Below are 57671 nucleotides of genomic sequence, written 5' to 3'. Positions count from 1 at the left end.
TTTGCGTGAGCAGCTCAGGGCTCAATGAAACCCTCACCTTTTACCCGAACAACGTTTCCGTCCTGACCCTGTTCTTCAAGCAACGGATTGGGTTTTGGGACTGGACCTTCGGGTTGGGCTGGTTGCTGGTGCGTCATTTCAGGCTGGAGATTGCCGTCCGCCTCTCGTCGAGCCAGCATGGCACGTGCCTTGCCGATGAGATAATCCTCGTCGTAACCCCCCGGGTTATCATTTTCCACGACAATCGAGACGCTCGCCCCGTCCTCGTTTTCGAACTCGACGATATATTCGTTCGTCCTGCTACTCGGCTTTATTTCCATTCCCTTGCCGCCCTCACCGTGTGGTTTTGCAGGAACACAACACGGGTGAAGCTTGTTGGTTCCGGCTACATGCGAAGGATGTGGCACCGAGCATAGAGCTGTAGGAACGCTCCTGTTTGGACAGGCGACAAGGAACCTATCTCGATTGGAGGAATTTCAGGAAAGGTTGACCCAATTACAAGGAATTCAGTCATGCCCATCAAATTGCCGAAGCTGCCCTACGATCATCCGGACCGGGATGTTGCCTGCGAAGAAGCCATGCAAATGCGATTCAACGAACTCTACAACACCCCCAACTTCTTCAAACTTTCTGCCGAGGCGATGGATGCCGGGTGGGAGCCCGAGGAGGTCAGATTGGGCATTCGTCACCTCATAGCGGCACGGACCCTGCTGGAGCTCGGTATTGGCAGCGTACCGCCAGCCTGAGGAGATAACTTCCAGATGTGAAGACCTGATCCACCCGGCGATGCTTCGCTCAAAAAGGGTAGGTCACTGACTGTCCGCAAGCAGACATGCCATTGACGCAGGCATGCTTCAGTTTTTTAATGATTGGCGTCGCTGGACCACGCAACGGCACCCCAGCGCTTGAGAGATGCAACGCTCCCGCCGATCCAAGGGAGCACGCGACATGCCCCAGAGATTTAATTTCAAGCTTCTGTGCCGAGACTGCGGTGTCATATATCTCCACATCCCGAACGGGATCACAAACTCAACGGTGATTTACTGTAGCACCTGCGACATGCCGCTTGGGACATGGCTCGAGACTGAGGCATCGTTCATCGCGCAGGGTGGTAGCGATGGCATCGAGATACGCGAAGGACTGGTTACCCAGGCAGGATAGCGTTGAATACCCTGGTATGTGTTGCCACCAGTATATCGGCTTCCGATGCGGCATCGATGAATGCTGCTCTTGCCTCATCGGCGGATGAACTTCCGTCCATTGCACCCATACATGCAAGTTTTGCACGTGCGTAAGCGGGACCACGACGCCGGTCATGCCATTCATTAACCAGGCACTCGTACGCCTCTTTGGCAGTGCGCACGCACCTGATCTCCTCAGGATGGGCAGCCTCTATCGCGACGGCTTTGAAATGAACGTCCTCCATACCGCGCTGAACGCCACTTCATAGCTTGGAGTTCCATGGCTGATAACAAAATGGCTGGCGCGAAAACTTGCCACCATTACAACCCTCATCCTCCGACGACCTCCTCCGCGTTTTTGCCGTGGAGGCGTGACAGTATGACAGTCGTGACAAAAAGACTAATGGCGCTAGGCAAGTTCCTTTGAAATGGTGATCCAATACAGACGCGAGTCGTGATACGCTTTACGCAGTCACGCCAGAGCAAGCAAATCGTGTGGAGATATCCATGACCTTTCTTGGCCTTACAGCCGAAATGCTGGCGCGGCTCCAATTTGCGTTTACCGTTTCATTCCACTTCCTTTTTCCGGCATTCTCAATTGGAACTGCCAGTTTTCTTGCCGTTTTAAATGGCCTGTGGCTGTGGAAACGCGACGAGGCGTATCTGAAGCTGTTCGAATACTGGAAAACGATCTTCGCCATTACCTTCGGCATGGGCGTCGTCTCGGGTATTGTGATGAGCTATCAATTCGGTACGAACTGGGCCCGGTTCTCCGACAAGGCCGGCGCGGTCATCGGACCTTTGATGGGGTACGAGGTTCTGACCGCCTTCTTCCTGGAGGCAGGATTTCTTGGCATTGCGCTCTTCGGGCGCAAGCGGGTAGGCGATACAATGCACATGGTAGCTGTCGTTGCGGTTGCCGTGGGAACACTCATCTCGGCCACTTGGATCACATCAGCCAACAGTTGGATGCATACGCCCGCCGGATTTAGTATCGACGCAGCCGGCAGCTTCGTGCCTGAGGATTGGTGGGCAATCGTATTCAACCCGTCGTTTCCCTACCGGATGACTCACACGGTACTCGCGGCATTCCTGACGACAGCATTCGCTGTCGGTGGCGTGGGTGCATGGCATCTCCTCCACAACGAGGAGAACCGCCAATCCCGCATCATGTTTTCGATGGCGATGTGGATGGCAGCCATCGTAACTCCCATTCAAATCTTTGTAGGCGATCAGCATGGCTTAAACACGTTGGAGCATCAGCCAGCCAAAATCGCTGCGATGGAAGGGCATTTCGAGACACACGAGAACGGCGCTCCCCTCATCCTGTTCGGAATCCCTGACGATGAAGCCGAAGTAACGCGCTATGCCTTAGAAATACCAAAGCTCGGCTCGCTGATCTTGACGCATCATCTGAATGGGAGAGTGCAGGGTCTGAAGGACTGGCCGCGGCAGGACCGTCCTCCGGCGCTGATGCCGTTCATCACGTTCCGGGTCATGGTCGGCATAGGTTTCCTGATGCTTGCTCTCGGGATCTGGTCGCTCTATGCACGTGCGAAAGGATCGCTTTATTCCAATAGAGCTCTCCTTCGGTCAGCACTCATCATGGGCCCGTCCGGCTTTGTCGCCGTACTGGCTGGATGGTATACTACTGAGGTGGGCAGACAGCCGTACACGATCTACGGCCTGCTGCGTACGAGCGACAGTCTCTCCCCCGTGTCGGCACCTGCGGTGGGAACGTCTTTGCTGGCATTCATCGCAGTGTATTTTATTGTCTTCGGTACCGGCACGTTTTACCTGCTAAAGCTGATGCGGCGCGTGCCGGAACTCACTGAGGACCCCGAACTCGACAGGGGACCCACTCGGGCGGCAGGCACGACGCCGGGCCCGGCGCAAGACGATCCGATGGGAGGCGAGAATGTCCATTGACCTTCCAATAATCTGGGCAGCGATTATCGCCTTTGCGGTACTGGCTTATGTTGTGCTCGACGGGTTTGACCTTGGAGTGGGCATATTGTTTCCGCTCTTTCCGCATCGCCATGACCGCGACGTGATGACCAACTCGATAGCGCCCGTATGGGACGGAAACGAGACATGGCTGGTGCTGGGCGGCGGGGGCCTTATGGCCGTATTTCCGCTCGCTTACGCAACGGTGTTGCCTGCGCTTTACATGCCAATCATTCTGATGCTCCTGGGGCTGATATTTCGTGGCGTCGCTTTTGAGTTCCGCTGGCGCAGCGGGCCTGATTCCCGTCTGTGGGATGGCGGCTTCTGGCTTGGTTCCTCCGTCGCGGCAATGATGCAGGGCATAGCCTTGGGGGCGCTGGTTCAGGGCATCAAGATCGAAAATCGCTCCTACGCCGGTGGTTGGTGGGATTGGCTGACACCGTTTTCAATTCTGACGGGAGTTGCCGTTGTTGTTGGCTACGCGTTGCTGGGAGCAACTTGGCTGAATTTGAAAACGACGGGGGAGCTCCAGCACCGAGCACGGAGAATGGCCATGGCCCTTGGCGTCGCTCTCCTGGTGCTTATTGCCGTCGTTTCGCTTTGGACACCGTTCATCAACCATCTCTACTTCGAGCGATGGTTCGGCTGGCCTACCGCGTTCTTCTCAGCGTTCGTGCCATTGCTCGTGGCCATGTGTGCTGTCGCGTTGTGGCACGGATTGACACAAGACAAGCATTTGCAGCCATTTCTTGCAGCGCTTGGCCTCTTCGTACTCAGCTACGCCGGTTTGGGGATCAGCTTCTATCCCTATATTGTCCCCGGTGCATTGACCATCGAGGAAGCAGCGGCACCCGACAGCAGTCTAATTTTCCTGCTGGTCGGCGCTGTTGTTTTGATACCGATAATTCTTGCCTACACTGGATACGCATATTGGGTGTTCCGCGGGAAGATCGATCCTGAAGAGGGATACCATTGACCGGCGGTCGCATGTGGCTCGGCCGCATCTTGTGGTTTGTCGGTCTGTGGATCGCAGGCGTTATCTCCGTCGCTGCCGTCGGCCTGATAATTCGTCAGTTCCTGACCTGAATCACTTCGGCTAGCTGCAGCAGCACGCCGGCCGATTCCGGTTCTCTGGAACGATACAGACAAGTGCGAGTTAGAGTACCTTCAAGGAGCTCGCTGATGTTGAAACGATGGCAAACATACGCAGTTGTCTTCGCAGCAATAGTCGCTGTAACTGCTGGAGGCTTCTATCTTTACGTTCAAGATCGTCGCGCAGCCCCGATCGTCGGTCCCGAGACGCCGGAGGTCGGTGCCGAAGCACCTCTTGATGTGGAAAAGAAACCACCGAGCGCTGTCGACACTCCCAATCCCACAGATGCGCGATGACTTTGTTGTAGAGGCGGCACCGGGCCGTTCCATCCACCTCTGACCACATCTGCTCTTCCAATTGATCAGGGTTTTCTCTCTTCGGGCAACGCGTGGAAACTCATTTCTTCGATCCGGCCAAAATGAGGAAGTTTTACCGTTGCCGAAAATATAGCCTGCCTGCTATGACTTTAGGCAATCCCCGCGACTCCCGCGATAGCGCCGCCAGAAACCGCGCCCCACATCTCAGATTGAATCCCGATGCTTTTCAGCACACTCAAGCGCCTGCGCCCTTCTGTTGCGCCAACCAGTCCGACCGAGCGGATAAGGGCCTGTGTTGGTGCTCTCGTCGGTATCATGCTGACGGGCTTCACCAGTAAGCTGGCACTTGGCCCGGACGTTAACCTGCCGCTTTTGATCGCGCCAATGGGGGCATCAGCGGTTCTCCTCTTTGCCGCTCCAACAAGTCCATTGGCGCAGCCTTGGTCCATCCTTGGTGGAAACGTTCTTTCGGCGCTCGTTGGCGTGACTTTCGCATTGTTTGTAACCGACCCGATCGTCGCCTCGGCGCTTGCCGTTTCCGTGGCGATCGGTCTGATGCTCGCGCTGGGCTGCTTGCATCCTCCTAGCGGCGCGGTGGCTCTGACCGCTGTCTTGGGCGGCCCCGCACTACACGCTGAGGGATATGCCTTCGTGTTTTGGCCGGTCGGGTTGAACTCGCTGCTTTTGCTGGGCGCAGCCTTGCTTTTTAACAACTTGACGGGCCGCCGGTATCCACATCTTGCGCCAGCGAAGCCCGTGAGTCCTCACAAGACAACGGATCCGGTTCCCTCCGAGCGGATCGGGTTTGTTCCAAGCGATCTGCAGGAGGTGCTTGCGCAATATGACGAAATCGTAAATGTCAGTCCAGACGAGCTTGACGCTTTGCTACACCAAGCTCAAATTCGCGCTTACGAGAGACGGTCAGGCGAGATCACTTGCTCGCATATCATGTCCAGAGATGTTGCCACCGTGCGGCCCGGAACGGCCTTACGAGAGGCATGGCGGCTCCTCATCGATCATCGTATCAAAGCGCTGCCAGTCACTGGGGATAATGGAGAATTAGTGGGCATAGTCACCCAGACGGACTTCATGCGTGCATCGCTCCTTGCCGAGGATGGCCGCCTTCATCTTGGCTGGCGAATGCGTGTCGGAACGACGTTGAGGCTAGCGCGGCAACCGAAGCACGTGGTCAGCGATATCATGACGCGAAAGGTACAGTCTGCACTGCCCGAGACAATGATTGCCAAGCTTGTACCGCCTATGGCCGACATGGGCTTGCATCACATGCCGGTCGTCGACGCAGACAACCGCGTCGTCGGCATCGTGACGCAGTCCGACCTGATAGCCGCGCTGTTTCAGGAACGTCAAATGCCGGGGGCGGAGCCGAGGGAACGCACAAAGGCAGCGTAACCGATACTCCGCCTGGACGTTCTCTCCGCAGATAAAGCTATTTGTTCAATTCTTGCGCCATGTGGAGGTGATGCTCCAGGGCAGGACGAGTCTTGGCGGCCCACGCTTTCAGATCCGCATTTTCGCCTTCCTCGCCGTACCGCTTGAAGAGATCAACGGCGTCCTCATGCGCGTCGACTTGATCAGCATGATACTGTTTGGTGAAGTCAGCACCCTGCAGGCTCTTCAGTTTGTCGAGGGTTTCCTGCTGTGCGGCCGTCATGGCGGCGGGAATCGCTGCCTTGACCTTACCGCTTTCGACAAGCTGCTTCATTTCCATCGATGTTTTCTGATGGTCATCGATCATCTGTTGCGCGAATGTTTTCGTCGACGCATCTGCGCGCTCAACGGCAAGTTTGCTCGACTCGATTTCGAACATGTCGCTTGACGCTGCTTCAAGAACAAAATCTTCTGTTTTCGGAGCGACGCCCGCCAATGAATTGACACCCGTTTTCTCGGCTGCAGACTGTGCATAAGCGGGTGCAGCCAGGACGAGAGCGATGGCGCCGATTGCGTATATCTTCATGTTAGTTCTCCTGTGGTTGCTGGCCGAACTCGCGTAGCTCCGGAATGTTCCTTCGATCCCTAGATCGGAGAACGAGCAGGCACTCGCGACCGAGCTTCGTGTTCAAAGAATGGGCTTGCCGCCGGTTACCGCAATCGTTGCACCCGACACGTAGCTGGATGCGGGGTCCGCGAGCATGACATAGGCAGTTGCAAGCTCAGCCGGCTGACCCGGGCGCTTCATTGGCACCTGTTTTCCGAAGTTTTTCACAGCCTCATCGGGCATGGTCGAAGGAATGAGCGGCGTCCAGATGGGACCGGGCGCAACAGCATTGGCGCGGATATTCTTCTCCGCAAGGAGCTGCGCGAGGCCGGCTGTGAAATTCTGGATGGCACCTTTCGTCGTCGCATAGGCAAGGAGCGAAGGGCTCGGAGTGTCTGCATTTATCGATGCGGTGTTGATAATAGCGCTGCCAGGGCGCATGTGTGGCACCGCGGCCTTGGTAAGATAGAACATCGCATGGATGTTGACCTTGAAGGTAAGCTCCCACTCCTCGTCGGAGATTTCGCCAATGTCGTTGAAGCTTGCCTGATGCGCAGCATTGTTTACAAGAATATCGATGCCACCGAGTTCCGATACGGCTTTCTCGACAATGGAGCGGCAATGGGCCGATGACTGGATATCTCCAGCCATAAGGATGGCCTTGCGTCCGGCCTCCTCTACGAAACGTTTGGTCTCCTGTGCATCCTCGTGTTCGTCAAGATAGGCGATCAACACGTCTGCTCCCTCCCTTGCATAGGCGATCGCGACGGCGCGTCCAATGCCGCTGTCGCCGCCGGTGATGACCGCCTTTTTGCCGACCAGCCGGCCCGCGCCCTTGTAGGAGTTTTCTCCGTGGTCCGGCACGGGATCCATAGCGCCCGTCAGACCTGGCATTGGTTGGGGTTGGGAGGGAAATGGGGGGGTGGGATAGGTTGACATGTCACATACCTCTTTTTCTGTCCGATCAAGGCGCAACGTTTGTTGGGAAATGAGGTTCCGGCGTTTTTTGCCAAGTGTCGGATCAGTTGCTCACCAGGGGAGCAGGCTGGAACAGAACGCCTTTCCAAGTGTTGAAAGCTTGCGTTCAGAATCGAAAAGAGGAACCTCGATGGCTCAGGTTACCAACGCATCAGGAACAGGGACCCTGTTCGACAGGGACACGGAGACTACTGTGTCTTATACGATTGGCGACAAGGGAGACGCGCTCAAGGAAAGAAGCCCGGTCGGAGCTATAACCAACATCGCACCGGAAATTCTGCAACAGTTCAAAAATGCTTCAGCGGTCAGTCTCAGGCTTGAGGATGGTGAGGTCCTCCATATTAGCCTGGTGGGTCCCGGAGCGGACGGAACCGTCAAGTTCACCATACACGAGTGATAGGCTGCCAGTTTGAAGCTGCCAGCTAATCCTTGGAACCAGAAACGGTGGAGGTCACGACTGACACGGGATCGCTGCAGGGGAATGTATCTTCCAGGCCCTCGTCGAGCTGTTCTTCCAAAGCTTGCTTGTCTCCTGCCGTCCGAGCACTCTTGCGGGTGGCACCCGCTTCGCCTGAAATTTCTTCGTCGGGTGCGTTTTTCGCCAGTTGAGCCATCAATTCTTTCGCGACTTTGATGGCAGACAGACGATTGATGTCGCGATCCGGCGAAGCTCTCAAGGTGATAGCAGCCACATCGCCTCCGCCGGAAATGAATTCGACTGTGTAACCATCTTTGCCGCCCCGTTCGGGATGAACCTGCACGCCTATAGCTTCCATGGATATTGCGCTCCCTATTTTCGTCGCTAGGGTACAATGAAAAGGAGCGCCGTTTTGTTCCTAAGAAACAGGCGAAGGGCGCAGCCCTGACGCACTCCGCGCGAATGCCGATTTCGGGGCAACGTTACAGGTAGGGGCACCTCCCACCATAGAAAAAGCTGTTCAGATGATTGTCTTTCGGGACCTCCGCTTAGTCTGCTCCAGGGGCTCGGAAGGTGCTTGACCTGTTCCTGCCCCGTCATGAGGAGTTTCCGAAGTCGTAAATCCCTCTTCGCTGCTGAACTCTTTCTCTGCTAGTTGCCAATGTTCTTCGTGCTTCCCTTCCGGCCTGCCCTGCTTTTCCCACAGTTCGTATGCGCGGGTCTTGAGGCGGTTATTCTTTTCGTCTTCCATTTTCACAATCCTCACATGATATTTCTTGGCTCCGAACTACCGAGACGAGGAAAAGTTCATCGCATCAGCCACTAAATTGAGACGAGTAGCGCAACGGGCGATTCGGCAAGAATCTCCGCGACTTCCCGGCCTGCTTCAATGCCGGTCTTGCCTGAAATGATGTCGGTGAAGCGCCTCGCATGATACTGTGGGGGCAGGTCGAGAGTGACGGGTGCAGATCCCTCCGCAAGCGGCGACACAGTGACGAGTGTAATTGCAATTGCCTCTTGGTATTCGCGTAAGAAGGCGAAGTATTTTCCATGATGACCGCCTTCGATCTCAAGGGCGCGGTACTCCCCAAGTTCAAAGAGCGTCAAATTTTTCGACCTGAACTCCAAGGCCCGAATAATGATTTCCCGCTTGGCGATTGTTACCGCGGATCCATCCGTCCGAGCGGAGATCACATTCTCGCTCAGTGGCCGGCGATTATCGGGATCGACGAGGCTATAATCCCATAGCTCGGTTCCCTGGTAGAAGTCCGGAACTCCTGGGGCGGTAATCTTCATCAGCGTCTGAGCAAGGGATTTGATGCGCCCAGCGTCCTCGAACGGCCGCAGAGTGGTTTCGAAATCTTTGACAAAACTGGAACGTGCATCCCCCAGAATCTTCGCGACAAACTTCTGCATGGCATCCTCGTACGGCGCATTCACTTCGTGCCATGATGTATGGAGCTTGGCCTCGCGCATTGCCTTTTCCAGATATTGCGCAAAACGGCTTTGAAATTGAGACCATCCCCCCGCACCGGACGTTCGTGATGGCCAGACACCGGCGAGCCCTTGATAGATAAACCATTCATCGCTGGCGTCTGGAACTGCACATTCTGTTTGGCGCAGAGCGTCGTTCATTTGCCGCCATCGCTGAAATCCGTCGATCCAGCGTTGGGGCGCATCACTGAGTGAGTAAAGCAATGCACGCGCATCCTCACCTCGCTTCGTATCGTGGGTTGAGGTGGCCGACAGCGAGTGATCGCGCGAGACGACACGCTGGACCATCAGTTGGTGAAAATGCTGCGCTCCTGCGGTATCTGGTGTCAGCTCACCTCCAACTTCGTTTAAGCCCAGGAGCTGATTGTGTCTGTAGAAAAGCGTATCCTCCACTGCCTTGGCCATGACTGGTCCACTCAATTGCTGAAATCTCTTGCGTAATTCCCACGACCGGTCATCGTCGCAGCGCTTAAGCAAGGTAACAACCTGCCACAATGTTTCAGGATCAGAGGCCAAGTTCGCTTTTGAAGCGGCTGCGGTCACGTCGTCGATTAGCTCGGCGTCGCGGTCCGTCATCCCTCCGCGGGTACCATAGGTGCGGTAAACAGGGAACGCCGCAATAAGCTCTGCGATGGCGGCTTCGAACGCCTCTGGATTCTGTCCACCGGATGTGCCTCCGGACAATTTTGCCGCAAGAGCGGCAAGCGCGGACAACTCAGTTTGAAAATTCTGGCGCAATAGCTGAAGCTTGGCTCTTCTTTTTTCGGCGACGATGTCCAAAGGTTCGTCTCGCGTCGAGGCATATGCGTCGCCAAGCGCGGACCATCCGGCGGGGTCGACAAACACGTCCGCTGCCGCAGCGATGAATTCATAACCTGTCGTCCCGTCGACCGGCCATTCGGCCGGCAAAGTTTCATCGTGCTGAAGTATCTTTTCAACGATCAGATACTTGTCCTTTCCGATGCGATCCCGCAGCCGCGCCAGATAGTCCGTTGGGTCTGCCAGACCGTCGATGTGGTCTATCCTCAGTCCGTCTATCTGCCCGGCATCAATGAGCTTGAAAGCCAACTGGTGGACGTCCTCGAACACACCAGGGTCTTCAACCCTTAGGCCTACAAGGCCGTTAATGTCGAAAAAACGCCGGTAGTTCAGGTGCCTCGAAGCATCGCGCCACGGGATCAGATGCCATGGCTGCGCGTCATGGATGCGCTCCATCATCTTCTCGTCCGACGAGAGGTGCTCGAGAAACGATAAGGTGACGTTCCTTGCCGACGGCGTGGATAGGACATTGTTTATTCTGGCGTGGAAGCTCGCGGTTCCACGCGGTGTCGCCTCGGTGGCAGCCTGGATGAGCTGCGAACCAACCGGGCTCTCCAGTGTTTCAAAGACCACAGCATAGCTCTGCGGGCTGAGGGGATATTTCCCACCTGCAGCTTCAATCGCAATAACATGATCGTCTGCAAGAACCAGCGCGACCTCTCGGGCGCTCACCAATTGCGTGAACGGCCTGTCAAGCACCGGCAGGCTCAGCCTTGATCGCCAGTCTATATCGAAATGGCCGCTGTAGGGGCTTCTTTGACCCCATTCAATCAGATCATACCACCAGGGGTTCTCAAGAGAGGCCGCCATGTGGTTGGGAACAATGTCGAGAATGATCCCCATACCGTGCTTTAGCAACTCTGCGTGAAGTCGGTTGAACCCTTGCTGTCCTCCAAGCGCCGGATCGATTTCATTGCAGTTGACAACGTCATATCCATGGGTCGAGCCGGTTGCGGCTGTGAAAATTGGCGAGGCATAGAGATGGCTTATTCCGAGCTCTTTCAAGTGGGGGATGAGGGAGCAGGCACGGCTAAAGGTCATGCCATTGCGAAACTGCAGGCGGTAGGTTGCGATCGGGATCATCTTTTCACCTCGGCCGCTCCTGGTTCACCGCCGCAACGAGTGACCTGAACCGCTCCCCTCCGGCGAGCTCATCCAGATCAATGGAATTCTTCCGGCGCCAATTCGGATAGATGGATGGATCGGTTCCGGGCAAGTTCGTAGGATGCTCTTCGCCCGTCAGGTCCGCCAGCCTGATGCTGACCAGCAAGGAGGGCGTCCTCGCAATCAAGCAATGGGCTGCGATCATGACAGTGTCCGGTAATGGAAACGCCACGTCCCTGATACGTCCGGTCACTTCGGCAGCGCTCAGCGGGTCGATCAAGTGATAGCGCGCCATGATCTCCAGCAAACTCTCGCGTTCTGACAAACGCTGTTCCGTCTGCGCAGCGGCCTGTTTTTGATCGATGAGGTTGTGCTCTTGACGCAGGGCAATGTCATCGCATCCCCACCAGGCCCGCAGCGTGGGCAAGTCATGGGTGGACAGGCAAGCAAGGGCCAGACGCGGATATCGTTCGGGCGGCACGAATGAAGTGCCTTCCTTTTCAAAACAGAAAACGCGGTAGGAAAGGACTGCTGCGCGTTCCATTTCCTCGCGGAATCCTCCCGGCACGTTGCCGAGGTCCTCTCCAATGACCATACAGCTCTGGTCGAGCGAAGCCTTCGCGAGGTGTTCCAGCAATATTCGAAACGGATAGCGCAGGTAGGTGCCCGAAGATGCAGGTTCGCCGTTGGGCACAAGGAAAAGTTGCCTAAGCGACATGGCGTGGTCAAGTCGCAGCGCCCCGCCGTTTGACATGGTGCGGCCCAGAAGATTGGCCCAAGTCCCGTGCGGATTCAGCAAAGCAGCCGGGGACGGTGGCACAAGGCCCCAGTCTTGGCCGATAGCGCTGAAAAAGTCCGGCGGTGCCCCTATGTTGAAGCCCTCGATATAGGCGTCGCGATTGATCCATGTCGCCGAGCCGTCCGGCGCTTCTCCAACGGCAAAGTCGAGGTAAAGACCCACTCGCATGCCGAGTCTGCGAGCTTCCTTTTGCGCAACGTCCAATTGTTGTTTTGCCAGCCATTGCAACCACATATGGAAATTGACATCGCCAGCATGTGTCGAGGCATAGGACCGGACGGCAGGGGTTTCCCGGTTCTGAAACTGCTTTGGCCAGCTTTTCCATCCCGCCCCGTGACCCCTCCGCGTCATTTCCGAAGAAAGGCTCTCAAACAGCGCGTGGGCCCTTAACTCAGGACCATTATCGTCCTGAAAGCGCTCAAAGTCTTTAGCCAACTCTCTCGCGCCGATTTCGTCGCGCCACCGAGCCCATAATCGGCGCAGTGCACGAACCTTGAGCGCAGCGACCCCACCATAGTCGACAAGATCGCCCTCCCTTATTCTTTCACACTCTTCGAGCTCATCGGCCACGGGTTGATATCCCGGGACGTTTGGAACAGATATATAAAGCGGGTTCAGGAAGCGGCGATTGGAAGGGGAGAACGGGCTGTTGCGTTCCGGCTCGGCGAGGAACAAGGCGTGTAGCGGGTTTAGCCCGATGAAATCCGCGCCGGCGTTTGCGAACAGCTGGATTGCCTTGAGCAAATCGGCAAAATCGCCGATGCCCCAGTTTCGTGCCGAACGAAGCTCATACAGTTGCAGCGAAATGCCCCAGCAACGGGCGCTTTCAAGCCAGTCTGGCAGGAAGCACCGCAATGATTCCTGATGCGGGCAATCTGTTGACCCGAGGTGCGCTTCCCCTCCAGGGGTTTCCGGGTCGACTCCCAACGCCTTCAACAACTTGAGCTTGGTATCATGGGGGGCAAGCCTTCTGACACCGTCAGCACCCTCATATTCTCTCGAGATACCATGCTGCGCTGCCAAAAGGTCGATCCTGGAGGTCATGCCTTACGGCTTTCCTGCTCAAGCGCAACCACAACTGACAACGGCGGTAGAGATGTCTCGTTCACCTCGAGGTCCGCTGGAACACAGCTGAACAGTGGATTGCGGGGAAGGCTGTCGAATTCGCGGCGATCATCTGAAAGGTTTGCAAAGAGTCTCAAGATCGCCGTCTCGCTCAATTGCCATTCGACGGCGACCGCTCCATCTTGCGCCTTGAGAATACGCCCGGCACTGCCGCCGGTTGTTTCCAGCAACGGAACGATGTGCGTCCTGCGCAGCGTGATAAGTTCACGGAAAAACAGAAGCCATGCCCTACCCTTTCCCTCCTCTCGCCCATGCCAGTTGATTTTCGAATTACGAAATGTTCCTGGGTCGTTCGGATCTGGAATGGTATCCGTTCCTGATTCACACTTGTTGAAAGCCGAGAAGTTGGCGAACTCGCGCCTGCGTCCTTCCCTCACCGCGTCTGCGAGTTCGCCGCTGAAATCCGTGAAAAACTGAAATGGCTGCGTCTCGCCCCATTCCTGGCCCATGAAAAGCAGCGGCATCTGCGGCGATAGCATCAGGATCGAGGTGAAAGCTTTCAGCATTTCTTGATTGGTGAGACAGGTCAGCCGCTCACCCAAAGCCCGGTTGCCGATCTGATCGTGGTTTTGCAGAAAATCCACAAAGGCGACCGGGGGAAGACCGGCGCTTCGTTCTCCGCGCGGGCGGCCCGATAGGCTGGAAATCTCTCCTTGGTAGACGTAGCCCTCCGCCAGCGCACGGGCCAGCTTGGTCCACCTGTCCGCAACGAAATCCTTGTAGTGTCCCTCGGTCTCCCCTGTTGCAATCACGTGCGCAACACTGTGGAAATCATCATTCCACTCGGCAGTGTGCAGTAGGCCGCTTTCACGGCGGTGCAGATACGTGACGTTGCGGTTGTCTTCCGTCGTCAGATGGATTTCCCTCTCTGGAAAAGCGGCGCGAATGCGCTGCCCAAGCTCGACAAGGATCTCTACCTCGGACTCGTTATCCGCCAGATGATCGACCGCATCGAAACGCAGCCCATCCAGCCGGAACTCTGCAAGCCAGTAGAGCGCATTGTCGATAAAGAAATCACGCACCGCTGGCTGGCTGAAATTGATGGCAGAGCCCCAAGGGGTCTGACGGGCGGGATCAAAAAAGGCTGATGCGTAGTTTCCGATATAGTTCCCTTCCGGACCGAAGTGATTATAGACGACGTCTAGAAAAACCATGATTCCATAGCCATGGGCGGCATCAACAAAGGCTTTCATGTCTTCCGGCGTGCCATACTCGTTGTGAGGCGCGAAAAGCAGCGTGCCGTCGTAACCCCATCCGCGTCTGCCACCGAATTGGGCGACGGGCATCACTTCTACCGCAGTAATTCCCAGCTCTGAAAGCAAGTGCAGTTTTTCTATCGCAGCACGAAATGTTCCCTCTGCGGTGAAGGTGCCCATGTGCAATTCGTATATGACCGCTTGCTCCCACGGCCTCCCCTGCCATTCCAAATTGGTCCAGCGATAGGCACTATGATCGACGACCACCGAGGGTCCGTGAACGTCACCTGCCTGACGACGGCTTGCCGGGTCGGGAACCACCGAGCCATCTGGGAGGAGGAACAAGTATTCGCAGCCGGGTGTGACACCGTTTGCGACGATCTCGTGCCAGCCGTCTCCGGCGTTCTGCATGGAAAGATCTCGATCGCCAATTTGAACGCTTATCGACTGGCAGTCCGGAGCCCACAAGCGAAAGCGAACCTGATCGTCTGCAATCTTCTGTGGTCCCCAGGAGTATGTTGCGCGCTCCGTTCGCAGGTTGGCCTGTTTCATTTCCGGTCCTCGAGCAGGATCAGCGATCGTCCGGAAACAGGAAGCGCGTCTCCATCGATCCCACGGACACCAGCCACTGACGCTTCGCCGTTAGACGTATCGGCCAGAACTAGCCATTTGCCATGTTCTGTTGGCGGAAGTTCAAACGTTACCTCATCGAAATGAGCGTTGAGCAGGACGCAGAGCCGTTCTCCTTGCCGCGACAGGAGGAGCGCCATGCTCCTTGTTTGAGGGTCTTCCCAGTCGGAGATTTCCAGGCGCTTGCCATCTGGTCTCAACCATTCTGGCTCCGCCAGGCTGTTTCCGTCGGCTGGTTGATCGTGAACATATTTTTCCTGCCGCAGCAAAGGACGAGCCCTGCGGATGGCGATGATCTCGCGGACAAACTCCATGAAGGCATGGTCGCGGTCGCTGGGCTCGCTCCAATCTAGCCAGGTCGTCTCGTTATCCTGGCAGTAGGAATTATTGTTGCCCTGCTGCGATCGCCCGCGCTCATCGCCCATCAGCAACATCGGCGTTCCTTGCGATAGAAACACTGTCGCAAGGAGACTTCGCCTGAGGCGATCACGCAAGTCGAGAACATTGGCGTCGTCGGTCTCGCCTTCGACGCCACAGTTCCAGCTGAAGTTCGCCGAATGCCCATCATTATTATCTTCGCCATTGGCTTCGTTGTGTTTTTCGTTGTAGCTGACAAGGTCCCGCAGGGTGAATCCATCATGTGCCGCCACGAAGTTCACACTCGCCCAAGGGCGTCGTCCACGCTTTTCAAACAGCTCGGCAGATCCGAGTAATTTGCTGGAGAGCGCCGACGCCACGCCTTCATCGCCCTTCCAGAATGATCGTGCCGTGTCCCGGAACTGATCATTCCACTCCGCCCATCCCGGGGGATAATTGCCAAGCTGGTATCCTTCGGGACCCATGTCCCAAGGCTCTGCGATAAGCTTGACCATCGAGAGTGTGGGATCCTGCCTGACGGCTTCGAAGAAGACTGCATCGTGGTCGAAACTTGCGCGGTCTCGACCGAGAGCAGAGGCAAGATCGAAGCGAAATCCATCCACGTGGCATTCCTGGACCCAGTATCGCAGGGAATCCATGACCATTTGCAGGACGCGCTGATTCCTCAGGTTGACCGTATTGCCGCATCCGGTCGTGTCGAAGTAAAAACGAGGGTCGTCGCCGAGCATGTAGTAGCTCGCATTGTCGATGCCGCGGAACGACAATGTAGGGCCGAGTTCATTGCCCTCTGCGGTATGGTTGTAAACGACGTCGAGAATGACTTCCAAACCTGCTTCGTGCAGTTTTCGCACCATGAATTTGAATTCATGTATGGTCCCGCCAGGAGAGATGTACCGCGCGGCCGGAGCGAAGAAGCCGGCGGTGTTGTAGCCCCAATAATTGGTCAAGCCGCGCTCGACCAGGTAGCGGTCATTGAAGAATGACTGGATCGGCAAAAGTTCGATCGAGGTCACACCGAGCTTGACGAGGCGCTCGATCACGCGCTCGTCGGACAGACCGGCAAAGGTTCCCCGCATATGCTCTTGCAGAGCCTCATAGCGGGCGGTCATGCCCTTGACATGCGCCTCGTAGATAATTGTTTCTGACCAAGGGACATTCGGCCGTATATCAGGACCCCAGGTGACGGCGGGATCAACCACCACGCACTTTGGCATGACGAAGGCGGAATCCCGGCGATCCAAGGTAAGATCCTGGCGCGGATGGCCCACGCGGTAGCCAAACACTGCATCATGCCATTTTATTTCGCCGTGGAACGCCAGAGCGTACGGGTCAAGGAGCAGCTTGTTTGGGTTGAAACGGTGCCCTGCTTCGGGCGCATACGGACCATGAACGCGGTAGCCGTATAATTGTCCGGGGCGAATATCGGGAAGATACCCATGCCAGATCTCATGCGTGTACTCTGGCAGAGCAACGCGCTCCAGTTCCCGGCGTCCGGCGCTGTCGAACAGGCAGAGCTCGACCTTTGTGGCATTGGCAGAAAAGATGGCGAAGTTTACGCCTGCTCCATCCCAATGCGCCCCGAGCGGGAAGGACGATCCTGCTCTTACCGTTGATCTCTGTCTAACCATGATGCCTTTCCGGCCGGAACATTATTGTCGCCAGAGGAGGCAACGTCATTGACAAAGATGCAGGTCTTCCGTGCGACGGGATGTCCTGAGCATCCAGTCCCCCGCAATTGCCGACATTCGAACCCCCATACCGTTCGGCATCGCTATTGAGTATCTCCGTCCACCTTCCGTGAAGGGGAACGCCGATGCGGTAGTCAGTGTGCGGAACAGGCGTCATGTTGCAAACCGCGAGTATAGGCGGGCTCCCATTCTTCCCCTTGCGAAGAAAGGCAAAAATGCTTCTGTCGGCATCATTCTGCTCTATCCACTCGAAACCGTCCGGGTCGCAGTCGAGTTCGTGCAGCGCGCCATTATTCCGGTAGGTACTATTGAGATCCCGCACCAGATCCTGAATTCCTCGATGCGAATGATCCGCAAGCAGGTGCCAATCCAGGGAGTGGTCATGGTTCCACTCGCGTTCCTGCGCAAACTCTCCGCCCATGAAAAGCAGCTTCTTTCCAGGATGCGCCCACATGAAAGCGAGATAGGCGCGCAGGTTGGCGAACTTCTGCCACGGGTCGCCGGGCATCTTCTGCAAAAGCGAACCCTTTCCATGGACGACTTCGTCATGCGAAAGCGGCAACACGAAGTTTTCGCTGTAGGCGTAAAGCAATCCGAACGTCATTTCCCAGTGGTGAAATCTGCGATGGATCGGATCGCGCTTCATGTACTCGAGCGTGTCGTGCATCCAGCCCATGTTCCATTTGAAATCGAAGCCCAGGCCACCATCCCTTACCGGGCGGCTGACGCCCGGCCATGCGGTGGACTCCTCGGCTATCGTAAGCGCTCCCAAGTGGCGCGCGTGAACGTTCTCGTTCGTGGTTCTTAAAAAATCAACAGCGTCCAGATTGTGATTGCCGCCAAGCCTGTTGGGTATCCATTCGCCCTCCTTTCGGCTGTAGTCGAGATAGAGCATCGATGCGACGGCATCGACGCGCAGTGCGTCGATGTGAAAAGTATCCAGCCAGTATAAAGCACTCGCCTGCAGGAAATTGGCCACCTCGGTACGGCCGAAATTATAGATGAGCGTGTTCCAGTCCTGGTGAAAGCCCAGTCGCGGATCCTCATGTTCGTAGAGCGCCGTACCGTCGAAGCGCGCAAGTCCATGCGTGTCGGAAGGAAAATGGGCAGGCACCCAATCGGCGATGACCCCGATACCGGCGCGGTGAAGGCGGTCTACGAACTGGCAGAATTGTTGAGGCGTTCCGAAGCGCTTGGTTGGTGCAAAAAGGCCGATCGGCTGATAACCCCAGGAGCCGGTAAAAGGATGCTCCGTGACCGGCATGAGTTCGACATGGGTGAAGCCCATGTCTGTGACATAGTCAACGAGATAGTCTGCAAGCTCGTCATAGTTCAGGAGCTGGTTATTTTCATCGCGCCGCCAACTGCCGAGGTGAACTTCATAAATGGATATCGGCGAGGAAACCGATTGCCGGTTGGCTCGTTCGGCAAGCCAATTTTTGTCACCCCAGTCATGATCCGGGATCCCCGTCACAATTGAAGCAGTTGCGGGAGGCGCTTCTTGAGACAGCGATACGGGATCTGCCTTGAGCGGCATGATCTCTCCGTGGACGCCGAGTATTTCGAGTTTGTACCGCGCACCATGAGCCAGTTCGGGAATGAATATTTCCCAGATGCCTGACCCCAGGCGTTTGCGCATTGGGTGCCTCCTTCCGTCCCAGGCGTTGAAGTCACCGACGACGCTTACTCTCCGGGCATTCGGTGCCCATACCGAAAAGGCCGTGCCGTCCACGCCCTCAAGGGTACAAGGATGGGCGCCAAGGCGGCGATAAAGGTCAAAGTGCTTTCCCTCGGCGAACAGGTAGTCGTCGAGATCACCGAGGAGTGGAGGAAACCGGAAGGGGTCCTCCGAGGTCCAGCTTTGATCGCCGGCGCCAAATCTCAAGAGATAGGGGAATCTTGTGTTCCTGTTTGCTACAGGGCCCGAAAAGAAACCCTCGTCGCTGAGGCGGACCAACTTGGCCAAAGGCGCATCGGACGCTTTTTCAATGACTTCAACTGTTGCTGCCTGCGGAGCGAACGCGTTTACATAGATAAGGTCATCGTCGCCGCGATGCATGCCCAGGATGGAGAAGGGATTTTCGTGACGCCCGCGCAGGATCGCCTCGATTTCTTGAGGGCGCAGGTTCATCGGTCACCGTCCTTCAAGAGCTTCGCCAGGCCACGCAAGGGGATGTGCTGCCAGGCCGGGCGGTTGTCCAGTTCGTAGACGATTTCATACGAGGCCTTTTGGATCAGGAACACCTGTAGCAGGCGCTTGGAGAATTCTGTCTGTTCGGGATAGGTGACGCTGCCAGACATGTGCTCGTGATATGCGGACAAGAACGACGCCGTCATTGCGTCGCGGCATTTGAGAACCGGATGGTTTGCCGTTGCACCTACCGTAGACAGGCTCTCAGCGACAACGGACTCGGCGGCGTAGTCGAGGGACCGCAGCATTCCCGCCACGTCGACCAGCGGTGAGGCTTTGCGCCGCCGGTGCTCAAGAGGCCGGCCCGGCTCACCCTCGAAGTCGATGATCATCAGATCATTTTCAACAACCAGCACTTGGCCGAGATGATAATCCCCATGGATCCTCGAGCAACCTCCGGACGGAGGTAACTTCTCAAGGTCGCGAATTGTCTCGACGAGGTTTTCGCGGCCCGAAAGGATGACTTCCAGCTGCTCACTTTGAGCAAGTGCCGGCTGGCTACCCCGCAGCCGGTCAAACAGTCCGTCGACGTCTGCCAAGGCGCTTTTGACGACCGACCGAACATATGCCGGGGTAATTTCCTCCGGCACGAAGGCCGGATCATCGACCGGGCTTGCAAGTGCCTGGTGTAACTCGGCAGTGCGGCGCCCCAGCAATTCACCGACATTTACAGGCAAAAGCGAATGGTCGGGCATCGACTCCGGCAAAGGATCCGGTATTGAGCCGGTTATCGCCTCATCGGCGATCCGTTTCATAGCGCTGGTAATGCCCTCCCATGCGTTACCTTGATTTCTGACGAACGCAAAGACTGCCGCTATGGTCGCAGGGCCCGCGTCTGGTCCTGTGGCCTCGATATGTCCGAGGTAGGCCGGGGTGTTCTCGAAGCCCGTCCGTTCGGTTAGCATACGCACCATCTCTACTTCAGGCTGTAGTCCCGGTTTCAACCGCCTGTACAGCTTGAGCAGAATGGTATCTCCGAACGCCAGGGAAACATTGCTCTGGTCGGCCATGAGGAGGCGCGGCGCCGGGAGCGTGTCCGAGAGCCTGAGTTTTTGAGAACAGTGGAACATGAGACCATCTGTTTCGTTCGCTTCGGCATTCTGCAATGCTTGGACGATTGCGGCCGCGAATGCTTCATCCTGGGCTCCGTCCAGCAGGGCCCCGACCTTCGGCCCGTGCCGCAACTTGGCCATCGTATAAGAGAGCTTCGGAGAACCAAATGCCAGATTTTCCTCGCCCCACCGCGCCGACAAGGGAATGAAGTAATTCTGCACCTCACCGCCGACGGAAACTTCCGCGCGGGTAAGCGCAAAGTTTTCCTTACCAATGGTTGCGATGGCTTCGAGCTGCACGCTCTCGATCTTCTGGCCCTTTTCTCCGAACCACCGTTGAAGCGGGAGGAACTTCGGCAAGACGTCTCGTTCCAACTGGAGTTTTTCCCGTCCATCAAGAACGGAACTCAGCTGGCCGTCACGTGCGGTGAGGGTAACGAATTCCGGTAATATTTCCGGCATCTGCTGGTGCCAGGCAGGCGCATCAACCTTGTCAGCCAAGCGGAACCAGTAAAACCCATACGGACTTAGGGTGAGTAGATAAGGAAGATCGCCGATCGGGGGGAAACTGGAGCGTCCATTCAGTTCGACCGGAACAAAGGATTTCCAAGCCGAAAGATCAAGCTCGACTGCCTCCGCCGTACGGGAAAGATTTGCGACACAAAGGATTATCTCGTCGCCATACGACCGTACATAGGCAAATATTTTGCGGTTGAGCGGGTACAGCAAGGTCATTGTACCGCGTCCAAACGCTAGGTGTTCCTTTCGGACCGCGACCATCCGGCGCATCCAGTTCAGGAGGGACGACGTGTCACGATTCTGGGTTTCGACATTGATAGCCTGGAAGCCATAGATCGGGTCGGAGATCGCCGGCAGATATAGCCTCTGCGGATCGGCGCGGGAAAAGCCGCCATTCCTGTCGCTCGACCACTGCATGGGCGTCCGCACGCCGTCCCGGTCCCCGAGATAGTAGTTATCACCCATGCCGATCTCGTCACCGTAGTAGAGAATGGGTGAGCCTGGCAGTGATAGAAGCAAGGAGTTCATCAACTCGATCTTGCGCCGGTCGTTCTGCATCAGAGGCGCCAACCTGCGGCGGATTCCAAGATTGATGCGGGCGCGGCTGTCCTCGGCATATGTCTGCCACAGATAGTCACGTTCTTTTTCCGTGACCATTTCCAGTGTCAACTCATCATGGTTCCGGAGAAAGATGCCCCACTGACAGCTTTCAGGAATGTCTGGCGTCTGCCGGATAATATCGGTCAGCGGATGCCGATCCTCCTGCGCAACCGCCATGTACATCCGAGGCATGATCGGGAAATGAAAGCCCATGTGGCATTCATCGCCTGCACCGAAATAGGGCCGTGTATCTTCCGGCCATTGATTGGCTTCCGCAAGAAGCATGCGGTCACCGTAATGCGCATCGAGCTCGGCGCGAATGCGCTTCAGCACGTCGTGAGTTTCGGGCAGGTTCTCATTGTTCGTGCCTTCCCGTTCGACAAGGTACGGGATCGCATCGAGCCGCAATCCGTCCACACCCATCTCCAGCCAGAAGTGCATGGCCCTGAGGACTTCTCTGAAAACCCGCGGATTGTCGAAGTTGAGATCGGGCTGGTGCGAATAGAACCGGTGCCAGAAGTACGCCCCGGCAACCTCGTCCCACGTCCAGTTTGACTTTTCCGTATCGGTGAAGATGATACGGGTTTCCGGGAACTTCTTGTCCGTATCGCTCCAAACGTAGAAATTTCTGGCATTGGAGCCGGGTTTCGCCCTGCGGGCGCGCTGGAACCACGGGTGCTGATCGGATGTGTGGTTGATCACAAGTTCCGTCACGACACGCAAGCCTCTCAAATGAGCTTCAGTGATAAACCTTCGAAAATCACGCATGTCGCCATAGGACGGATTGATGGCTCTGTAGTCGGAGATGTCGTAGCCATCATCGCGAAGCGGCGAAGGATAGAAGGGCAGCAGCCAGATCGTGTTCGCACCCAGCTGCTCGATGTGGTCGAGACGCCTCAGCAACCCCGCGAAATCGCCAACTCCATCATCGTTCGTATCCTGAAATGCCTTGATATGGAGCTGGTAAATGATCGCGTCCTTGTACCAGTCGGACTGGGTACGATCGATCGCTGGCTTTTCCTTGACAGATGCATCCATGGTCAGCGACCTGAGCCCGGTGGGAAAAGCCGCCAGATGGCATAGGGAAGAACGTTCGGATCGAGACGCAGGGTGTGAACCTTGCCGTGCCAGGTAAAGCGGTTTCCGTGAACAAGGTCTTCCACTTCGACAGAGGCATCGTCGGGAAGATCGAACTCCCACAGCGGTACCTCGAACTGAAATTCCTGGGCACTGTTGGGGTCGAGGTTTACGTGGAACAGGAGGAAACTGTCTCTCGCACCGTCGATCTTGCCGTAGTACAGAATGTTATCATTCCAGGCATTATAAAACTTCAAACTTGTATAGGAGCGTAATGCCGGATGCTCGCGCCGAAGCCGATTGATCCGACTAATGTCTTCGCTGATATTCCCAGGCCCGTCGAGCTTCCATTCTCGCAACTGGTACTTTTCCGAGTTGAGATATTCCTCCTTACCGGGAACAGCTGCTGCCTCGCAGATTTCAAATCCATTATAGATGCCGTAGCTGCCTGCAAGTGTTGCCGCGAGTATGAGACGAACCTGAAAGCCCGGCCTGCCGCTCCCCTGCAGATAAAATGGATTTATATCCGGCGTATTGGCAAAGAAGTTGGGGCGCATGAAGTGCTTCGCTTCACCTTGCGTGAGTTGCGTCAGATATTCCTGCAATTCATGTTTTTCGTTCCGCCAGGTGAAGTAGCTGTAGGATTGCGTGAAACCGAGCTTGGCGAGGCGGGCCATGATCTTTGGCCGAGTGAAGGCTTCGGCAAGGAATATCACCGCTGGATCGACCCTGCGTGCTTCGGCAATGAGCCATTCCCAAAAAGGAAATGGTTTCGTATGCGGGTTGTCGACGCGGAATATCTTCACGCCTCGCGCTATCCAGAACAGCACGACGTCCAGGAGAGCCGCCCACACCTCTTCCTTGCCGCTACCATAAAACTCCACATTGACGATATCCTCGTATTTCTTGGGAGGATTCTCGGCAAACTTTATGCTGCCGTCGGGACGTCGATTGAACCATTCGGGGTGATCTTTCACCCAAGGATGATCGGGAGAACATTGGATGGCGAAATCCAATGCAATTTCCAGGCCCTCGTCGTACGCAGCCCTGACGAGCCGCTCGAAGTCCTCGATCGTCCCGAGTTCCGGATGTATGGCATCGTGTCCACCTGCCTCCGCGCCAATGGCATAGGGGCTACCCGGATCTCCAGGGCTTGCTATCAGACTGTTGTTTGGCCCCTTGCGGTTCGTTGTGCCAATGGGGTGGATCGGTGGAAAATATAGCACGTCAAATCCGAGCTGCTTCACATAAGGCAGCCTTTGAATGACATCCTCGAACGTTCCGTGCCTTCCCGGGATCGTGGATTGGGACCGGGGAAAAAGTTCGTACCAGGCTCCGAAACCTGCCAGTGAACGATCGACGATGACCTCTAATTCTCTGTCGTAGCGGCTCAGATTGGATTTAATTCCGGTGCGAGCCATCTCATCGAGCAGCTGCCCCGATAGCAGTATCGCGAGTTTCTCTTCATCATTCGAGGCGGCCGCCAAGCGCTTCGAATATTCGTCTAGCTTCGAACGCGTTCCCCGCTTCAAGGCTGCGAGCGCCGATTGAACGAGATCGTGCCCTTCGACTATCTCAACCGTAACGTCCTGCGCCGCCTCTATTTTCTTGCGGATTTCCTTCGACCAGCTTGCAAACAGATCCCTCCACGCAACGATGGTGTATTTGTAGAGGCCAAGGTCAGCGAGCTGTACTCGAGTTTCCCACCTGTCGTTGTCAACAAGGCGCATTGGATATTCAACCGATTTGCCTCCTCGGTCGAGCACGAGCGCGGCCTGAAGGACATCATGACCATCGCTGAAAATATCCGCCTCAACGACGAAGTCCTCCGTTTGGATGGCTTTGGCGGGAAACCTGCCCGCATTGATTTCGGGCGTGACGTTTTCGATCGCTATCCTCGCCGCGGACATGTCGGGAAGACGGAAGGCGCGCCCGCGTGTTACGGAGGAGGAGGGATAGAGCTCATTCGACTTTTGGAATTTCACCGCAATGACATCTCCGGCTGGAGAGCCTTCAACCCCGGTCCGGGGGCAAAGTTCCTCGCTTTGCTCGTTTTTTGTCTCTGCTCATATTTTTTCGACGATGGAGCTTCGAGTTTCATTGCCGAGCGTCAGCAGGAGCTGCGCTTTGCCTCTGCTAATGCGACTCTTGATCGTTCCTATAGCGCAGCCGCAAATCTCCGAAGCCTCCGCATAGGATACACCGGACACGCATACCAGCATGATCGCCTCCCGGTTTTCCGGCTCAAGCTGGTGCAGCGCTGCTTCCAGTTCTTTTGCACGAAGAACCCATTCCTGGCTTGGCTCACGCGGAATTTCACTTTCGGCAACATCAGCCTTCATTCCCGCCGGTTCCCGCCTGCGGCGCTTGATCGCCGTGTAGAAAGTATTGCGCATAATGGTGAACATCCAGGACTTGAGGCTTGTGCCGGGTGTGAACGTATGCAAGCCGCCAAGCGCCCGGCCCAATGTCTCCTGTACCAGATCGTCCGCCTCATCCGGGTTGGGGTAGAAACCGCGGGCAAACGACCTCAGCGCGGGCAGCAAGGCCACGAATTGGCTGCGAATATCGTCCGTATTGTCAACATCTTGGCTAATGCTCAAGAAAACTCTCCCTTCGGAAAGTTCAATGATTATTTTTGATGAGGGTTCCCTTATGTCTTGAAACTGTCCACTACGAGACACTGGCTTGATTGAATACTATCGGGCGGAACGCAACTGCGTGCCTGACTTGTTCGTCGCCTGCAAAGCCACAGGCGACAAGATTAGAGGCGATGGATATTGGGGGCCGGAGGTCACCTATACGACTATACGTCAAGCGCTTCAGTCTTGATTCGCACCGGCCAGGCGTTCCAATAGTTGATGGACGATCCTCACTCGTTCCTCATTAGGATAATACCTGTTCGCCAGGATCACAAAGCCCATTTGCTCTTCAGGAATGAAAGCAACGTAGGCGCCAAACCCGTTGGTCGATCCCGTCTTGTTGATAAGCACGTCATCTCGTGGGGGTAGCGGCGGCTGTATCTGCTCCACGGCAGGCGACGACCTGGAAGTCGTCTGGGAATTACCTTCGAGCAATGTGGCAAGTTTTGCCGGATAATCATATTGTTCCCAAACGAGATCCTGGGTCATCGCGCCAACTCTGAAATAGCCGGCATGCGTATTTGTTATGGCGACACCAAGCTTTTTATCCAACGGTACGAGGCTCATGTTGGCCTTGAGGAATTGTACAAGATCTCTAGCCGTGGTGCGGACGCCGTATGCCTCTGCAGACAGGACCGCATTGCTCATACGTACCGGCCGGCCATCCTTGGTGTATCCTTGGGCGTAGTCCGCCATCCTCTCGTTTGGCACGTTGACATAGCTGCTGCTCATATCGAGCGGCCCGAACAGTTTCTGCTCAACCAGGGTCGAGAAGTCCTCTCGCATCGATCGGGCGGCTATATAGCCGAGCATACCGATACTGGGATTGGCATAGGTCCGGTGCGTTCCTGGACGAAAAGCCGGCTGCCATTGTCTGAAATAGTCCAGCATCTGCTTTTCGTTTTTGACATGATCCGGAAATTGTAGCGGAAATCCGCCCGGGGTGTGTGTCGCCAGATGCACGAGGTCGACAGCACCAAAGGGAGAGCCACGCAGAACCGGGACATATTTTTCGGTGGCATCCGTCAACGAAAGATCGCCGTTGACTTCGGCGTAGGAAGCAAGGGTTGCCGTGAAGGTCTTGCTGATTGAGCCTATCTCGAACAACGTTCTATCGGTTATCGGCCTCGAACCGTCCATAGTGACACTACCATGGTTGAAAACGAACGATTTACCTCGAATGATGATACCCACCGCCATGCCTGGAATGTCGTACTGTTTCATCACGGGCCGTACTGCCTCATTGACCCAGCCCTCAACCCGGCTTCGCGAAATTTCCGCCGCCTGGACTGTGTTTAATGCGGCTGCCGAAAGAAGAACGGCGACCAGCGCGGGTGCGAAACATTTCAAGCTCATCTACTTTTCCTTCCAACGTATTCTGCAGGGACTTGAGCCATAAGGGAGCTGTCGTCGGCTCACAAACAATGATATCTGCAAGCTCACATTAGAAATTCTTGGGGCTGACTGGGTGCGACCGTTTCTTCCTCTTAACGGGCTTCGGGCATTCGAGGCATCGGCAAGACATCTAAGTTTTACTCGAGCGGCCATCGAGCTGTTCGTCACCCAGGCGGCTGTAAGCCAGCAGGTCAAGAGCCTGGAAACGAGACTCGGCGTAAAGCTCTTTCATCGCCTGCCGCGAGGGCTCATGTTGACAGCAGAAGGCGAAGCGCTGCTGCCTACGGTTTCGCATTCTTTTGATCAGCTAGCGGATACGTTGGGGAGGGTTGAAGGCGGACAGCTTCGAGAATTGCTCTTTGTCGGCGCAGTCGGCACCTTCGCCATCGGCTGGTTGCTACCGCGGCTGGCAGACTTTCATCAGCAGTTTCCCTATGTCGACATTCGGCTGTCGACAAACAACAACCGCGTCGATCTTGCCGCTGAAGGCCTCGATTTTGCCATCCGGTTCGGCAACGGAGCATGGCACGCCACGGATACAACCCGGCTTTTCGAGGCGCCGTTATCGCCACTCTGTGCCCCAGGGCTGGCCGAAACGCTGCGTGATCCAGCGGACCTTGCGCATTGCACGCTCCTGAGAAGCTACCGATCGGACGAATGGCCGAAGTGGTTTGCGGCTGCCGGAATTCCGCTGCCGCCACAGGCCAACAAAGCCGTCGTCTTCGATTCCTCGCTTGCAATGGTCGAGGCTGCTCTGCAAGGGATCGGCGTCGCATTGGCTCCGCCGTCGATGTTTTCAAGACATCTCGCGTCGGGAGCCCTCGAGCAACCCTTTCCGGTGACAATCTCGCTCGGCAGCTATTGGTTGACGCGCCTTCAGTCGCGCCCGCTAACTCCCGCCATGCTCGCGTTCTCCACTTGGATCAGCGCCGCTGCCACGCGAATGGAACCACAATGATGGGATGAGTAATTCGGCTTGTCAGCCACAAGGACGTCGCCCCCGGGGGCCCCAGGCTGCTTTGACAACTCAGGCTCCAATTATTGAGACGTCCCCCCGGGAGCGTTGTTGGTCGGCGCCGCAGGTTGCGGCTGATCCCCGCCCTTCTCCATAGTTGCGCTATTATCAGAAGCTTCTCCGAATATTTCTGCAGCACCCCAGGCTATTCCCGCCAAGATCAACCCGATGACCAATACCCAAAGCACCGGAGCTCCGCGGCGACCCTGTCGCGCTTCTGAGGCAGTTTCTCGTACTTGACGCTTCGGATTGTCCTGGTTCATGTCGCATTCCTCCTGTGAGAGGTTGAACCGCTCGCATCGAATTTCGTTCCGAATAAATGGCACAGCGCGCCCTACATCAGTTGAAACAATCAACCGGTTGCGGAGTTCGTATGCTAACCAGGAGGAAGACAAATGGACGACGACCGGTCGAATGACAGCACGAAAGAACAGGAAAACACGGACAGGGTAGCCTCGATCGGCGCCACAGCTGTGCCAAATGGTCCTGCGACGCCCGTCGAGGTCCCCAAAGCCAAAAGGAAACGGCGCATGTTCCAGAATGGCGATACGGATCGATCCGACGCGGATGATTGACTGATACCATGAACTCCGCCACTTCCCCGATGAACAGGCGCTGTTTCCCCACGTCGAAGTGCTAATGCATCAAGGTATTGCCGTTCGCCTGCTCGGGACTTGTTCAGTATTTTCTTTTGTAGCCTCAGGATGCATGCCGACGCGGTGGCGGTAGACGAGATCGCCGCCCTTCCACCCTGTGTAGAGGAGAAGCAGGACAACGACTGCCGACAGGGCGAAGCCCCAGGGCAGCACTGCTTCACTTGAGCCTTGGCTCAAACGCAGGGCGAAATTTCCTAATGACAGCAACACCGCAACGATGTTCCCGATCATGTGCTGCCAAGCCGTAGTTAAGGCGCGAATAGCCGGATTGCCGAAGAAATCCGCCAGTCCTGCGACCGCGGCCGCAAGAGAAAACACAAGTGCACTTCCGATAGCCCAAACGGACGCATCAGCCCAAAATGCTTCCGCTAAAATCCAATAAGCGAGGTCACATAAAAAAGCTGCAACAAGAAACGCGATAGGAAATGGGATGAGCATCGGGTGTATTGGATGTCCTCCGATCTTGGCCGTCGTCGCCAAGCCCAAAAGTTCACGTGCCATTGTCATTGCCTCCAGCCTGAAAACGTCGAAACAATCATTCGGATTGTTTGTTCCGGGAGGCCGGTCGCGGTTGAGCCGGCGCGGATAACGGCTCTCACTGCCGGAGGGCGATGCTCGGACCCTCTATCGATCTGTTTCGCAACGCTGGCGCCTCTGAGGGCGCCAGCTCAAGAATACACCGCTAATTGGGTACGCAAAACCCGCGCCGCGTTAAGTGAAAACCGCGTGGGCACACTCGATATGCCGGACGGTTCCGGACACAGTCGCCGAAGCGGTTCATGTGCCTGCCAGGGCCACAACGCATGACTCTTCGATTGGGTACGCAACGCCCCCAACGGTTCATATGCCATCCGCGACCGCAGCGCCAACCAACTTGCTCAACTGAACCCGACACTTCCGGTGAGCCTCCCACAAGCATTATCGGGGACGACCAGGCGGGGGTGCCGAAAGAAACCAATCCGCCCAGAAGCACAAGTGCAGAAAGTCCTGATTTTAGCGACATTTGACATACCTCCTTTCAACATGCCCCCGTTTACGAGAAAATAATTCCTCAATATGAATGGCGAATGAACGGGTCTCGATGATGCCGCGCTTGCAGCTTATTTCAGTGGCCAGAAGAGCATCAGTGCCGGTACTGCGGTAAGCACTATGATCACCGATAGAGGCAAGCCCAGGCGCGGATAATCGCTGAACCTGTAGCCACCCGGTCCCATCACCAGCGTATTGCATTGATGCCCTATCGGCGTCAGGAAATCACAGCCGGCGCCGATCGCGACCGCCATCAGAAACGCCTCGGGCCGGAAGCCAAGCGTGCTCGCAAAGCTTGTGGCAATCGGTGCCATGACCAGAACGGTCGCGGCATTGTTCAGAAAAGGCGTAACTGCCATCGCTGCCATCAGTATCAAGCCTAACGCGCCGAAGGGCGGCAACTGGTGCGCTATATGGGTGAGCCACTGCGCGATCAGATCGGTGCCGCCTGTCGCCCTCAAGGCGTCGCTGACAGGAATGAGCGTCGCCAGCATGATCAGTATCGGGCCATCGATCGCCGTATAAACTTCGCCGAGAGGAATGGCGCGAAATACGACCATCGCAACTGCACCTGCAAAGAATGCGATGGATACGGGAAGCAAGCCGAATGCGGTCGTTCCGATGGCTGCAATCAAGATGAACAATGGAATGAGCCCACGCCTGACGCTGCCCAGCATGATCGTGCGTTTCGCCAGGGGCAGGCAGCCAAACTCGCGCAGCAGTGTCGGCAACACATTGCTTTGTCCTTGCAGCACAATGACATCGCCGAACCGGAACCTGATTTCGCCGAGGCGCTCCTTTATCCTTTCGCCATGGCGGCTGACGGCAAGCAGGTTGACATTGTAGCGATCGAACATTGCAAGGCGTTGTGCCGACGTATCGATCAATGGCGAACGTTGGCCGATGACCGCTTCTATGGATTCGATTTCAGATGACCGCTCCTTGTCCAACGGCGAGCGATCGCTTGACAGCTTCAGCTTTCCGCTGGTCACGATGGCGTCGAGCGCATGAGGATTGCCTTCAAGTACCAGAACGTCTCCTTCGGCGAGCACGGAATCGGGTAGCGGCGTAACGCGGTGATCGGCCCGAACGATCGATGTCACCATCGCCCCGCCTTCTGCAGGCTTGACGAGATCTGTCACCGTCTTGCCGACTGCCGCCGAACCCTTCGCTACCGCAGCCTCCGAGACATAATTGCGTATTTCTATCGCTTCGTCGGTCGAGGCTGTTTCCCGCGTCCTCTCCGGTACCAGCCGGTAGAACACGACGAGATAGATGATGCCTACGACAGCGAGCGTTGCGCCGACCGGGGTGAAATCGAACATCGAAAAGCGCTCGCCAACCATCTCTGCGCGCACACGCGAAACCACGATGTTCGGCGAAGTGCCAACCTGGGTCATGAGTCCGCCTATCAGGGCTCCAAAAGCCATGGGCATGAGAAACACCGACGCCGAAACATTGGAGCGACGGGCGAACTGGAAGGCAACGGGGATCATGATAGCGAGCGCGCCGATATTCTTCACAAACGCCGACAAAAGCGTCACAACGATCACGAGCACGGCAAGTTGCCCCCTTACGGAGGACAATTGCGGCACGAAGCGCTGTACCGCTGCCTCCACAAGGCCGGAACGCGCCACCCCCGCACTGACGACGAGCGCGCTGCCGACGATAATAACGATCTCATCGCTGAACCCGCTGAAAGCGACGCTGAAAGGAACCACTCCGAGAGCGATGGCCATCAGCAGCGAACACATCGCCACCACATCGTAGCGGATGCGCCCCCACACAAATGCAGCCATCATCAGGCCGATCACCGTGAAAGCCAATATCTGTTGTGTTGTCATGGGCCTCCGTCTCAGTGCGAATCCCGGCTTGAACAACGTCGAGCAACGATCAAGTTGACTTGCCGCACTCGAGCGCATCGAACTTCGGGAGGACCTGCCGTCCGAAAGCCTCGATAAATTCCCGCTGGTTGCGGCCGACATTATGGACGTAGATCTGCTCGAAACCCATGGCCGCATCGGCTCTAAGCCACTCGACATGCTGAGATATGTCGGAAGAGATGCGCACATGCTGATCCATATCCTCCGGCCGCACCTTGGCACATGCCTGATCGAATTCCTCGGGTAGACGCAGGGTTTCCGAAACCGCTGCCGTCACCGCGTTACTCCGCCACTGATCGAAGGCATTCGCCCGCGCCTCTTCCTCGGAAGAGGCATAAGACACATGCGCCTGCAGGTAGAGCGGCTTGCCCTGGCCACCTCCACGTCTGAAGGCCTCCACGATCTCCTTGAGTTTCTCCGGAGTTTGGTTGACTGTAATCAGCGCGTCGGCCCAGCTTCCCGCCCATCTTGCTGTCTCCGGCGACAAGGCCCCCGCGACAAGGCGGGGTAGTTCCCCGGGAAGGGTGTAAATGCGCGCCTCGTCGACCTTGATAGATTCGTCGCGGCTGACCAGCTTACCCGACCACAAATCGCGGATGGTTTCCACGGCTGCCTGAAGCCGTTCATTCCGCTCCCGCTTTGAGGGCCAGCGCTCGCCGGTAACGTGTTCATTCATGGCCTGCCCGCTGCCAACCGCCATCCACGGGAACCGGCGGGGAAACATCTCGGCGATTGTTGCGGCTGCCTGGGCTGTCACCACCGGGTGATAGCGCCATCCCGACGGAACCGTGATAATCCCGAACGGAATGGCTTGGGTAACCTGCAACGCCGCACCCAGCCAGGCCCAGGCAAATCCTGACTGGCCCTGTCGCTCGCTCCAGGGAGTCAGATGATCAGAGGACATTACCGCTCCGAAGCCTGCTGCCTCCGCGGCCTGGACATAGGACAGGAGTTCGCTCGGCGAAAATTGTTCATGGGAGGCGTGGTAACCAACAAGCGTCATGATCCATTGCCCTGCGAAATCAGCCAGCGATAGGCATATGGTTCCAATACCAGGCGCGGCTTTTTGGCGATGTCGTGTTCGACCTCGTTCAAAAGGTCGCGGAAGCGCTTAGGCTGCATTCCGCCGAAATCGATCTCTGTCTCGATTTTTCGTCCAGACAGGTTGTGTACGAGCAAAAGAAGGTCGCCTGCATCTTCGAAACCATGCACCAGAACTGCGGGATCGCCTGCGCTCAGTCTCACCGGTCGCCCCTTTGTAAAGATCGGCTGCATGCGGCGCATGCGAATAAACCGTTTAACCCTGTTCAAGAGGGAGTCGGCATCCTTTTGCTGATCTGCGACGTTCACCCTTTCAAAGGAAAACGGCCCCTCGGTGATGACTGGCTGACACAGCTTTCCGGCGTTTGCGCTGGAAAACCCACCGTTCTTCTCGGTCGACCATTGCATCGGAACCCGCACGGAGTTTCGCCCGGGTTGTGAGAGGTCCTCGCCGATCCCAATCTCGTCTCCGTACACGATCATCGGCGGTCCCCTCAGGGAGAACACGATGCTGAGGGCCAATTCGATCCGGCGCCGATCTCCATTCAACATGGGTGCGACACGACGTCGAACTCCGCGTCCGAAGACCTGCATGTCCTCCTTCGGCGCAAAGACCTCAAACACCGCTTGCTTCAAGTCCGGCGGTACCCTTGAGAAGTCGAGTTCGTCCAGATTGCGGAGAAAATTCACCCACCCGCAGCCCGGCGGAGGCTCGGGAAGGAGGCTCAGGCCCTGGTTGATGATGTCAGCGTTCTCTTTCGCCAAGCCAGCGAAGACATAGCAAGCCAGCATGAAGTTGAGAAGGAGCTGAAGTTGATCACCCTCGCCAAAGAAAGCATCGGAGTCTTCGGGCGGCAGATTAACTTCCCCGAGAATGACGCCGCCTGGCCGGCGGCTCTGCAGGTAGGCACCTATTTGCCGGAGAATGCCATGCGGGTCGCGGGGGTTGGCATGTTCCAGCCCCTTGTTTGCGATGATCAGCGGGGCCGCATCCAACCGGAAGCCGCTGACACCAAATGCAATCCAGTAGTCCACGATCCGCAGCACTTCTTCGCGAACGTCGGGATTTGCGGCATTCAGCTCCGGCTGAAAATCATAGAAGTGATGAAAATAGTAGGCGCGGGCAACCTCGTCATATGTCCAGAGACTATCGACTTCGCCTGGAAAGATCGATTTCGCGCCCGCCGCGACGGGGGGAGGATCGCTGGTCCAGATGTAGTAGTCGCGATACCGCGTCTGGTCGTCCCGCCGCGCTGCCTGAAACCAGGGGTGCTGGTCGGACGTGTGATTGACGACCAGATCGATTATCACCCGTATGCCGTGTTCTCCAGCGCTGTGCAGAAATTTCAGGAAGTCGTCGAGCGTGCCGACCTTTGGATTGATGGAATAAAAATCGCTGACATCATAGCCATTGTCGCGGTCGGGGCTGCGGTAGAAGGGCAGAAGCCAGATGCAAGTGATGCCGAGTTCTGACAGATAGGTCAGCTTCTCCGTGAGCCCGACGAAGTCCCCGATGCCATCGCCATTTCCATCGGCAAACTTCTCGACATCAATGCTGTAAATCACGGCCTCTTCGTACCAGGTGCTGCTCCTGTTCGGCACTCCTGATTGTCTCCTGTGATTTCCTTCCAAGGAATGGCTAAACGGACGTGTCACCAGCAAGTTCCCGCGAGGGCGAAAAACCGGGTGACCCTAAGTTCGATCAAAACTGTGCCCAGCAGTTCTTTCATCAGGGGAATACCTGGGACCTATCGCCGGAATTTTCATTTCTCCGGGAACAGACGCCCGTCAAAACAGTTCGATCGCAAATCCGAGCAGCCGGCAAAGGAACACATGCCGCGGACGTCTCAAATGGGAATGCAAAATTTATGGCAAGATGACGAAGATCTCTTGCTGCACGATTGCCTGCCTGGATGGATTGCACGATCCTTGTCGATGAGTGGGATCGATCGAATGAGCCAGCTTTCGGGCAAAAAGAATGCCGAGCTCCTGAAGCTCCCTGGAGTTGGACCCCGATCCGTCAAGCTGATCCGGTCGGCAATCAGGAAGTTCAGCCGCACCAGAAAACACAGTTCTGTGGCGCATTCGCGGGAATGATCCATCCAGAGCTCATTGTCCCTGATGAGTCAGTCGAGCCGATCCGAGAATTGTCGCAACCGCGTCAGGTACCGCTTGATAGTGCCTTCGATGCGCGGTCTTTCGGCGCCATCGGCTATTGCACTTGCCTGCGACCACAGCCCAATCTGAAACCCGAGATAACAGGCCTCGAATACATCGAGTACATGATCGCGCAAATCACAGTCCACCTCCTGTGCGATGAGTTCAGCAAGGCGTTGCCGTTCCCCGCTCGAAAGGTCGAATTCGACGCAGGCGCCAGCGACGTCCCAGGCGACATCCTGGCAACCGACCAGATCATGGGCGCTACTGTGATCGAGCGCGTCGGTCTTGAGCAAATTCTGATCCCCCGTAATCAGCCATTCCCAGGGATGCAGCCGATTATCCGTATCGACCCTGTGCAAGTTCCGGCAAAGCCGATCGGGCGAGCCAATCAGCGGACGAAGCTTTTCCGCTGACTTGGCGCCAACCGCTTTTTCAACGTTGAATACAGCCATGTCGCACAACATCTGGATCGATGCACCCCCGCCGGGTGCCGGAAGATGGCGCGCTCGAAAGCTCAGGTATCTGCCAAGATGATCTACCATCTTGCGTTTGCGCACATTCACACTGTCCAGACTGGCACCATCGGCCCATCTTTCCACGATGAAACCGTAACAGGCGCCGGCAATCTTCGGACTGAACCCGGCTTCAGCAAGTAGAGAGCCTCTTTGCGCCTTGTGCGCACTTTCATGCAGACCCGCAAACTTCACATGCCACGCACCACCTTCTGCCTGCATCAGGAACTTGCGTTTTTCCATCTGGCTATAGCTCGGGGGCCAGAGTGAGGGATCACTATACCGAACGGAACGCCATGCTCCGCCGGATAAGTCGCGACGCGACCAATTCGCACTTCCAACAAGATCGGTTACCCATGTTTGGAGGCGATGCTCGTGAGACGGGGAATTGAGAATGGCGTCGTCGAACCCGACCACGTGACGTGGCCTTTGTTTCCAGCGCATCCGGTGCGGCGCACTTGCATGGGGTCCAGGATCGCAGGCGTGGCTTGGGAAGAAATGAATTCGATTGGGGGCCACCCCGTTGGCCTCCAGCCAGTCTGCAACACTGCCAAAGGAACTCCCCGACAACCCCGGCCCCTCATCGACGACGGCGAAATCGGCGCGGGGATTGGCGAGTATGCACCGCGAGAGCTTCGATGTGAGCCGCACGCATCGCTCGTAGGGATTTCCGACCGGCCGGAGCGAGTACGCGGGCCGAGCCCCGATTGTTGCACAGACGAGAGCTGCAAGTCCGAGACCGATACTTCTTATCCCGATAACGATCGCTTCAGGCGTCAATTTCGACTTTGATGCCGCTTCGATGTAGGTTTCGGGATAAAGCGCGTAAAAAGCGTAGCCCTCTCCCCGCTTCATCCGCACGGGTTCGCCGCTATCCAGATGCCTCAATGTGGTGCGCCAGTTCTCTGGCAGCGGCAATAATCCGTCAAACCCGTTCCGCCATGATTGCAGTATGGCCTGGGCCTGCCCGAGCAGGAGCTTGGCGCCCGCATCCTGAATCATGGACACGTCGTCAGCGCCTGTCTTATCGAACTCCCGATCGGCAAGACCTTGAACGAGTTCCCCAGTCGCAATGAACGCTCTGACCAAAGTTTCATGGCGCTCACGACCCGGCTCCAGCTCGCTGCAAGCCATCATCAATCTGGCGATCGATGCGCGTGTCGCTGCAGGCTTTTCAAAGCGCTCGACATCGCCGTAGACCAGCATCGGCCGTCCTCTCCGTTGAACAGCACCGAACAATTGAAAAGCAAGAGCGATCCATCAAAGAGCAAGAAAAAGAGAGTTGCCTGGAACTTTGGCCGCTTACCGTTGTTGCTTTGTAGATGCTAGAAGCCGCTGGAGGGAACTATGCGTTCGAAATCCATTCGCGTTGGATTGGTGGGAGTGGGCAACTGCGCCTCGTCATTGGTCCAGGGGCTCACCTACTATCGTAACGTCCAAGATAACGAGCCGGTTCCAGGCCTCATGCATATCGACCTTGGCGGATACCACGTGCGTGATATCGAGATATCCGCTGCTTTCGACGTCGCCGCTGCAAAGGTCGGGCATGATGTGGCAGAGGCCATCTATGCCGAACCGAACAACACACACCGGTTTGCCGACGTCACTCCGATTGGCGTCGAAGTGAAGCGCGGCAGAACGCTGGACGGGATAGGAAAGTATCTCCTCGACCGGATTGAGGAATCACCGGAGCCAGTGGCCGATGTCGCCGACATCCTGAGGCAGAGCCGGACGGATGTTCTCGTCTCGTACTTGCCAGTCGGCTCCGAAGAAGCGACCAAATGGTACGCTGAACAGGCGCTGGCGGCAGGCTGTGCCTTTATCAATTGCATTCCGGTATTCATTGCTTCCAAGTCGGAGTGGCAGCAGAAGTTTGCCGCCCGCAACCTGCCGATCATCGGCGATGACATAAAAAGTCAGGTGGGCGCGACAATCATCCACAGAATGCTTGTCAATCTCTTTTGCGAACGCGGGGTCCGAGTGGACCGCACGTATCAACTCAATTTCGGAGGCAATACCGATTTCCTCAATATGCTGGAACGCGAGCGCCTCGAGTCGAAGAAGATCTCCAAAACTCAATCCGTCACCAGCCAGTTGGATGTTCCGCTTCCCGCAGATGATGTGCATGTCGGCCCGAGCGACCATGTTCCATGGCTGGCGGACCGAAAATGGGCTTATATCAGGCTTGAAGGCACCACCTTCGGCGGCGTACCCCTCAATGCCGAACTCAAGCTTGAAGTATGGGACTCCCCCAATTCCGCCGGCGTCGTGATCGACGCAATCCGCTGCGCAAGGCTTGCCCTTGATCGCGGCGTGGGCGGAGTGCTTACGGGACCATCGAGTTACTTCATGAAATCGCCGCCGCGGCAGTTCACCGATCATGAGGCACGCCACCGAACGCAGCTTTTCATCGATGACCAAGAGGAGATGCTGCACGGAGCAGCGGAATGACGGTAACGTTTTTCCTGGTACGCCATGCCGCCCACAACAATGTCGGGAGCTTTCTGGCGGGGCGGGCGACCGGGATCACTCTTGGCGAAGCCGGGCGCGCGCAAGCCCGGGCGCTTGCGGAACGGATGCAGCGTGAGAACGTCGACGCGGTTTTCACTAGCCCGCGCGAACGCACACGCGAAACCGCACACGCGATCACGTCGCTTTCTCGCCTTCAGGAGCCGAAAGTTGCCGACGAACTGGATGAGGTCGACTTTGGCGAATGGTCGGGAAAATCGTTTGCAGTCCTCGAGGCCGACCCCTTGTGGCGTCGATGGAATTCCATCCGCAGCCTCGCACGTACGCCGGGGGGCGAGACGATGCTCGACGTTCAGAGCCGGGTTGTGCGCCTTGTCGAGGGCTTGGCAAGTGGCAACAGCGGCCGGCGCTTGGCATTGGTAACTCACAGCGACGTCATCAAGGCGGCCGTCAGCCATGTCCTCGGTTTACCTATTGACGCCTGGCCACGGTTTGAGATCGCGCCCGCCTCCGTCACGACATTCGTCATCGGAGACTGGGGTGCAAAATTGATGACACTCAACGAAATGATCTTTGAACCCACAAGCTGATCCTGACGGGAAAACAAAATGATCGAAGCTGCCATGATATGGAATGAGCCGAATAACAAGTCGCACTGGGATCCGGAGATCGATCCCGAGTGGAGCCAATTTGCGCAGATGGCAATCCTCGCCGCTGACGCCATTGCAGCAAAAAACCCCGCATTGACCAAAGTGCTCGGCGGCATATCCCCGATCGACCCTTCCTTTATGACGCGGATGAAGGATTATGGCGTGCTCGACCGTCTTGACGCAGTCGCCGTGCATGGCTTCCCTCTTGACTGGAATCTCTGGAAAATTCACGAGTGGCCCGAGAAGATCAACGAGATCCGCAATGTCACCGATCTGCCCATCTGGGTCAGTGAAGTAGGTGTGTCCACCTTCGGAGCGGAAGAAGTCCAGCTATGGGGCTTGAAACGGACTGCCGAACTGCTGAAGGGCAAAGTCGAACGGTTCCAGTGGTACAGCCTCTACGACCTTCCACAATCGTGGGAGGCCACGACCCGCCATAGGGAAGCGGAGGGCTCCTCCTACTACAGGCATTACCACATGGGCCTCTTGCGTGAGGACGGGACACCCAAACCGGCACTCGAAGAGTTCGCCAAGCACACACCCGAACTGGGGCTCGTTCAATGGTTCCATTTCGAAGACCCTCGTTTGGATGAAGCTGTCGGCTGGATGAAGCGGCTCGGAGTTACGTCCGTGCGCACCGGATTATCATGGGCCGACAGGTTCAGGCCAAATGCGCTCGACTGGTTCGACCGGCAGATGCGGGCTCTGGAAGACTTCAATGTGACCGCTACATTCTGCTTCACGCCCGAACACCGAGGCGTGGCGCCACACCACACCAGTCCACCGCTTGTGCCCGAAGAATTCGCCCAGTTCTGCGAGGAAATGGTCGAGCGCTACGCACCGCGACAGGTCGGCAGATACGAACCGCTACCCGTCAGTTCGACGTCTCGAGCACCGAGACTTGAATCACGTGCCGCCTTCGGAACCGGTTAGGCAGAGCCGACGGGCTAACCTGCCGACCAGTCCCCGCCCGTAAGCTACCCCCTGGTAAAACGCCAGGGCAGCAGAAGCCCACGAGATGTAAAGCTTGGGGCGATGAAGGAGACGGGCGGCCAGGAAAACCCGGTGACTCCAGAAGCTGATCCCATAGCGGATGATATATATCAGCCTGCGTTGTGCAGTCAGGTCGTGGCTGCCGGCACGGACTCTCTTGCGGGGGCGTATGCCGAGGCGGGGCCAGGTCAGCCGGAAAGCCAGGCCTTCCCGGCGCTGGCGGAACCCGGCTGCCTGTGTGGCGACGACGAAATCGGCATCGACAGGGTCAAGTGCGATCCGCTTCGCATCCAATGCCGCATGAAGAATATCGAGAAGCGCTTGAGACCGCACGATGATGACGTTGGTTCCCCTTCCATCAGAAGAATACGGCTCTTTCCACGCATCGCCAAAGGCGATATCGGCCGTTTCTGCAACGACGTCGTCACAGAAATTGCAGGCGGAGTTCTGAAAGAACCCTGCCCCCCAATCCCCGTCGGCCAGATGCCACCAATCCTTGGCGCGGGTTTTGCCGTTGGTGAGCGTCAGTTGGGCCCGATACCAATTCGCCGGCCGCTCGGGTGCCTTCATTCGATAGTCGAACCGCTCTACCTGTTCGATGACTTCTCCCATCTGCCACGCAAAGCTCTCGGCCATGCGCGCGCTCTTCATGTGACCGCAAAACAATCCAAGGGTAAAGGCAATCCGCTCCCTCACGACAGGCTCCCGCATACAAGCCAGACGTACTGCCTTGATGAAGCAGGGAATGCCGACAACCGCATATCGGCCGGGCGTCTCACGTATTATTTGAAGCACGTCGGAAAGCTCGACAGGATAATACCGGGACTTTGCCCCCGCCCTGAGGTCGGACATATTGCGCGACAGTGAGTAGCGAAAGAGGCGTCCTTCCGTTTGCGGATCATTGCTCTCCTTCACATGAGCGACGCCATCTACGAGCCCAAGGCGGAGCAACTCCGCCGCCACCCAGGTGACCATGCCCCCGGAACTGCCGCTCAGCCGATAATCGTCTTCCTCGACATGCCCGACGAAGGTACCCGTGTAACCACCAAGAAGCTGGTGGCGATGTTTTGTAAATGGAAGGTATTCGGCCGCGAGATCATTTTCGTCCAGAGCAAAAGGGGAAAACGGACAAATTTCGGAAAATCCCGAATTGCGGTCGCGCAGCCAGCGTGCCGGTCCTATCGGCCTCAACTGGCCATACCGGTCAAGCTCCATACGCACGTCAGGAGGCGCCGTCGCATCGACGCAGGCACCGCAGCCGATGCAGAGACCAGAGCGCATGATATCCTTGGGCGCTACGCTTGCGGGCTTGCGATCATGCGGAACGACGCTATTGCAGGACATGGCTGAGAAAGGCGTTCGATGTGCGGCGCAAGGAAGTGATGCGTTCAGAAATGGCTGGCGAAAGCGGGTTGTCGAGAATGAAGTTAAGCGTCGACGGGTCCGTTTCTTCGGTCAGGATGTGGCGGTCGGCGCCAACCGTCATAGCCAGATCGCGTATCTTGTTGGTGCGATAGTCGGAAAGAACACAAGCAAACGGCTTCTCGTTGACAAGCGAGAATACGCATCCATGAAAAAAGTTCGTCACCACCGCCTCGGCACCAGCCACGAACCCGGCGAAGTCCTCCGGCCCCGCGTCGATCCATTGCTCATCCGTCCAATCATTCCGGTAACCGATGCTGACGAGGCGATAATCTCGATCTGCCGCCCATCCCCGGATGGTCTTCTGAAACCAGATTGGAAAGCTGTGTCCGTAAACGGCGACGTAGGGCTCGCGGTTCCGGTGGTCTGTACTCGCGGTTATCGCCTCTGGAAATTGCAGGCACGGGTCAAGGACGAGCTCTGGCTCCAGTCCCAGCCTGTCGCGAATTATCCTTTCGGAGTGGAGATCGCGCACTGAAAGATGTGAGAATCTGCGCAACTTCTCCGCCCAACCGTCCAATCGCTCCGAGGCGCCGAGGCTTCCAAAGGTGGCGCCGTACGATGCGATGCGTCCGCAACGAAGACCTTCGCCATAGAATAATGGATAGCCCCCATACCAGGGATGCCGGAGATTCCACACCTCGTCGCTGCCGACGAGGACGAGCGGATAATCGTCCATCGTGGCGGGGTCCTCCAGCGAAAAAGGCGACGAGAGAGGCAAGGCGGCGAACGATCGGAAGAATTTGCGGATCTTTGCCTTGTAGAGGGGGTAATCGTCTTTCGGTGTTACGGCAGGAAGAAGCGGTTGCATGGCGCATCGCCATTCCGCGCGGTTCACGCGACTGGACGTGTGTTCGAGAAGAATGGCCTCGACGCCCATGGAGCCGACACCTTCAGCCAGGCAACGAGCCTGCCAGTAGGATCCATAATTGATGCAGCGATGAAACGTAAGAATTGCGACCTTCTGCATTTCTGCCCTGACAGATGAGATGTTTTTGCATAACAAATCAGCTTCGCATACGTTCCAAACGGGGCCGGGGCACAGGGCGGGTCTTCTATAATGTGGACGCCATATAACCCTGCCCTTCGAAGTTGAGCGGCCCGTTAAGCAATATTCAGACTTTTCCCAAGGTATTTAGAACACAACCTTTGAACGAATCAGTTCAATGACCTACGCTTTTTTGATGTACATGAAGGTAGTACCTCTGAGCCTGATTTCCTTGCTGGCGGGTTGCGCTTCCGGTGGGCCACCGGAAATATTGGTTTCAACTCGCACAGTGGATGCCAGTCAGGCCTTTGCGCTTCCTCCGCCCGGCGGACCTTCAATCGTCAGCGTCATCGAGCGGCCCTATAACAATGCGGTTCAACAAGAAATCCTGCTTGCTACATCCGCACGCACACCCGGTCAGAACGTGTTGCGCGTTCAGTTTTTCGGGCCTGTAAAGGCTAATCTGGCCGGGGGCGAGAAATTGCGTGACTCGCAACTGGGGACCACCGACATTTGGCGAGAACTTCGCGGCACGTTGCCCGGGGTCGCGATGCAGCGCTCGCCCAACTATGTGCAAAATCGATACGGACCGTTCGGCTATGCGACGGGCCGTTCGCGTTCCGGCGATACCTGTATCTACGCCTGGCAGCGCATCCGACCCGGGGAAAGCAAAAGCCGGTGGCTCACCGGCCGTGGTTCAATCCAGGTCCGACTGCGCCTGTGCGATTCAGGCCTGACGGAGCACCAACTACTGGCATTCATGTACGCCTACAGCGTCAATGCAGCTTTCAACGATTACAGCTGGAACCCTTATGGGGACGCACCCGGTCCGGCCGAGAATCTCGGCAAATCGGGCGAGAATGTCTATCCATCAGGTCCTGGTGTGCCGCCAACTGCAGCTCTTATGCCGTCGCCTGAACCGGAGCGACAGGCTCCCCCGCGGCAGGTTCGACGCACCTCCGTCACCCAAGCTGCTCCTCCCAGTCCGGCCGCTCTTGCGAAACCTGTCCGGCGGCAGCCTACCGGGCCATTGGTTCCACCTCCGCCGGGCATGCGAGGAACGTCGACAACGAGGCAGACACCTGATTCCGTTCTCACGGTGCCGGCGGGAAACGCCACTGCGCCGAGTGCTGCGGGTATCCCTATCGTTCCACCCCCTTCGGCAACCGGGCAGCAACAACCTTGAGCGATGAACTTGTGAAGAAGGAAGCCTCGAAATCTATGTAACGTCAACGACAGACACGCGGGAACAGGTATGGACGGCCACATTGCCACCCACTTAGACGAAGCTGTGAATCATGCGTAGAGTCGGCATCATCTTCATTTGGATGTTCATGTCCATATGCGTGCTCCTGCTCGTCACCTTGCCGGTAAACCTGCAGACCCAGCTCATCGCCGGTGCCACAGTGCTGTTCATCATGATGGTGCTCAAGACGCTGAATGCCGGGGGCATCTGGCGATTGATCGCGCTGGCCTTCGGTACGGCGATCGTTATGCGCTACGTTTACTGGCGTACGACCAGTACCCTGCCCCCGATCAACCAGTTGGAAAACTTCATCCCCGGCTTCCTCCTGTATCTGGCGGAAATGTACAGTGTGATGATGCTGGCGCTGAGCCTTTTTGTGGTCGCTATGCCGCTGCCGCACCGGCCTGAGCGGCCGACGCCCAAGGGCAAACTTCCGAGCGTGGATATATTCATACCGACATATAACGAGGACATCGAACTCCTTGCCAATACTATGGCTGCGGCGAAGGCAATGGACTATCCCTCCGACAGAATGACCGTGTGGATACTTGACGATGGTGGAACAGTACAAAAACGCAATGCCGAGAAAATCGTCGAGGCTCATACGGCCGAAAAGCGGTTCAGCGATCTGACTGCACTTTGCGAGGCGCTTGACGTCCGATACCTTACCCGCGAAAAGAATGCTCACGCCAAGGCCGGCAATCTCAACAACGGCCTTGAACATTCGAGCGGTGAACTGATCGCGGTTTTCGATGCGGACCACGCACCCGCACGCGATTTTCTGCTGGAAACCGTTGGCTACTTCGATGAGGACGAGAAGTTGTTTCTCGTCCAGACGCCGCACTTCTTTCTTAATCCCGATCCCCTTGAGCGAAATTTACGCACATTCGAACAGATGCCGTCCGAAAACGAAATGTTCTATGGCATCATTCAGCGGGGGCTCGATAAGTGGAATGCCGCGTTCTTCTGTGGATCAGCCGCTGTGCTGCGCCGCGAAGCTTTGAATGTCACAGGCGGATTCAGCGGCATTAGCATCACCGAAGATTGCGAGACGGCGATCGCCCTACATTCGCGCGGATGGAACAGTGTCTATCTCGACAAGCCGCTCATTGCAGGACTGCAGCCTGCAACCTTTGCAAGCTTTATCGGCCAGAGAAGTCGCTGGGCACAAGGCATGATGCAGATCCTGCGTTTCCGTTTTCCGCTATTCAATGGCGGGCTCTCCCTGCCGCAACGCCTTTGCTATCTCTCGTCCACGCTCTTCTGGCTGTTCCCGTTTCCCCGCGCCATATTCCTCGTCGCGCCCCTGTTCTATCTCTTCTTCGGTCTTGAAATTTTCACCGCATCCGGCGGCGAGTTCCTTGCCTACACGCTCATCTACATGATCGTGAACCTGATGATGCAAAACTATCTCTACGGCGCATTCCGCTGGCCGTGGATTTCGGAACTGTATGAATACGTGCAAACAATCCATCTTTTGCCGGCCGTTATTTCGGTAATGCTCAACCCGCGCAAGCCCACTTTCAAGGTGACTGCCAAGGATGAACGGATTGATCGGAGTCGCCTGTCGGAACTTGCCGCGCCCTTCTTCGTCATATTCTTCGTGCTTCTCGTTGGCGTCGGAGTGACGGTCTACCGTATCTATTCGGAGCCGTATAAGGCGGACGTGACTTTGGTTGTTGGCGCCTGGAACCTGCTCAACCTGATTTTTGCCGGCTGCGCCCTCGGCGTCGTCTCCGAACGTGGCGATAAACGGCCATCCCGCCGCGTCAAAGTATCGAGACGCTGCGAATTCAGGATTGGTGAAAAGTGGGTTCCGGGTACGATAGATGACGTTTCGGTCAACGGTATACGCATACAATTGCTGGGAAATCTGACCGACGAGCTGTCCGTCGAGATGGCATCGGACGTCCGCTTCAAAACGGCGGCGACCGGCGAAATGGGGGATCTTCCAATTCAAGTGCGCAACGTGCGCAAACAGGCGGGGGAAACGGCCGTCGGCTGTTTGTTCAAGCCGGATGACCCTTCGGACCACAGGCTGATTGCAGACCTTATCTTTGCAAACTCGTCACAATGGACGAAATTCCAGCTCGACAGGCGCGGCAATCCCGGGCTGATCAGGGGAACCATCTGGTTCTTCGGCGTCGCCATGTTCCAGACCTACCGGGGTTTTGCCTATCTGGTTCGGCAGATCACCGGCAGGAACAAGGCGGAATGGGAACGCACGTGATGAAACGGCTGCTCGCCACCTGCTTCATGACAATGCTTGCAACAATGCCGTTGCACGCGCAGGTCTCGCCGTTTGACATGTCTCCTGAACGGCCCGCGAAGGAACCAGCCCCGCAGCAGGAACAGCCGGCAGCGCCCCTGTCGCCGCCCAAAATCGCTCCCGCCCCGCCAGTTACGGGAAAGCGTTTCGTCATCCCTCAAGACAGCTTGTCCTTTAGCGGGGAGACCGGTGAGAAAACCTGGGCGGTCTTCATAACGGAGGAACAAGCCGCATCCTCAGCAACATTGTCACTGACTTACCAGAACAGCCTCATCGTTGCGCCGGAATGGTCGACCCTGACCTTGGCGATCAACAACGCGCGTATCATCAACGAGCCTGTGCAATCTTCCGAAAATGCAAAGACCCTGACCGTCGACATACCAGGCGGGGTTTTGAAAGCTGGTCTCAACGTATTCAAGATGAGCACAAGCCTGCGTCACCGGACGGATTGCGATGTGCAGTCGACCTACGAATTATGGACTGAGGTCGATCCATCCAGAACTTTCTTGACCTTTGCCGGAGATGCTGCCCAAAAGTTCAGGAAAATCGACGACATAAGGGCAATAGGCGTTGATGCGCAGGGCCGCACAACCTTCAATCTGGTCGTTCCCGCCATCGATCGCATAGCCGCGACAGCGCCAATGCTGCATCTCGCCGAGGCACTGGCAGTACTTGCCAATATGCCCAATCAGGCCGTCACGATTTCTCCTGCGCTGCCGAAAGAACAATTGCCGGGCGCACTCACAATCCTGCTAGGTACCGACGAAGACTTTCAGGGCTTGCCCACAGCGCTGCTTGCAAGCACCCCGGGAGCGCCGGCTGCCGCTTTCGTTGACGACCCCGCGACGGGCGGTTCGGTTCTGCGCGTGCGCGGACCTGATTGGCAAACCGTAACGACTGCCGTTGCCAGCATCGTTGACCCTTTGAAGCGCGAAATCGGAGTGCCGCGTTCGTTCCTGTCAACGCAGACATGGCGCTCACCAAATGTTCCCTTGTTCACGGCTGCGTCGCGGGCCAGGTTCAGTGAGCTCGGTGTGGCCACCCGCAATTTCAACGGACGGCGTTTGCGCACGGAGTTTGCTATCGGCGTTCCATCGGACTTCTACGCCAATGAATATGGCACGGCGACGGTTTTGATCGACGCAGCTTACTCCGAGGACGTTCTCCCGGGCAGCCAGCTGAACATATACGTCAATGACAATATTGCGGCGACGCTTCCCATCACCACCAAGGGCGGTGCAATCCTCAGGCATTTTCCCATCAGCTTCACGATGCGGCATTTTCGCCCCGGCGCCAACCTGATCACGATGGAAGCTGTACTCAACACGCGTTCCGATACTGTTTGTGCGCCAGGAACCGGCTCAACGTCCCCGACGCGGTTCGCCTTGTTCGACACTTCGGAGTTTATCATGCCGAGGTTCGCCAGGATTGGCATCATGCCCAACCTCGCCGGCCTTAGCGGCACAAGCTTTCCCTATGGCCGTTCCGATAAACCGCTGCCCCTTATCATCAACAATGGCGGCGAAAAGAGTTACTCCGCCGCCGCTACCCTGCTTGCGCGCATGTCGGTCGCAGCAGGAAGGCCGCTCGAGATTGATCCGCGCGCTACGGCGAACTCTACCGTCAATAAAAATGCGCTGATTGTTGGCGCAATTCCGCAGATCGAGTCGACGGTGCTGACCCAGACTGGCATCGCCGAGTCCATCCGCGCGGTCTGGAGCGACGTCAGGGACGTCGAACCGGCCGCCGATGCTGGACCCGGACAGGACGAATTCGACCTGTGGCGAGAGCGGCTCGCCGGGCGCGGCTGGCGTGGCCAGCTCGCCTTCTTCGACGAATGGCTGAACCGTACCTTCAATATCTCTTTGACCTCATTCTCCTTTTATCCCGGCGCTGATGAGCCCTATGCGCCGGAACCTGCCGCATCGCTGCTGATGGCCCAGAGGGCCAATCCTGCGGGTGATGGTGTTTGGACTCTGGTGACAGCGCCGACGGACGACAGCCTGATCGAGAGCGTCACGGCGATGACACAGCAGGACCGCTGGTCCAAGCTAGACGGTCATATCTCCATTTACAAAAGCGGCACCGATGAAATACAGGAGGTGCCGGTGGGTGAGTTTACCTTCGTGCCCACACAGCCCATATCCTTCGCCAACATGCGCCTGATCGTTGCAAACTGGCTGTCCGGCAATATCCTTTCGTTTTCGCTGCTGCTCATCATCGTTTCGACCTTGCTCGGGATCGCTACCTCGCGGCTCCTTTCCAATTTGGGGAGGCGAGTATGAAGCGGTACGGTCTTGCCCTCACGATGCTGGCTATATTATGCAGCACTACCATGGCGCAGAACCTCAAGGCGGGTCAGGTACGACCGGATGACTGGCAGGCCTACAAGTCGCGCTTTATCGACGAACGCGGGCGCGTCATCGACGATGCCAACGGTAATATCAGTCACAGTGAAGGCCAGGGCTACGGCTTGCTGCTTTCATATCTTGCAAACAACAAGGCGGATTTCGATCTCATCTGGTCTTTCACGCGAACCGAGTTTCTTCTGCGCGATGATGGTCTTGCCGTGTGGAAATGGGACCCGAATAGCAAGCCGCACGTAACAGACAGCAATAACGCCTCCGATGGCGACATTCTGATAGCATATGCGCTTGCGCTGGCTGGTTCCGGATGGAACCGCAATGATCTGGCGGCAACGGCAAGGACCATGGTCGGGGCAATCGGCAAAGCCAATGTCATCGAGCAACAGGGAAGGCTTCTCCTGCTGCCAGCCGTGACTGGCTTTTCCGAGCGCGACCGGGAGGATGGTCCGCTGGTCAACCTGTCCTACTGGATTTTCGAGGCTTTTCCAAAATTCGCCAGCGTCGACAACACAACCGACTGGACCAGGCTGAGCAAGGATGGCTTGTCGTTGATTGAAGCGGCACGCGGCGGGCAGCGGTCCTTGCCCGCGGACTGGTTATCCGCGAAGACAACGCTCAGACCGGCGAAGGGCTTCAAACCCGAGTTCGGCTACAATGCCTTGCGCATCCCGCTTTACATGATGCGCGCCGGTATAGCCGATGCTGGCCAACTCCGACCGCTTCGCCAGGGAATGTCGCCCGATGGTACCGGTGTCGCAATCGTCGATATTCCAAGCGGAAGCGTTACTGAAACTCTGCACGATCCTGGTTATTTGATCATTCCCGCCTTGATCGATTGCGTGCTCGACAAGAAGAAGCTTCCTGCAAGTGTCACGTCCTTCAGACCTACACTCTACTATCCATCGACACTCCACCTGTTGTCGCTTTCCTTTATCTACAGCCAACATTCGGAATGCCTATGAAGAAGTCACTCCTCATAGTTCCTGTCATCGCCGTTTTCGCCGGGGTCGTTGCGGTTCAGTCGGATTATGTTCCCGCCTTCGCCACCGTTATCAATTCCGGCAGTTTGGCGATGCCCGGGAGCAGCGAACCGGAGGCAGACACCGGCATTGATGATCAGTATGACGTAGCTCAGTCCGGCAGGGCGCCGAAAACGAGGACGACGACGCCGGCTTCGCCAGCGCCAGATGCGGCAGTTGCGCCCAAAGTGGATGAAACTGCGCTTCGCTATTTTGCCCGTCAAGGTGATAAACGCAGGCTCGAGGCCGAAATCGCGCGTTTGCGCGCGCTTTATCCCGGTTGGACCCCGCCGGCGGATCCCAGTGCCGTTGCTCCTGAAACTGACACAGCGCTTGACGCAATGTGGAAACTCTATGCGGCTGGAAAGCTGCCGGAATTGCGCAAGGCTATTCAGCTACGCCTGACTTCCGAGCCGCAATGGAAGCCGCCAGCTGACCTCATGGACCGCGTCGAACTGGCAGAGTCGCGGGAACAACTGATCAACGCATCTGATCTCAAGCAATACGAAACCGTCATCCGCATAGGATCCTCTCATAGCAGCCTGCTGACCTGTAGCGATGTCGATCTGCTTTGGCGGGTTGCCGAAGCGTTTGCCAGAACCAATCGAACCTCCCGTGCGAAAGATGCCTATGGCTATATCCTCGACAATTGTCCCAAGCCGGAAGAACGGCTTGCGACTGTGCAGAAAGCTTTGCCGCTTCTGACGCGCCCCGATCTGGAGGCTCTGCTTGCAAAAGAGAAAACCACGCAAGACGGGGCCAGGGAATTCGATACCATTCGCAATGACCTTGCACGCAAGGCAGTTGCTGATGCGGGTACAGACCCAAAACTGATTGTACCTCCAACTGACCTGGAGCGCGTCGAGAAATTGGCGAACGATATTGTCGAGCCGTCCGACCCGCTGATTCTTGGCTGGTACTATCTGCGCCATGATGATCACGCAAATGCGGAAAAGTGGTTCAAACTTTCGCATGAGCGCGAAAACGCCCCATCCTCGTCACAGGGTATGGCGCTTGCGATGATCGCACAGTCGCGGCCAGCAGAGGCCGAGCAGACGATCTACGAATGGCGGGATAGTTCAGATGGCGCCAAAGCCGTCTATATGGCTGCAGTTGCCAACCTTTTGGCGCAGGATCCTCCTGTTGATATTGCGCCGGCGGTACTCCAGCGCATGGTTCCCGAGGTCGTAGAGGCCAAGGATGCCAACGCCGCGCAGCAATTTGGCTGGTACGCCTTCCTGCTCAACCAGTTCGAAACAGCGGCGGGCTGGTTCTCCACAGCCCTGCAATGGAAGCCCGACGACGAACCATCCTCATATGGCCTCGTTCTCGCCCGTGAGCAGCTTGGGGATATGGCAGGCGTTGCCGAGATCCAGCGGCTCTGGTCGGGCAAATCTGAACGCATCGGCAGGCTCGGGGAACTTCGTCAGGCGCGCGAGCGCGGATTGGTTCCGTCACCGGAGCGCTTTGGCACGCGTGACCCTGATGCGCTTCTCCCTGCGACGCAGCCGACGGATGGGCCCGCGGCCGCGGCTACGCCGCCCCAAACCGATCCTGCCGTCGCAGCCAATTCGCTTGCCGATCGGGTCGCAGCAACCATTGCGCGCACAAGCGTCACCCGGCCAGAGGAGTTGCAGTCGCAGACGGCACCATTGCAGACGGCGCCTGCGCCAAGCCGAGTTCGCCCATCCCGACAAATGAAGGCCAGTGGACAACGCCTGCCTGCGGGCTGCACGACCACGCTCGACCCGCAAACGATTTCGCCGGAGAGTGCGTTGAATCGTGGCTGGTGCCTGATGGACATCAACCGTCCGCTCGAAGCGGCAGCCGCTTTCGAGCGCGGCTTGCTTAGCCGTTCGGATGCAGCAAGAAGCGATGCCGCCTACGGCCAAAGTCTCGCTTATTTGCGGGTCGGTCTCGCCGACAAGGCAGCCGTCGCCGCGTCCAAGGCACGCCAGCAGCAGTCCCGGCAAATTGAGCTTGACATCGCGTTGCTCTCCTCCCGCGCCACGGATGCTTTCACGGCCGGACGATACAACGAGGCTTTGCTGGCGCTGGACCAGCGGGCGCGAATAGCGCCGGAGCGGAATGATCTCATGGTTTTGCGCGGTTATGCCTACATGAACCTGAACCGCCTCGCCGACGCACAAAGGGTTTTCGAAGCCGTGGCGGCTACGGGAAGCAAGGATGGATTGCGCGGTATGGCAACGGTCAGGGCGATACGAAACAAAGAGTACTGAAGAAGCTCCGGGCATCAGCAAAACGCTTAGAGGGACCAACTTCAGATTGTATGGATTCGTCCCTACACTGAAGATGGCCGCAAGACTCGTTATTGATTTGCAACTTCAGCGCCTGCCAGGCTTTTTGTGAATTACCTTCGGAGCGTACCGGCGTCAGCCGTTTCTGTCGTCGTCCCAGTGGCAGACGAATGCAGCGACAGGGGCGGTGAAGCCCTTCAGGTTCCGCTGTGCTGACGCCTCGAAGATGCCAGGATCCCGGCATTCGCGGCATATATTTTCGGAAACGAGTATTTGGTCGGCAGGGGCTGCGGAACACAAGCGTGCAGCAAGTTGAACCGTAGAGCCGAAAAGATCGTTGCTGTCCTCGACCGGTTCACCGCAATCAAGGCCGATGCGAACGTGAATTGGCTCGACATTGCCGTTGTTAAATCGCCGAAACTCCTGCTGGATCAAAGCTGCGCAAGCGACTGCCTCAGGCGTAGAAGAAAAGGAGGCCATGATCCCGTCGCCGGTGTGTTTTATTTCCCGCCCGCCTGAATGTTTCAGGCACCTGCGCACGATGGCATCGTGTGCCCGCACCAGCTCGGTCGCCCTGCGATCGCCAAGTCGCTCGGTCATCGCTGTTGATCCCACGATGTCGGTGAACATGATCGCTCTGTGTCCTGAATCCACCCCTTCGGATAGGCGGCCCGGTGGCGGTTCCGGATCCTGAATTCTACCGAGGAATGCCTCCACTGCAGAAAGGGCGACCTCCACGATTTCTCCGGGAACATGCCCATGCGCCTCCCGGTGCACGCACTGCACAGTGCTCTCGTCCGGCGCATCGATCAGGCAGAACGTAGTGCCTCGCTGCTCATCAAACCAATATGTCAGGAACTTTACGCCATAGTGGTCCTGTATTTCCAGATCCTTGCGATGCGCTTCTGCGATCTCCGCCGCAGTAGCTCCCTTCAGATCATGCCGGTCCATGAAAATGGCCATTGTCGCTTCCCACTGAATTCAGCGTAACCATATTGGTGCCGGTACGGCCAACCGCTCGACCGCTTGGCCATCAAGCTCTTCCCGCTATTGTACTACACAACCTGCCATCAACAAGCGCGGACCCGGATTCGCCCGGAACCGGCACGCTCAAGAATGGCAGGACGCTACACCTGGGAGATGTGCCGGCGTATCTGAATGTTATCGTAATTGATGGAAAATCGCGCCTCGCCGCAACTACAGCGCGCCGTCGACGATGACCATCGGGCGCCCGCGGGAGCACGCTTCGATGCGCGCATCGATGCGGTATATGTCGCGCAACATCGCCGAGGTGATGACCTCGTTCGTCGGACCGCTCGATGCCATTTCACCATTGGCGATGACCATTGTGTTCGCACAGTAGCGCAGTGCGTGATTGAGGTCATGCAACGCGATCATGACGATCATGCCCGTGCGGGCAGCAAGCTCGCCGACGAACTCGAGTACATCGATCTGGCGATGTAGATCGAGCGCCGAGGTCGGCTCGTCCATCAGCAGCACCTCGGGTTTACGCACAAGCGCCTGGCCCAACGAGACGAGTTGCCTCTGGCCCCCGGAGAGTGCGTCAAGCCCCCGAAAAGCAAGATTTTCGATGCGCAGCGCCTTCAGGATTGCATCGATTTCGAAAAGCTCTTCGTCCTTCACCCGCCAGCCGCCGCCCTGCTTGGCGGCAAGAAGCAGGGACTCGTAGACGGTCAATACCGCGTTGGCGCCAGTATCTTGCGGCATATAGCCGATAGACCGCGAGCCGCGCGTCGCGTCGGAAAGTTGGACGACGCCGGGGCCGGAGATAAGGCCCGCGATGCGTTTGAACAGCGTCGATTTTCCCGCGGCATTCGGGCCGATGACAGCGGTGGTCGTGCCGGGCGTCAAGAGCTCGATTGCCACCTTGGAAAGGACGGTAGTGCGGCCATAGGCAGCGCCGAGGTCCTTCAGAACCAGGCTTACCATGCGCGCCTCCGGTTGGAGAAAATGAGAACGAAGAAGAAGGGAACGCCGACGAGCGCCGTGATGACGCCGATCGGTAAGATCGCGCCGGGGATCAGCACCTTGCTCACCACCGACGTGGCCGACAGCAGCAAGGCGCCGCAGATCACCGCCCCTGGCAGGAAGAAGCGCTGGTCTTCACCGACGACCATGCGGGCGATGTGCGGGCCAACGAGACCGACGAATCCGATCGTGCCGACAAAGGAAACGGGAATGGCGGCGAGCAGGCTGACGATCAGCATGGTCTGGAGGCGCAGGCGCCGCACGTTGACGCCCATGCTCGCTGCTTTGTCATCACCCAACCTCAGCGCGGTCAGCGCCCAGGCATTGCGCATGAAGAGCGGCAGGATCAGGACGAGGATCGCGCCAGTGACGAAGACCTTGCCCCAGGTCGCCTTGGTGAGGCTGCCCATTGTCCAGAAGACGACGGCTGCGAGCGCCTGCTCGGAAGCAAGGTATTCGAGAAGCGACAGGGCAGCATTGAAGGTGAAGACGAGCGCGATCCCCAGAAGCACGATCGTTTCTACCGTCACGCCACGCAGCGTCGAGGCGAAATGGATGAACATTGCCGCCATCATCGCCATTAGAAAGGCATTGATCGGCACCATATACTGGACCGCGCCAGGAAAGAGGGCGACGCCGCCCACCAGCCCCAGCGCCGCGCCGAAGCTCGCCGCGGCGGAGATACCGAGAGTGAAGGGACTTGCGAGCGGATTGGAGAGGATTGTCTGCATCTGGGCGCCTGCAACGGAGAGCGATGCGCCCACTGTGACAGCCATGAGTGCAATCGGCATGCGAATATCCCAGATGACCACGCGCAACTGGTCACCAGCACTCTCGGGTGAAAACAGGGCGGACAGCACCTGTGACAGACTGTAGTTTGCCGGCCCCAACGCCATGTCGATGGCTATGCTTGCGGCAAGTGCGACAGCCAGGGCGACGAGAATGAGGATGCGCCGAAAGGCAAGGGCGCGATACTGATCGCGCCCCGTTTCCTGCGTCTCGATGGTGTGAACGGTCATCGCCTACTGGTCTTTCAGGGAGACGAAATAGCCCGGCTTGTAGTCCAGCGGCAGGAAGCGTGCATGCAGTTCCTTGAAGGTGGCTTCCGGATCGAGATCCTCGAAAAGATCGGGGTGCAGCCACTTGGCGATCTGCTGGATGGCAACGAACTGATAGGGATTGTTGTAGAACTGATGCCAGATTGCATGGACATTGCCGTCGCTAACCGCCTTGATGCCGGTGAAGGCCGGCCGCTTCGTCAGGTTTTCCAGCTTGCGATGTGCTTCGGTAATATCCGCACCATAGCCGACGCCCACCCAGTCGCCGCCTGGCATGTAGCCTTCCCACATGCCGCCGGTAATGATGACCTGATCCGGATTGGAGGCAATGACCTGCTCGGGGTTGACCGTTCCGAAGGTGCCGGGAATGATGTTTTTTGCCATGTTGGTACCGCCCGCAAGCTCGACCATCTTGCCAAAATTCTCGTTGCCAAAGGACATGCAGCAATCGTCGGAATAGCCCCCTGCCCGTTCAACGAAGACGACCGGCCTCTTTGGATTGCTCTTTTCGAGAACGTCGGTCACCTGTTTGATCGCATCGGCACGGAACGAGATGAAGTCTTCAGCTACCTGTTCCTTGCCCATGAGCTTGCCCATGATGCGCATGCTCGGCTCGGTGTTTTCCATCGGCTTTTCGCGGAAGTCGACATAGACGAGTGGAATACCGACCTTGGCCAGCTTCTCGATATAGCCTGCCTCTTCCGTTGCGGTCTTGGCGTCTATGTTCATCAGGATAACGTCGGGCTTGAGCGCCACCGCCTGCTCTATATTGAAAGTGCCGTCCTTCATGCCGCCGAACGTCGGCAGCTTGGCGACCTCTGGATATTTGGCGAGATAGGCAGCGTAGGACTCCGGATCCGCCTTTGGCAGGTCGTCGCGCCAGCCAACCACATGTTCGAACGGGTTTTCCTTGTCGAGCGCAGCGAGGAAATAGATCTGCCGCCCCTCGCCCAGGATGACGTGCTTTACCGGCACGTTGACTTCAACGTCGCGCCCGGTCACGTCCCTCAATATGACGGCCTCCGCAAAGGCGGGAAGAACCGTGGACATAAGAAGGCCGAGGGCGAGCATTGCCGATTTGCCAGAAAAGCGCATGAATCTATCTCCCGTGGAAACTGCGGGCACTTATTATTTGATGACTTTCCTAGTCAAGGTTTATCTTTTAGAAGCATTCGAAGTTGAATATGAGGAGCCTCGCATGCAAAGCGATCGAACGATCGAAGCCAACTTTTCTCTGCGCGAGGAGATCAAGGCCTACTGGTCTGCCAGGGCCGCGACGTTCGACCTTTCGCCGGGCCATGAAATCTTCTCTGAGGATGAACGGTCGGCCTGGCACGAACTGATCGGGAAAAAGCTCGGGCGCGGCGAAGGCCGCCGGGCGCTTGACCTTGCAAGCGGAACCGGCGTGATTTCTCACCTTATGGACGACCTCGGCTATAGCGTGACCGGCATCGACTGGTCGGAGTCCATGCTGACGCTGGCGCGTGCCAAGGCGGCATCGCGGGGGCGCTCCATCCGGTTTCATCTCGGCGATGCCGAAAACACGATGGAAGCGGATGACAGCTATGATGTCATTGTCACGCGTCATCTCGTCTGGACGTTGGTGGATCCGAGCGCGTGCTTTCGAGAATGGCTGCGCGTCCTGAAGCCGGGCGGAAAACTGCTGATTATCGACGGCGATTTCGTCAATACCAGCGTCGCCGAGAAGTTGGTAATCAGGCTTGCTGCCCTTCTGGAAAAAACCGGGCTCGTGAAGACACAAGCGCCGCATGCGCCCGCCGCCGCATCCGACACGCACAGGAGCATCCTGTCGCGCGTCCACTTTTCGGGCGGAGCCCGGGTCGACGCCGTGTGTCGTCTGCTCGATGAGGCAGGCTTCTCGCCAGTTACATCTGACACTGACCTGCGGCAAATCCACAAGGCGCAAGCGTCACATCTAGGCTACTTCAAAGCCGTCGCACGCGGTCTTCAGCACAGGTATGCCATCGTGGCCGAAAAGCAGCCTCGCTAGGACAACGGGGGCGCAGGCGTCGGTCGCACTTATAATTTTCGTCAATTCACGTTGGTCTCACGCTGCAATGACAGATGAACGGTATTCCTAGCACTTCGGGCGGAAGAACTGTCATCAACGGAGACAAACCAGTGCACGATCTTTCTGCAATAAGCGTTCCCGCTTACCTGCGCGGGCTTCCAGCACCAGCAGACGTATTGCTAAAGTCGTGTTTTGTGCCACACTTGGGGGAAGAGCATTATGGCAGGGAAGATGAAGTAACCCACGACGCTACTCGGGGACAAGCCCTGATGAACCTCAGTCATCAGAACGAAGCGGCTTATTGCATGTATCTTATCGGACCCTTCGCGATCACAGATCCGGAGGGGAAACCTCTCACGCCCAAATCGCAAAAGTCTCAGGCCGTGCTCGCCATGCTGGCTCTTTCGCTCAGGGGATCACGCTCAAGAGTTTGGCTGCGTGACAAGCTTTGGAGCGACAGGCCGGAAGACCAGGCATCCGCCAGTCTTCGCCAGGCATTGCTCGATATTCGCAAATGTCTGGGCGATGCACGCGATATCCTCGTAGCGGACAAGAACACCGTTTCGCTCCGCATGGACCGCATAAGACTGGATATCGACGATATCCTGACTGGCAGTCATACAGGAAAAGACGAACTGGCCGCCGAACATTTTCTCGAGGGCCTGGATGTCAGAGATCCGGAATTCGAAGAATGGCTGACGCTTGAGCGGCAGGTCTGGCAGCGCCGTCAGGATGAGGGATTGCTCCAGCACAAATTCGAGCCGAAGCTCGAGTTGGTTCGGGAGGATCGGCCAAAGACCGCTCTGGTCCCATTGACGGCAATCAATCCCGGGAGAGATGATCGAACAATCCAATCGCCGAGTGATGCCGCTGTTCAGAGTTCGCTTGCCGGTGTCGGCTCGAGACAATGGGTTGTCGCGATTTTACCCTCGCGCATTGGCGGACAAAGCGAACATGGACAGGTTCTCGCATCGGAAGTAACGGGCCTGATCGCCAAGTCGCTCGTTGAGGGGACAGATATTCGCGTTACTGATTTCTCCTTTGGCGGAGGCGGCTGGCCGGGCTCGCCGAACATTGATCCAGCAGGCAATGAAATCTCGCTTGCAACCCCCCTCGGCATACAGCTGGAACTGACGCTCGCCAGTCAAACCGCACATATAATCGTGAGCATCGTGCGTTTGAGCGATCACAGCCTCCTCTGGAAAGACAGTTGCATCGCCGATCGCTTGTCCCTTGAAAGAGGCGAAACCAGTCAGTTGCACGGTCTGATCAATCACCTGATCGATGAGGTCCAAGGTTGCTTTCTTATTCGCGCCGAGGGAGGAAACCTCGCGCGCGAAACCACGATGATCGAAGCGGTCAACTCGATTTTTCGATTGTCTCGAGATGATCTCGACAGGGCGGAGCGCATCCTTCTCAACATTGCTGCTGACCGGCCCTCCGCTTCTGTCTACGCGTGGCTCGCCTTTATCAGGACCTTCCGGGTCGGGCAGCGTTTTAGTGCCCATGACTCGACGATAGTCGAAGAGGCTCAACTCTATGCCCGCAAGGCGCTCGAGTTGGGTGGCAACAATTCCATAGCGCTGGCCCTCGTCGGACACGTCCATTCATTCCTTTTTTGCGAATACGACTATGCCGCCGGACTGTTCGAGCGGGCGATAAAGCTCAATCCCGCCCAGCCCCTCGGCTGGGATCTCTACGCCATGTTACATTGCTATGCCGGACAGCCCGAAAAGGCGATGGCCATGGCCAATTGGGTTCAGAACCTCGGTTTCTACAGCGCGCACAAATATTATTTCGATACGACCAAGTGCATCAGTGCGGCTCTCGCAGGCGATCACGCCGCCGCCATTTCTGCGGGAGAAGAGGCGCTAAAGATGCGGCCGGATTTCAATTCTCTCTTGCGATATTTGGCGGCAAGTCATGCACAGCGCGGAGAGATGGATACGGCAAGAAGATACGTTGAACGGCTTGAGA

At 57.0% G+C, this 57671-nt stretch carries 46 protein-coding genes (1 of these 46 only partly in view); 19 read left to right on the top strand and 27 right to left on the bottom strand.

Annotated features, from left to right (window positions below; translation table 11 throughout):
• Positions 1–14: 14 nt before the first annotated feature.
• On the bottom strand, positions 15–320 hold the full coding sequence (locus CU100_RS19820; protein WP_106718315.1) for a hypothetical protein: 306 nt from the start codon (positions 318–320) through the stop codon (positions 15–17).
• 192 nt (positions 321–512) lie between these two features.
• Between CU100_RS19820 and CU100_RS19815 the strand changes: the two genes are divergently transcribed.
• Both CU100_RS19815 and CU100_RS19810 read left to right on the top strand, forming a co-directional pair.
• Positions 513–746: a hypothetical protein gene (locus tag CU100_RS19815; protein WP_106718314.1), complete on the top strand. Its 234-nt coding sequence runs from the start codon at positions 513–515 to the stop codon at positions 744–746.
• A 202-nt stretch (positions 747–948) separates the two neighbouring features.
• Positions 949–1161 (top strand): hypothetical protein, encoded by a 213-nt coding sequence (locus CU100_RS19810; RefSeq protein WP_106718313.1) that lies wholly within the window; start codon positions 949–951, stop codon positions 1159–1161.
• Here the strand turns inward: CU100_RS19810 and CU100_RS19805 are convergent.
• A complete protein-coding gene (locus CU100_RS19805; protein ID WP_106718312.1) occupies positions 1145–1426 on the bottom strand; it encodes a DUF982 domain-containing protein in 282 nt (93 codons plus the stop codon). The two genes, CU100_RS19810 and CU100_RS19805, sit on opposite strands and share 17 nt — an antisense overlap.
• A gap of 262 nt (positions 1427–1688) precedes the next feature.
• Between CU100_RS19805 and CU100_RS19800 the strand changes: the two genes are divergently transcribed.
• From CU100_RS19800 to CU100_RS19785, 4 genes are all read left to right on the top strand, one after another.
• The gene (locus tag CU100_RS19800; RefSeq protein ID WP_106718311.1) at positions 1689–3110 is read left to right on the top strand and encodes a cytochrome ubiquinol oxidase subunit I; all 1422 of its coding nucleotides are present in this window, start codon (positions 1689–1691) and stop codon (positions 3108–3110) included.
• Positions 3100–4104, top strand: a complete 1005-nt coding sequence (gene cydB, locus CU100_RS19795; protein WP_106718310.1) for a cytochrome d ubiquinol oxidase subunit II — start codon at positions 3100–3102, stop codon at positions 4102–4104. Before CU100_RS19800 ends, cydB begins: the two co-directional genes overlap by 11 nt.
• A gap of 206 nt (positions 4105–4310) precedes the next feature.
• Entirely contained in the window at positions 4311–4517 is a 207-nt protein-coding gene (locus CU100_RS19790; RefSeq protein WP_106718309.1) for a hypothetical protein, read from the top strand.
• A 240-nt stretch (positions 4518–4757) separates the two neighbouring features.
• On the top strand, positions 4758–5948 hold the full coding sequence (locus CU100_RS19785; protein WP_106718308.1) for an HPP family protein: 1191 nt from the start codon (positions 4758–4760) through the stop codon (positions 5946–5948).
• Positions 5949–5985: 37 nt separating this feature from the next.
• Here the strand turns inward: CU100_RS19785 and CU100_RS19780 are convergent, their stop codons facing one another.
• Both CU100_RS19780 and CU100_RS19775 read right to left on the bottom strand, forming a co-directional pair.
• Entirely contained in the window at positions 5986–6513 is a 528-nt protein-coding gene (locus CU100_RS19780) for a DUF4142 domain-containing protein (RefSeq protein WP_106718307.1), read from the bottom strand.
• 102 nt (positions 6514–6615) lie between these two features.
• Positions 6616–7473 carry an SDR family oxidoreductase gene (locus CU100_RS19775; protein ID WP_106718306.1) on the bottom strand — a complete coding sequence of 286 codons (858 nt, stop codon included), beginning with the start codon at positions 7471–7473 and terminating at the stop codon, positions 6616–6618.
• Positions 7474–7642: 169 nt separating this feature from the next.
• Here CU100_RS19775 and CU100_RS19770 point away from each other — a divergent pair, with 169 nt between their 5' ends.
• The gene (locus CU100_RS19770; protein WP_106718305.1) at positions 7643–7909 is read left to right on the top strand and encodes a hypothetical protein; all 267 of its coding nucleotides are present in this window, start codon (positions 7643–7645) and stop codon (positions 7907–7909) included.
• Positions 7910–7934: 25 nt separating this feature from the next.
• Here the strand turns inward: CU100_RS19770 and CU100_RS19765 are convergent, their stop codons facing one another.
• From CU100_RS19765 to ampC, 11 genes are all read right to left on the bottom strand, one after another.
• Positions 7935–8288 (bottom strand): hypothetical protein, encoded by a 354-nt coding sequence (locus CU100_RS19765; RefSeq protein ID WP_106718304.1) that lies wholly within the window; start codon positions 8286–8288, stop codon positions 7935–7937.
• Positions 8289–8450: 162 nt separating this feature from the next.
• Positions 8451–8681: a DUF2934 domain-containing protein gene (locus CU100_RS19760; RefSeq protein ID WP_106718303.1), complete on the bottom strand. Its 231-nt coding sequence runs from the start codon at positions 8679–8681 to the stop codon at positions 8451–8453.
• A 71-nt stretch (positions 8682–8752) separates the two neighbouring features.
• Positions 8753–11326 (bottom strand): malto-oligosyltrehalose synthase, encoded by a 2574-nt coding sequence (treY, locus tag CU100_RS19755; protein ID WP_106718302.1) that lies wholly within the window; start codon positions 11324–11326, stop codon positions 8753–8755.
• A 4-nt stretch (positions 11327–11330) separates the two neighbouring features.
• Positions 11331–13190, bottom strand: a complete 1860-nt coding sequence (malQ, locus tag CU100_RS19750) for a 4-alpha-glucanotransferase (RefSeq protein WP_106718301.1) — start codon at positions 13188–13190, stop codon at positions 11331–11333.
• Positions 13187–15019, bottom strand: coding sequence for a malto-oligosyltrehalose trehalohydrolase (treZ, locus tag CU100_RS19745; protein ID WP_106718300.1), 1833 nt, complete (start codon positions 15017–15019; stop codon positions 13187–13189). The genes malQ and treZ overlap by 4 nt, the downstream gene beginning before the upstream one ends.
• Positions 15016–17103, bottom strand: coding sequence for a glycogen debranching protein GlgX (glgX, locus tag CU100_RS19740; protein ID WP_106718299.1), 2088 nt, complete (start codon positions 17101–17103; stop codon positions 15016–15018). The genes treZ and glgX overlap by 4 nt, the downstream gene beginning before the upstream one ends.
• Positions 17096–19294 carry a 1,4-alpha-glucan branching protein GlgB gene (gene glgB, locus CU100_RS19735; RefSeq protein WP_106718298.1) on the bottom strand — a complete coding sequence of 733 codons (2199 nt, stop codon included), beginning with the start codon at positions 19292–19294 and terminating at the stop codon, positions 17096–17098. Before glgB ends, glgX begins: the two co-directional genes overlap by 8 nt.
• Positions 19291–22563, bottom strand: a complete 3273-nt coding sequence (gene treS, locus CU100_RS19730) for a maltose alpha-D-glucosyltransferase (RefSeq protein WP_106718297.1) — start codon at positions 22561–22563, stop codon at positions 19291–19293. Before treS ends, glgB begins: the two co-directional genes overlap by 4 nt.
• Before the next feature lie 2 nt (positions 22564–22565).
• Complete coding sequence (locus tag CU100_RS19725; RefSeq protein WP_245419137.1) at positions 22566–24587, bottom strand: alpha-1,4-glucan--maltose-1-phosphate maltosyltransferase; 2022 nt, start codon at positions 24585–24587, stop codon at positions 22566–22568.
• Positions 24588–24668: 81 nt separating this feature from the next.
• Complete coding sequence (locus CU100_RS19720) at positions 24669–25205, bottom strand: sigma-70 family RNA polymerase sigma factor (RefSeq protein WP_106718296.1); 537 nt, start codon at positions 25203–25205, stop codon at positions 24669–24671.
• Positions 25206–25424: 219 nt separating this feature from the next.
• Positions 25425–26600, bottom strand: coding sequence for a class C beta-lactamase (gene ampC / locus CU100_RS19715; RefSeq protein ID WP_106718295.1), 1176 nt, complete (start codon positions 26598–26600; stop codon positions 25425–25427).
• 112 nt (positions 26601–26712) lie between these two features.
• On the opposite strand from ampC, the gene CU100_RS19710 reads away from it, so the two are divergent.
• The gene (locus tag CU100_RS19710) at positions 26713–27597 is read left to right on the top strand and encodes a LysR family transcriptional regulator (RefSeq protein WP_106718294.1); all 885 of its coding nucleotides are present in this window, start codon (positions 26713–26715) and stop codon (positions 27595–27597) included.
• 452 nt (positions 27598–28049) lie between these two features.
• Entirely contained in the window at positions 28050–28229 is a 180-nt protein-coding gene (locus tag CU100_RS19700; RefSeq protein ID WP_106718292.1) for a hypothetical protein, read from the top strand.
• 69 nt (positions 28230–28298) lie between these two features.
• Here the strand turns inward: CU100_RS19700 and CU100_RS19695 are convergent, their stop codons facing one another.
• The 6 genes from CU100_RS19695 to CU100_RS19670 form a co-directional block, all read right to left on the bottom strand.
• Positions 28299–28811, bottom strand: a complete 513-nt coding sequence (locus CU100_RS19695) for a DUF2231 domain-containing protein (protein WP_106718291.1) — start codon at positions 28809–28811, stop codon at positions 28299–28301.
• Positions 28812–28992: 181 nt separating this feature from the next.
• Positions 28993–29313 carry a GCG_CRPN prefix-to-repeats domain-containing protein gene (locus CU100_RS27750; RefSeq protein WP_407070356.1) on the bottom strand — a complete coding sequence of 107 codons (321 nt, stop codon included), beginning with the start codon at positions 29311–29313 and terminating at the stop codon, positions 28993–28995.
• A 97-nt stretch (positions 29314–29410) separates the two neighbouring features.
• Positions 29411–31183 (bottom strand): SLC13 family permease, encoded by a 1773-nt coding sequence (locus tag CU100_RS19690; RefSeq protein WP_106718290.1) that lies wholly within the window; start codon positions 31181–31183, stop codon positions 29411–29413.
• A gap of 49 nt (positions 31184–31232) precedes the next feature.
• Positions 31233–32225 (bottom strand): TIGR03885 family FMN-dependent LLM class oxidoreductase, encoded by a 993-nt coding sequence (locus tag CU100_RS19685; protein WP_106718289.1) that lies wholly within the window; start codon positions 32223–32225, stop codon positions 31233–31235.
• Entirely contained in the window at positions 32222–33865 is a 1644-nt protein-coding gene (locus tag CU100_RS19680) for an alpha-amylase family protein (protein ID WP_106718288.1), read from the bottom strand. Before CU100_RS19680 ends, CU100_RS19685 begins: the two co-directional genes overlap by 4 nt.
• A 524-nt stretch (positions 33866–34389) precedes the next feature.
• Positions 34390–36141: a hypothetical protein gene (locus CU100_RS19670; RefSeq protein WP_106718287.1), complete on the bottom strand. Its 1752-nt coding sequence runs from the start codon at positions 36139–36141 to the stop codon at positions 34390–34392.
• Between the two features lie 141 nt (positions 36142–36282).
• Between CU100_RS19670 and CU100_RS19665 the strand changes: the two genes are divergently transcribed.
• From CU100_RS19665 to CU100_RS19655, 3 genes are read left to right on the top strand one after another with little or no spacing between them, the layout of a single operon-like run.
• A complete protein-coding gene (locus CU100_RS19665; protein ID WP_106718286.1) occupies positions 36283–37386 on the top strand; it encodes an inositol-3-phosphate synthase in 1104 nt (367 codons plus the stop codon).
• On the top strand, positions 37383–37994 hold the full coding sequence (locus CU100_RS19660) for a histidine phosphatase family protein (protein ID WP_106718285.1): 612 nt from the start codon (positions 37383–37385) through the stop codon (positions 37992–37994). The genes CU100_RS19665 and CU100_RS19660 overlap by 4 nt, the downstream gene beginning before the upstream one ends.
• 18 nt (positions 37995–38012) lie before the next feature.
• Complete coding sequence (locus CU100_RS19655) at positions 38013–38987, top strand: glycosyl hydrolase (protein ID WP_245419136.1); 975 nt, start codon at positions 38013–38015, stop codon at positions 38985–38987.
• Here CU100_RS19655 and CU100_RS19650 read toward each other — a convergent pair.
• Both CU100_RS19650 and CU100_RS19645 read right to left on the bottom strand, forming a co-directional pair.
• Positions 38961–40262: a Coenzyme F420 hydrogenase/dehydrogenase, beta subunit C-terminal domain gene (locus CU100_RS19650; protein ID WP_106718659.1), complete on the bottom strand. Its 1302-nt coding sequence runs from the start codon at positions 40260–40262 to the stop codon at positions 38961–38963. The genes CU100_RS19655 and CU100_RS19650 overlap by 27 nt on opposite strands.
• A 115-nt stretch (positions 40263–40377) precedes the next feature.
• Positions 40378–41439: a polysaccharide pyruvyl transferase family protein gene (locus tag CU100_RS19645; protein ID WP_106718284.1), complete on the bottom strand. Its 1062-nt coding sequence runs from the start codon at positions 41437–41439 to the stop codon at positions 40378–40380.
• 196 nt (positions 41440–41635) lie between these two features.
• Here CU100_RS19645 and bcsN point away from each other — a divergent pair, with 196 nt between their 5' ends.
• The 5 genes from bcsN (at position 41636) to CU100_RS19620 (ending at position 50597) form a co-directional block, all read left to right on the top strand.
• On the top strand, positions 41636–42643 hold the full coding sequence (gene bcsN / locus CU100_RS19640) for a cellulose biosynthesis protein BcsN (protein ID WP_106718283.1): 1008 nt from the start codon (positions 41636–41638) through the stop codon (positions 42641–42643).
• A 112-nt stretch (positions 42644–42755) separates the two neighbouring features.
• Complete coding sequence (gene bcsA, locus CU100_RS19635; protein ID WP_106718282.1) at positions 42756–44933, top strand: UDP-forming cellulose synthase catalytic subunit; 2178 nt, start codon at positions 42756–42758, stop codon at positions 44931–44933.
• Positions 44918–47257, top strand: a complete 2340-nt coding sequence (locus CU100_RS19630) for a cellulose biosynthesis cyclic di-GMP-binding regulatory protein BcsB (protein WP_106718281.1) — start codon at positions 44918–44920, stop codon at positions 47255–47257. The genes bcsA and CU100_RS19630 overlap by 16 nt, the downstream gene beginning before the upstream one ends.
• Positions 47254–48300 (top strand): glycosyl hydrolase family 8, encoded by a 1047-nt coding sequence (locus CU100_RS19625; RefSeq protein WP_106718280.1) that lies wholly within the window; start codon positions 47254–47256, stop codon positions 48298–48300. Before CU100_RS19630 ends, CU100_RS19625 begins: the two co-directional genes overlap by 4 nt.
• A complete protein-coding gene (locus tag CU100_RS19620; RefSeq protein WP_106718279.1) occupies positions 48297–50597 on the top strand; it encodes a tetratricopeptide repeat protein in 2301 nt (766 codons plus the stop codon). The genes CU100_RS19625 and CU100_RS19620 overlap by 4 nt, the downstream gene beginning before the upstream one ends.
• A gap of 153 nt (positions 50598–50750) precedes the next feature.
• Here the strand turns inward: CU100_RS19620 and CU100_RS19615 are convergent, their stop codons facing one another.
• The 4 genes from CU100_RS19615 to CU100_RS19600 all read right to left on the bottom strand — a co-directional run bounded on the left by CU100_RS19615 (position 50751) and on the right by CU100_RS19600 (position 54757).
• Entirely contained in the window at positions 50751–51578 is an 828-nt protein-coding gene (locus CU100_RS19615) for a nickel-binding protein (RefSeq protein WP_106718278.1), read from the bottom strand.
• Between the two features lie 234 nt (positions 51579–51812).
• Entirely contained in the window at positions 51813–52565 is a 753-nt protein-coding gene (locus tag CU100_RS19610; RefSeq protein WP_106718277.1) for an ABC transporter ATP-binding protein, read from the bottom strand.
• Entirely contained in the window at positions 52559–53623 is a 1065-nt protein-coding gene (locus tag CU100_RS19605) for a FecCD family ABC transporter permease (protein ID WP_106718276.1), read from the bottom strand. The genes CU100_RS19610 and CU100_RS19605 overlap by 7 nt, the downstream gene beginning before the upstream one ends.
• A gap of 3 nt (positions 53624–53626) precedes the next feature.
• The gene (locus tag CU100_RS19600; RefSeq protein WP_106718275.1) at positions 53627–54757 is read right to left on the bottom strand and encodes an ABC transporter substrate-binding protein; all 1131 of its coding nucleotides are present in this window, start codon (positions 54755–54757) and stop codon (positions 53627–53629) included.
• A 103-nt stretch (positions 54758–54860) separates the two neighbouring features.
• Here CU100_RS19600 and CU100_RS19595 point away from each other — a divergent pair, with 103 nt between their 5' ends.
• Both CU100_RS19595 and CU100_RS19590 read left to right on the top strand, forming a co-directional pair.
• On the top strand, positions 54861–55673 hold the full coding sequence (locus CU100_RS19595) for a class I SAM-dependent methyltransferase (RefSeq protein WP_106718658.1): 813 nt from the start codon (positions 54861–54863) through the stop codon (positions 55671–55673).
• Between the two features lie 290 nt (positions 55674–55963).
• Positions 55964–57671, top strand: partial view of an SARP family transcriptional regulator gene (locus CU100_RS19590; RefSeq protein WP_245419135.1) — the 5' portion only. The gene runs 119 nt beyond the window's last position; the window shows 1708 of its 1827 coding nt (coding positions 1–1708); its start codon is at positions 55964–55966; its stop codon lies beyond the right edge, outside the window.

Origin of the sequence: Phyllobacterium endophyticum (assembly GCF_003010935.1) — a bacterium.
GTDB classification, from domain to species: domain Bacteria; phylum Pseudomonadota; class Alphaproteobacteria; order Rhizobiales; family Rhizobiaceae; genus Phyllobacterium; species Phyllobacterium endophyticum.
The sequence above is the reverse complement of the archived record's forward strand: the minus strand, read 5'-3'. Positions and strand labels throughout refer to the sequence as shown.

Excerpts from the sequence above, each read along its gene's own strand:
- CU100_RS19820 (WP_106718315.1), bottom strand. The coding sequence starts at position 320 with ATGGAAATAAAGCCGAGTAGCAGGACGAACGAATATATCGTCGAGTTC.
- CU100_RS19815 (WP_106718314.1), top strand. The coding sequence starts at position 513 with ATGCCCATCAAATTGCCGAAGCTGCCCTACGATCATCCGGACCGGGAT.
- CU100_RS19810 (WP_106718313.1), top strand. The coding sequence starts at position 949 with ATGCCCCAGAGATTTAATTTCAAGCTTCTGTGCCGAGACTGCGGTGTC.
- CU100_RS19805 (WP_106718312.1), bottom strand. The coding sequence starts at position 1,426 with ATGGAGGACGTTCATTTCAAAGCCGTCGCGATAGAGGCTGCCCATCCT.
- CU100_RS19800 (WP_106718311.1), top strand. The coding sequence starts at position 1,689 with ATGACCTTTCTTGGCCTTACAGCCGAAATGCTGGCGCGGCTCCAATTT.
- cydB (WP_106718310.1), top strand. The coding sequence starts at position 3,100 with ATGTCCATTGACCTTCCAATAATCTGGGCAGCGATTATCGCCTTTGCG.
- CU100_RS19790 (WP_106718309.1), top strand. The coding sequence starts at position 4,311 with ATGTTGAAACGATGGCAAACATACGCAGTTGTCTTCGCAGCAATAGTC.
- CU100_RS19785 (WP_106718308.1), top strand. The coding sequence starts at position 4,758 with ATGCTTTTCAGCACACTCAAGCGCCTGCGCCCTTCTGTTGCGCCAACC.
- CU100_RS19780 (WP_106718307.1), bottom strand. The coding sequence starts at position 6,513 with ATGAAGATATACGCAATCGGCGCCATCGCTCTCGTCCTGGCTGCACCC.
- CU100_RS19775 (WP_106718306.1), bottom strand. The coding sequence starts at position 7,473 with ATGTCAACCTATCCCACCCCCCCATTTCCCTCCCAACCCCAACCAATG.
- CU100_RS19770 (WP_106718305.1), top strand. The coding sequence starts at position 7,643 with ATGGCTCAGGTTACCAACGCATCAGGAACAGGGACCCTGTTCGACAGG.
- CU100_RS19765 (WP_106718304.1), bottom strand. The coding sequence starts at position 8,288 with ATGGAAGCTATAGGCGTGCAGGTTCATCCCGAACGGGGCGGCAAAGAT.
- CU100_RS19760 (WP_106718303.1), bottom strand. The coding sequence starts at position 8,681 with ATGGAAGACGAAAAGAATAACCGCCTCAAGACCCGCGCATACGAACTG.
- treY (WP_106718302.1), bottom strand. The coding sequence starts at position 11,326 with ATGATCCCGATCGCAACCTACCGCCTGCAGTTTCGCAATGGCATGACC.
- malQ (WP_106718301.1), bottom strand. The coding sequence starts at position 13,190 with ATGACCTCCAGGATCGACCTTTTGGCAGCGCAGCATGGTATCTCGAGA.
- treZ (WP_106718300.1), bottom strand. The coding sequence starts at position 15,019 with ATGAAACAGGCCAACCTGCGAACGGAGCGCGCAACATACTCCTGGGGA.
- glgX (WP_106718299.1), bottom strand. The coding sequence starts at position 17,103 with ATGGTTAGACAGAGATCAACGGTAAGAGCAGGATCGTCCTTCCCGCTC.
- glgB (WP_106718298.1), bottom strand. The coding sequence starts at position 19,294 with ATGAACCTGCGCCCTCAAGAAATCGAGGCGATCCTGCGCGGGCGTCAC.
- treS (WP_106718297.1), bottom strand. The coding sequence starts at position 22,563 with ATGGATGCATCTGTCAAGGAAAAGCCAGCGATCGATCGTACCCAGTCC.
- ampC (WP_106718295.1), bottom strand. The coding sequence starts at position 26,600 with ATGAGCTTGAAATGTTTCGCACCCGCGCTGGTCGCCGTTCTTCTTTCG.
- CU100_RS19700 (WP_106718292.1), top strand. The coding sequence starts at position 28,050 with ATGGACGACGACCGGTCGAATGACAGCACGAAAGAACAGGAAAACACG.
- CU100_RS19695 (WP_106718291.1), bottom strand. The coding sequence starts at position 28,811 with ATGGCACGTGAACTTTTGGGCTTGGCGACGACGGCCAAGATCGGAGGA.
- CU100_RS27750 (WP_407070356.1), bottom strand. The coding sequence starts at position 29,313 with ATGTCGCTAAAATCAGGACTTTCTGCACTTGTGCTTCTGGGCGGATTG.
- CU100_RS19690 (WP_106718290.1), bottom strand. The coding sequence starts at position 31,183 with ATGACAACACAACAGATATTGGCTTTCACGGTGATCGGCCTGATGATG.
- CU100_RS19685 (WP_106718289.1), bottom strand. The coding sequence starts at position 32,225 with ATGACGCTTGTTGGTTACCACGCCTCCCATGAACAATTTTCGCCGAGC.
- CU100_RS19670 (WP_106718287.1), bottom strand. The coding sequence starts at position 36,141 with ATGCTGGTCTACGGCGATGTCGAGCGCTTTGAAAAGCCTGCAGCGACA.
- CU100_RS19665 (WP_106718286.1), top strand. The coding sequence starts at position 36,283 with ATGCGTTCGAAATCCATTCGCGTTGGATTGGTGGGAGTGGGCAACTGC.
- CU100_RS19660 (WP_106718285.1), top strand. The coding sequence starts at position 37,383 with ATGACGGTAACGTTTTTCCTGGTACGCCATGCCGCCCACAACAATGTC.
- CU100_RS19655 (WP_245419136.1), top strand. The coding sequence starts at position 38,013 with ATGATCGAAGCTGCCATGATATGGAATGAGCCGAATAACAAGTCGCAC.
- CU100_RS19650 (WP_106718659.1), bottom strand. The coding sequence starts at position 40,262 with ATGGAGCTTGACCGGTATGGCCAGTTGAGGCCGATAGGACCGGCACGC.
- CU100_RS19645 (WP_106718284.1), bottom strand. The coding sequence starts at position 41,439 with ATGCAGAAGGTCGCAATTCTTACGTTTCATCGCTGCATCAATTATGGA.
- bcsN (WP_106718283.1), top strand. The coding sequence starts at position 41,636 with ATGACCTACGCTTTTTTGATGTACATGAAGGTAGTACCTCTGAGCCTG.
- bcsA (WP_106718282.1), top strand. The coding sequence starts at position 42,756 with ATGCGTAGAGTCGGCATCATCTTCATTTGGATGTTCATGTCCATATGC.
- CU100_RS19630 (WP_106718281.1), top strand. The coding sequence starts at position 44,918 with ATGGGAACGCACGTGATGAAACGGCTGCTCGCCACCTGCTTCATGACA.
- CU100_RS19625 (WP_106718280.1), top strand. The coding sequence starts at position 47,254 with ATGAAGCGGTACGGTCTTGCCCTCACGATGCTGGCTATATTATGCAGC.
- CU100_RS19620 (WP_106718279.1), top strand. The coding sequence starts at position 48,297 with ATGAAGAAGTCACTCCTCATAGTTCCTGTCATCGCCGTTTTCGCCGGG.
- CU100_RS19615 (WP_106718278.1), bottom strand. The coding sequence starts at position 51,578 with ATGGCCATTTTCATGGACCGGCATGATCTGAAGGGAGCTACTGCGGCG.
- CU100_RS19610 (WP_106718277.1), bottom strand. The coding sequence starts at position 52,565 with ATGGTAAGCCTGGTTCTGAAGGACCTCGGCGCTGCCTATGGCCGCACT.
- CU100_RS19605 (WP_106718276.1), bottom strand. The coding sequence starts at position 53,623 with ATGACCGTTCACACCATCGAGACGCAGGAAACGGGGCGCGATCAGTAT.
- CU100_RS19600 (WP_106718275.1), bottom strand. The coding sequence starts at position 54,757 with ATGCGCTTTTCTGGCAAATCGGCAATGCTCGCCCTCGGCCTTCTTATG.
- CU100_RS19595 (WP_106718658.1), top strand. The coding sequence starts at position 54,861 with ATGCAAAGCGATCGAACGATCGAAGCCAACTTTTCTCTGCGCGAGGAG.